This is a genomic window from Hymenobacter busanensis (assembly GCF_008727865.1).
Lineage (GTDB): Bacteria > Bacteroidota > Bacteroidia > Cytophagales > Hymenobacteraceae > Solirubrum > Solirubrum busanense.
Genome location: NZ_VTWU01000009.1, coordinates 57,672 through 115,342 on the forward strand (window position 1 = coordinate 57,672; position 57,671 = coordinate 115,342).

Consider the following 57,671-nt stretch of genomic DNA (forward strand, 5'->3'; position numbering starts at 1 on the left):
GCGGTTTTCGACACCGTGTCTTCGCCGGCTTCCTTTAGGTATTCGAGGTAGCGCTGGTTGGTGAAAACGGTGGCGTCTTTGTTGCCGCAGTCGAGCCACTCGGTAACCGGGCCGGGAATAAACACGGCACCCTGGTTTTTCATGTTCTCCAGGGCGTTGGTGAGTTGGTACTCGCCTTTGTCCTTGATGTCGTTGTCGAGCAGGTATTGCAGCTCGCGCTTCAGGTACTCGCCGTCTTTGAAGTAGTAGATGCCAATGATGGCCAGGTCCGACACGAACTCCTGCGGCTTCTCAATCAGCTCGGTAATGCGACCCTGCTCGTCGAGCTTCACCACGCCGAAGGGGCGCGGGTCTTCCACGCGCTGCACCCAAATGGTGCCGTCGGCGGAGGTGTCGAGGGTGAAATCGGCTTTGAACAAGGTATCGGCAAAAGCCACCACCAGCGGGCCGCTCAAGGAGTCTTTGGCGCACAAAATGGCGTGGGCCGTGCCCAGCGGCTCGTCTTGGTACACGATGGTGCCTTTCGCGCCCACCGATTCGGCAATCTTGATCAGGCTTTGCTCTACCTCGGCCCCGAAACGGCCCACAATAAACGCTACCTCTTCTACCTGCTGCCCAACCACTTTGGCAATGTCCTCCACGAGGCGCTGTACGATGGGTTTGCCGGCAATCGGAATCAAGGGTTTCGGTACGGTGAGGGTGTGGGGGCGCATGCGCTTGCCCATGCCGGCCATCGGGACGATGATTTTCATAGGGGGTCGTGAGAGAAGAAGAAAGTTTGGGGCGTGTACGTAGCGGGCCGCAAAACGCCCCGCAAAAGTCGACCGCAGATTTGACGGATTTTACTGATTTCGCAGATTTTTTTGCACCTGAGGGCGAAGTAAGTGCTTAAATAACCGAATGAAAGCCCCGGCCAGTGTTACGTACTCACCTGCCGCAGAAGTTATTTGGTGCCGGTGCTGCCGTAGCCACCCGCGCCGCGCTGGGTTTCGCTCAGTTCTTCGGCGGCCTGCCACGCCACCCGCTCGTGGCGGGCCACTACCAGCTGCGCAATTCGTTCGCCGTCCTGCACCACAAAATCGGTGTCGGACAGGTTTACAAGCAGCACTTTCAACTCGCCGCGGTAGTCGGCGTCGATGGTGCCGGGGCTGTTGACAATGCCGATGCCGTGGCGGTAAGCCAAGCCGCTGCGGGGGCGCACCTGGGCTTCGTAGCCTTCGGGAATTTCCAGAAACAAGCCGGTGGGAATGAGGGCGCGCTGCAGCGGCCCAAGCGTGACGGGCTCGGCCGGAAGGTGCGCGTACACGTCCATGCCGGCGGCGTGGGCGGTTTGGTAGGCCGGCAGCGGGTGGCCCGAGCGGTTAATGATGTTGATAGACAGCATACGAAAGGCGGCAGCTCGACTGCTACCGGGCCCAAAGCTACGGTTTGGCTGCCACTCGCGCGGCAGGCAGTGTGCGGCGCTCCACCACAAAAAGCACGGCCACAAAGCCCAGCGTCAGCAGTACGTGCGCGCCTTGGCGCAACCACCAGTCGGCAATGGGCACGTACCAGCCCACGGCCACCACGCCCACGGCCAGCAGCAGCCACGCGGCCAGCCGACCAACCGGGTAGGGCACCGGGAAGTAGCGGTTGCCCAGCCACCAGCAGGTAAAGGCCATCAGAAAGTAACAGGCCAGGGTGGTGAAAGCACAGCCCAGGTAGCCCAGGTGCGGGATGAGCAGCCAGTTGAGCACCACCGTGAGCAGGGCGCCGCCCGCGCTGATGTAGGTGCCGAAGTAGGTGCGGTCGGTGAGCTTGAACCACACCGAGAGGTTGTAGTACACGCCCAGAAACAGGTTGGCCAGCAGCAGCACCGGCACCACCGCCACGCCGGTGCGGTACTCGGGGCGGCGCAGAAACAGGTGCTCCAAAATGTCGAGGTTCAGGCTGACAGCCACGAAAATAACCGCGCAGCAGAGCGTAAACCACTTCAGCACCACGGCAAAGGTGGCGGGGGAGTTTTTTTCCTGGGCCTGCGAGAAGAAGAACGGTTCGGCGGCGTAGCGGAAGGCCTGAATGACGAGCTGCATGAAGATGCTGAGCTTGTAGCAGGCCCCGTACACGCCCACCGCCGTCAGGTTCGACTGGCCGGGGTAGAAGCCTTCGGGCAGCCAGTACTTGAGCATGGGGCGGTCGAGGGTTTCGTTGATCATGCCGGCCAAACCCATGAGCATGATGGGGTAGCCGTAGCGCCACAGCGCCGGGACCTGAGCCCAATCGAGGCGGAAGCGGAAATCGGTCAGCTCGCGCCAGAGCAGCGGAATGAACAGCGCATTGGCCAGCAGGTTCACCCAGAACACGTAGCCCACGCCCAGGTCGGGGTCGTAGATGTAGCCGATGAGCGGGCGCAACCCCGTGAGGTATTTGCCCTGCCACACATCGGCGCAGAACACCACGAAAAACAGCGTCAGGCCGACGTTGGCGGCTACGTTGGCCAAGCGGATGGCGGCAAACTTTTTGGCCTTGCCTTCCAGCCGCAGGCGCGCAAACGGAATGGCCACCACCGCGTCGATGGCCATAACCAAGGCCAGCCAGATAAAGAACCGCTCTTTGCCGGGGTACTTGAGGATTTCGGCAATGGGCCCGGAAAGCAGCATGACCAACCCGCTAAGCACTGCGCTGCTGAGCAAGAGCAAGCTCAGCACTTGGCTGTAGAGCTTGCGGCGGTTGGCGCCGGCGCGGTTGGCAAAACGGAAAAACGCCGTTTCCATCCCGAAGGTGAAGACCACGTTCAGGAAGGCCACGTAGGCGTACAGCTCGGTGACGATGCCGTACTCCGACGCCGCAAAGCGGGCCGTGTAGAGTGGCACCAGCAAGTAGGTGAGCACGCGGCCCACAATGCTGCTCACGCCGTACACGGCCGTTTGGCCGGCTAGCTTTTTGGCCAGTCCGCTCACTTAGGTCGTGGAATTAGCGTCCGCAATCAATACCAACAGGCTTAGGCGCCGGTGAAGTGCGCCGGGCGTTTCTCCAAAAAGGCCTGCGTGCCCTCGTGGAAATCGGCGGAGCGGAAGCAGCGGCCGAAAGCGTTGGCTTCGGCCTGGTAGCCGTTGCGCTCGGGCGAGTAATAGGCGTTTACGCAGTCGATGACCATGCCCACGGCCAGCGGCGCTTTGGAAATGATGCGCGTGAGCAGCTGGCGGCAGAAGTTCAGCAACTCGGCCTGCGGCACCACGTGGTTTACCAAACCCAGGCGCAGGGCCTCATCGGCTTTGATCTGGTCGGCGCTCATCAGCAGCTCCAGCGACTTGCCTTTGCCCACCAGCTGGGTGAGGCGCTGGGTGCCGCCGTAGCCGGGCACCAGGCCCAGGTTCACTTCGGGCTGGCCGAAACGGGCATTGTCGGAGGCTACGCGTATGTGGCAGGCCATGGCCAACTCGCAGCCGCCGCCCAGCGCAAAGCCGTTGACGGCCGCAATAACCGGTTTGGTGCTTTCCTCAATCATGCAGAATACTTCCTGCCCGGCTTCGGCCACGCGGCGGCCCATCACCTCGTCGAGGCCGGCCAGCTCGGCAATGTCGGCACCGGCCACAAAAGCCTTTTCGCCACTGCCCGTAATGATGACACCGCGCACGCGCTCATCGTCGCGGGCCATTTCCATGGCCTGTTTGATGTCGGCAATGGTGGCCGCGTTCAGGGCGTTGAGCTTGGTGGGGCGGTTTACGGTGATGGTCAGAATGCCATCATCGGTGCGGTCGAGGGCGAGGTTGTCGAGGGCAGTGCTCATGCGCAGGGGCGTGCAGGCAAGGGAATGAGGTGATGGGCAAAGATAGACAGCAATTGTGGGCGAGGTATGCCAGGGCCAAACGAGCAGAACGACTCGTCCGGCGAGGCTGGGCAGGCGTCGGGCGAAAGGTCTGTGGTTCGGCCGGCATAAAACGGAAGTTTGCAAGCGGTACCGGCAAAGTAATAATTCACACCGGTGAATATTATTATTACTTTGGTCGGGTCCTGCTTTCCTTCTCTCACCCCAACCAACACATCACCATGGGCTTCGTCTCCGAATTCAAGGAATTCATCTCGAAGGGCAACGTACTTGACCTCGCCGTCGGCGTCATCATTGGCGCTTCGTTCGGCAAAATCGTCGCCTCACTTACCGACGACATCATCATGCCCATCCTGAGTCTGGCGACGCGCGGCATCGATTTCAAGGAGAAGTTCTTTGCCCTCGACGGTCAGCATTACGATTCGCTGAAGGCCGCCCAGGATGCCAAAGCAGCCACGCTTAACTACGGCAACTTCATCAATGCCATCATCTACTTCCTGGTCATTGCTTTCGTCATCTTTTGGGTGGTGAAGTTGGCCAACCGCTTCAAGCGCCCCGCGCCGGTGGCCGTGGTTTCGGAGCCGACGCCTTCCAAAGAGCAAGTGTTGCTGATGGAAATTCGCGACGCCCTGCGCACCCGCAACGCTTAACGCAGCACCTGCACACCTTTACGTTCCGCAAAAAACGTTGCTGGCCGATTTCCACCGCTCACGTTAGAGGGGCCGGAAATCGGCCTTTTTGTTCTCCTTTCCTGCTCCCGACTATGAAGAAGACGCTCTACACCCTACTGCTATTGCCCACGCTCAGCCTTGCCCCGCGGCTTGCGCTGGCTCAGGACCCGGCGCCCAACCGCGCGCCGCTGCCGCCCACTACCTACAAGATTTCGACCGAAGTAGATACCACCCAGGGCTGGCGGCGTGGCGGCGTGGGTACGTTCAATTTCAGCCAGGTTAGCCTGCGCAACTGGGCGCCGGGCGGGCAAAGCTCCCTGTCGTTGCTGGCCATCGGCAACTCGTTTGCGCACTACCGCGGCCCCGAGCACACCTTCGACTTTGCCGCCGATGTGGTGTACGGCCTGCTAAAGCCGGGCAAAGCACGGGTGCGCAAAAACGACGACCGGCTGGAGTTGAATGCCCGCTACGGCCACTTTCTCACCAACAAGCTGTCGTGGGCGGCCCAGCTGAACCTGAAAACGCAGCTTACGCCCACGACCGATCTGGTGCGAACCGACTCGTTGCTCTCGCGCTTCTTTGCCCCGGCCTACATCCTGGCCTCGCTTGGCATCGACTACCGGCCCAACACCGACTTCTCGCTGTTCCTGTCGCCCATTACCGGAAAGTTTACCGTGGTGGGCGACCGTACGCTGGCCGATGCCGGCGCATTTGGCGTGAAAGCGGCCCGGCGCGATGCCCAAGGCCGGCCGGTGGCAGGTACCGGCGAGCGGCTGCGCGAGGAAATAGGGGCCTATCTGAACGGCCGTTACCGCAAGCCAGTACTTACCAACATCACCTACCAAACCAAGCTGGAACTGTTCAGCAACTACTTTCACAACCCGCAGAACATCGACGTGAACTGGGAGAACCTGATTGACTTCAAGGTCAACAAATTCGTCAGTGCCAGCGTAGCCACCGTCTTGGTCTACGACGACGATATTCTGGTGCCCGTCGACCGCAACGAAGACGGCGTGCCCGATTCGCGCGGGCGGCGCGTGCAGTTCAAGGAAACGTTAGGTATCGGGCTGACTTACAAGTTTTAAAAATAGGAACTAACTTGCCCATCCACCCCGTTTTTCCCGCAGCCTGTGGCACATGGTTTGCCGGGACGCTTTGCCCACCCACACCCAACCATCACCCATGAAAGTATTTTTTGCCGCCGCGGCCCTGCTTTGCACCGGCCTGCTGACGACACATGCTGCCCACGCCCAGACCACGGCGGCCGCCTCGCGGGAGGAGCAAGCCCAGAAGGCCAACGAAGCCGGCCTGCGCAAGCGCAAAGCCGGTTCGCCCGACGACCTGGCCCGCATGCAGCGCCGCATGAGCATGAACCCCGACGAGGTGAAGCGCGACCAGCAGATTGAGGTGTTGGAAGCCCGTTCGGGCGTTACCAGCTACTCGGCGGGCAGCTCGGCCGGCTCGCGCCAGTATGAGAAAGGCAGCGGTGGTTTCACCGTGAAACGCTTCCGCGACAAAAACAGCGCCGCCCTGCAAAAGCGTGGCCAGTCGCGCCCCGCGCCCGGTATCGACCCCAAGGGCAAGCCGCTGAAGCACAAAAAGCCCCATAAGTTCCTGGGGCTGATTGGATAACGAGTCACTCCTGTTACGACATGAAAAAGCCCCGGCGCAGAGCTCCGGGGCTTTTTGCTTTTTCGTTGGACCGGGGCCACCGTTCGCCCCCAGCTACTGGAAAAAGTGTCGAGGAGCGCAGCCACTGTAGCAAGGCCGCGCACAACAGCGGTTAGCGCAATACCATGTCGTGGAGCACTACCACATGCTCCTTGGCTTGCTGATCGAAAGCGATGGTGTACTTGGTGGGGTAGTAGCGGCCGGTCAGTTGGAAGGCTTGCGGCTGCTGTACTTCGAAGGTTTGCGTGGTCTTGGCGGCCAGAGTAGTCTTGGCAATCATGGGCTCCATGAAGTTGATTTTGCCGTCGTAGGAGCCGTAGATGAAGGTTTGGGTGAAAGCCTGGCCGTGAAACTCGTGGCCGGTGGGGTCGACCCAGTGGCGGCCCATCATGGGAATGGTGTTGACCGGGCCCGGAGGCGAGATGTAGCCGCTGGGCAGAAACCGGGCCTCGGGCAGAATTTCGCCTTTGGGGTCGTTGAGCTGAATTTGCTGGCGTTGGGCCAGCGTCATCATGTAGAAGTGCACATCGAAGTGCGCCGAGGTGTACACGCCGGCCGGTTCGTGGCCATTAGGGTTCCAGTCAACCGACACATGGTCGTAAGCCGTTTTAGCGGCCTCGGCAGGTAGCGGCAGGCGAAACCACGTGGGCGGCGTAGGCGGCACGGGGTCGGTGGTAGGCAGGCCGGTGAGGGCCGCTTCCGTCATGCGCGCCCCCACTTCAGTTGGAACGCCGTTCTTGTCGAGCGTGACGAAGCTACGAGCCGAACCATTACCCATTGTAACAGTGTCGCCGAAGTAGGTTTTGGTTTGTGGTTCGGCGGGGTTGTCGTCATCGTCGCAACTGGCCAAGGCCAACGCGAGCAGGCCGGCAAGCAGCACACCCGCCGAGCGGCGGATAAATACTGCGGATGCCGAAGAAGATGTCATCATAGCAAGTGGGTGCAGAAGCGGGCAGGGCCTAATGCCCTCAGAGCTTGACGAATTCCACGCGCTGGTTAAGCGGTGCGTATTCGTCGTCCGGGTCGGTGTAGAGGGGTTGCGTTTCACCCAGGCCTTTCACCGTGAGGCGGGTACCCTCAATGCCAGCGGTTATCAGCGCGGCGCGCACGGCATCGGCGCGGCGCTGCGAAAGACGCAGGTTGGCGGTAGCATCACCGGCCACCAGCGTGTGGGTTTCGATGCGCAGCTTCATGGCCGGGTCGCGGCGCAGGGCATCGGCTATGCCCTTCACAAAGGGTTGCGAGTCGGCAAGCAGTGTGGCGGTGCCTTCCTCAAACTGGATAGCGTGCGACATCAGACGACCTTCTTCCAGCAGGGTGCTGTAGTAGTCGGCCGTTTTCTCCGCCACCTTGCGGTCCACGGCTTCCTCAATTTTGCGTTCGGCCACGCGGCTGGCGGCGCGCTCCACGGCGCGGTTGAGCATATACAATTGCCCTTGCGACACAAGCGGCAGGCAACACAAGAGGGCAAGAAGTATCGTTTTCATCGGTGGTGAGGCAGAAAATGAGAATGAGGTATGCAATGAGGGCAGCCGCGGAAGCGGAGCTACAACTTGGCCAGCGCCTGCAGGTCCATGGCGCGGGCTACGTTGCGTACGGCGTCGGTATCCTGCTGCTGGTTTAGCTCAACCGAGACGAAAAACCGGTCGCCGACACCAAGCGCCACGGACGCAAGGCGTTCTTTCTTTTGCAAGGTTTCGTAGCCCTGCACGTTGGGTAAGCCCAGGTTGCAGCCGCGCATGAGCTGCTCGTCGTTTTCCTGAGAAAAGTTGGCCGACATCATGGCCGTTACGCCAGCGTAAAGAGCAGTGGCTCCATTGTAGTCCACCAGCTGCACTTTCAGGCGCTGATTGCCTTTGCGGTAGTGCTGCTCGCAGGTGGAGTAGCTCACGCCGCCCATGTTCACCGATTCGCCTTGCGGGTTGCCGTCGCGCACAAAGCCAGCAACGGTGGCGGGCAGGTATTTCTGCAGCTCCCGGTAGGGCAACGACAGGGTGTCGCCCAGTACGTGCCGCTTGCGCTGCAATCGTTCGGTGCGGGCCAGGGTTTGCTCGATCTGGTGCGCCGCCCGGCTAACTGCAGCTACCTTTTTGTGAGCATTGGGCGCCTCTTGGAGCTGACTACAGCCAACCGGGAGAAGCAGGCACAAAACCCAGCCCGAGAGCAAACGCGTGCGGGAAAACATATCGAGCGGGTTGCAAAGGCGTGGGTGGTGGAGAAAGGGGAGGGCTAGAACTTTGCCGACAAGCCCAGTTTCAGGTAGTTCATGTCGTAGCCCAGCTCCGCAAAGGCACCGATGTTGTCGGTGAAGAAGTAGCGGCCACCGATGAACAGGCCCGAGGTAATGTAAGAGCTGCTGCTCTTGTAGCCGTCGTAGCCGGGGGTGTTGTCGAAGTAGGTGTTCTTGTACGATTCCACCCGTACGCCCACGCTCAGACCGGCGTAGGTGTCCAGCTTGGGGTTTTCCAGAATGTTGTAGTGGTAAGTGCCGCGGGCCGAGACCAGAATATTGCTCCAGCTGGCCTTGTAGCCGCCCGAATAGTCGTAGTGGTAGCCTTTGTATCCCACCAAGCCGCCAATACCGATGGTTCCGGGACCAACACCATCGATAAAACCGCGCTCTACCGAAAGGCTCATGGCTGGCGTAGCTTTAATGGTGCCAAAACCGTAGCCGTACCCTAGACCTACGCCCACACCCAAGTTTACCGCCGTGCTGCCTTTGGTGAAGGTCTCCATGCTGCTGCTCGACGACTTCGGCGCGGCTTTCGCGGCCGGTTGGGCGGCGGGCTTGGTGCTTTCAACAGGGGCGGTAGGTGTTTCTACCACGGCAACCGGTTTGGGCGCAGGCTTAGCAGCAGTGCCGGGCTTGGCGGCCGCTGTCGATTTGGAAGCCGTAGCCGCTGGTTTGGCCGCAGTGGTTTTGGCCACTGGTTTGGCGGTGGTGCGCGTCTGGGCTAAAGCCGGAGTGGTGGCCAAAGCCGGGAGCAGCAACAGAGCAGAAAGGCTAAGCGTTTTCATGGAGGTACGGTGAAATGAAGGGAACAACAAGTGTGAAGTCAAGTCCAATTGACTGTTACAAAGCTACCTTTGACCCGTGCCTGCGTCAATCGCATGATGATGTGAGAATAGTGCCAATAGATCGTAAAGCAGGTTTTTAGCCTCATAACACTGTAAAAAAGAAAGCCCCGCACCCAGCCTGGATAGGCCAAGTGCGGGGTGAACAAACTGTGGCTGGTGCTTTTGCTAAGAGGCCGAGTAGGGCCGCTACTGCTTAAATGTCACGCAGGAGGCGTTGGGCCAGGCGGCCAATTATCGGCAGCGGCTCTTGCGAGGAATTCATGGCGGCCATTACGCCGAACATGCGCATCAGCATGATGACCCCGAAGCAAACGCCCGACATCATCAGACTGCTCCAGCCCCACACCGGTAGCATGGCTACCTGGCTGAACAGGCAGGCCAGCGTGACAATGTGCAGGAGTGTCATTTGGCGAAGGTGAAAGTTCACCAGGGTCGAGCGTTGCTCTTTGGGCATGCGGTACGCCAACAGCCAGCCGAAAATGGATAGGTAGCACATAATGGCCAGCTTCCGGTCGAACTGCTGGGCTTCGGCGGGCCGCTGCGAGTACGACCAGCGGATGCTCATGTCCACTTGGTCAAAGTCGCCCATCCAAGCGCTAATGCGGCTGCTCCAGCGCAGCAATGTGTCATCCGCAACGAGTCTTCCCAAAGCAAGCATAGCAGCAAAACGGTTGATGAGTTTTCGGAAGTAGCCCGGACTCTTGGCTTGACGAACAAGCCGGGAAGAGCCGGTTGCTAACTGAACTCCTGCCAGTGCTAGCAGCCTTCGTTCAGTAGCGAAACAAAGGTGTACTCCTGAACCTATAAACAGCTAATACAAATGTTTCAAAGAATAACACACATGTAACGAGGTGGTTAAATTGCTGATATACTGAGTGTTAATTGTTGGATGCGTGCGGAGTTACAGCCTAAAAAAAGTGGCGTAACGACCAATTTAATTTATCGGGAAGAGGTATCGGCGGCGACCAAAGAGGCAGCCGCATACTCCGAAGGTGTTTGGTTGTATAGCTCCCGGAAGCATTTGGCGAAGTACGACAGGTTGGCGAAGCCGACCTGATCGGCTACTTCGGCCACGTTGCCGGCCTGGCCCTGCAGCAGCACGGCCGCTCGCCGCAGCCGAAGGGTGCGCACAAACTCCGACGTCGACTGGTCGGTCAAAGCTTTGAGCTTGCGGTGCAGCTGTACCCGACTCATGGCCATGTGTTCGGCAAACGCCTCGACGCTGAAGTCGGCGTCGGCCAAGTGCTGCTCCACCACATTCATGGCCCGGCTGAGAAACGCCTCGTCGGTGGACGTGACGCTTACCTCGCTCAGCTCCAACTTCAGCTCCCGCCCAAAGCGCTGCCGCAGCAGCTGCCGTTGTCGGATGAGGTTGTGGATGCGGACGCGCAGTTCATCGGGGCGGAAGGGCTTGGTGAGGTATTCGTCGGCGCCCAGGCCAAAACCTGCTAGCCGGGTTTCCTGCTCCGAGCGGGCCGTGAGCAGAATGACGGGAATGTGGCTCGTGCGCTCGTCGGCACGCAGGCGTCGGCACAGCTCCAGCCCGTCGAGGCGTGGCATCATCAGGTCCGATACCACCAAGTCGGGCACGGCGGCAACGATGCGTTGCAGGCCCTGCTCGCCGTCGTCGGCCGTCAGTACGCGGAAATCGGTAGCGAGACAAGTGCGCAGGTAGTCGCGCATTTCAGGATTGTCTTCGACCACCAGCACCAGCGGCCGCGCATCTTCACCCGTAGGTTCAGAGTCGGCTTCCGTTAGGGCCAGCAGCTTGGAGCCGCGCAGTTCGGGCACCTGGGGCGCTTGGGCTTCGAGAGGCGCGTCGGCTAGCTCGGCCGGCGTGAGGTGCGCCGCACCCAGCGGCAGCTCCACAACAAACGTGGTGCCTTGGCCCACGGTGCTCATGACGCGCACCGCGCCGTGATGCAGCGTAACCAGCTCCTTCACCAGGGCCAGGCCGATGCCCGTGCCGTCGTGCAGGCGCGTCAGGTTGCTGTCGACCTGGTGGAAACGGTCGAAAATCAGCGGGAGGTGTTCAGCCGGAATGCCCACGCCCGTGTCGCGCACGCGCAGTACAGCGTGCTCGTGAGCCAAGCCAACACTCACCGTAACCTGCCCACCGGCGGGTGTGAACTTGAGGGCATTGCCCAGCAGGTTGTAGAGAATTTTGTCGAACTGGTCGGCATCGAGGTACACATCTGGCAGCTCGCTTTCGGCTTCAAACGACAAAGCCACGTCGCGGCTGGCCGCCAACGACTCGAATGCCGCCACGCTGGTACCCACCAAACGGGCCAGATCAACGGGAGCCGCAGCCAGGCGCATCTGCCCGCTTTCGAGGCGGGCAATGTCCAGCAACTGGTTGATGAGCTGCAACAGCCGGCGGGCGTTGCGATGCATCAGCGCATACTCAGGCCGGGGTGCCGCGCCGGGCTCATGGCGACTTTCGCTCAGGAGTTGCTCCAAAGGGCTGATGATGAGCGTGAGCGGAGTGCGAAGCTCGTGCGAAATGTTGGTGAAGAAGCGCGTCTTCAACTCATCAAGCTCCTGCAGCTTGTGCGAGGTGCGGATGCTTTCCTGCAACTCGTGATAGGCCTGCTGCAACTCGTTGGCCCGCTCGGCCAGCGCCCGGTTGGCGTTTTGCTGCACTTCGTCCTTTTCGCGGGCGGTAGCCAAGGCTTGGTTTTGTGCCAGCTGGGTTTCGTGGAGCGCGGCCAGCGTTTGGGTTTGCGCTTTTTCCTTGTCGCGCAGGGCCGCCAACGCTTCTTCCTGCGCCTGCTGCCGCTCCTTCTTCGCCAAGTTGATGCGGTCGGCCAAGCCCAACGACAGCAAAATCATTTCCAGCGCCGAAGCCACGTGCACGCCGTGGAAAGCCCAGAAGTTGTTGCGCGGGGTGATGCCCAGCAAACCCAGGTAGAAGTTGGCAATGGCCAGCAGCAGCAGCGTCCAGCCCAGCATGTAGTAGCGGGCCGGTCCGTAGCCCGTCAGCAGCACCAGAATGCCGGCCACCAGTAGTACCACGCTGGTCCACAGCGCCGCACAAACCGGCCCCAGCAGTGCTACCGTCGAACCCATCGGAACCACGGCTACTAGAGTGGGCACCCAGGCCACGGCCAAGGTCAGGCGCAGCAGCTTATCGAAGCGCGGCAACAGGCGCGGTGTCTCGAGGAAAGCGCGGGCCGTGAGAGTGCCGAAGAAGATGCACAAACTCAGCAGCAGGTTCTGGCGCAGGTCCATTGCGTAGCCGCTCAGCCCTTCGCCCCAAAACTGCCGCATGTAGCCCGTCATGTCGAACTGCAGCAGGATAAAACAGGCCACGTAAAGCGAGTAGAGCAAGTAGCTCCGGTCGCGCACCGAGATGAATAGCAGAAAGTTATAGGCCAGCAGCGCCAACAGGATGCCGAAGTACGGCCCCATCACCTGGTCGCCAAGCCGGGCCTGTTGCAACAGGTAGGCCTGCTCGGCAACGCCCACAAACAACGATTCGTCACCTGGGCCCCGCAGGTACAGCGTCACGGTTTCGCCCAATGGCAGGTTCAGGCGCAGGTTGTAGTGGCGGTGCGGCACAGCGTGCGTTTGCGCCATTGGCAGCACCGAATTCAACCGGTAGTGCTGCACCTGACCGTTCTGGCGCACGGCATACACGTCAAACTCGGCGGCGGCATCGGCCTGTACCAGGAGCATCCAGTGGGTGCTGGCTGCAGTTTCGGAGCGTACGTACCCGCGCAGCCAGCGGTATACGCCTGGCGCCTTGCCCGATTGCCGCACATTGTCGAGCACAAACTGGTCTGCCCATGGCGGCTGTTGCACCTGGGCCAGCGTCAAAGGCTGTGCGTTTTGGGTGCGCGAGTCGTGCAGCTCGGCCAGGTAGGTGTTGAAGCGGTGCGTCTGCGCAGTGTCGCGCAGCACGAGCAGTTCACTCGGGCTGATGGGCGTAGCCCACGCCGGCCAAGCCCCCATCAAGCACAACCATATACACACCAAGTATTTCATCCGAATACGTTTTGCTCCGGGGCTAGCACCTGAATATACCAATTCCATCGGGTATCCAGAGGCATACAAATGCCAAAGGGTTGCTTGCAGGCCCAACAAAAAGCCCCGGCCGTTGCGGGCAGGGGCTCGTTGTGGTTGACGCCGCAAGTGGTTTACAGCGTCCGCTTAACTTCTTTCTCTTCGAAGCCTTCGATGATGTCACCTTCTTGGATGTCGTTGAAGCCTTTAATCGAAATACCGCATTCGTAACCCTGGCGTACCTCCGACACGTCGTCTTTGAAGCGCTTGAGGGCCTGCACGTCGCCGGTGTACTGTACGATACCGTCGCGCACCACCCGCACTTTCGTGTTGCGGTGCAGCGAACCGTCCGTCACCATACAGCCGGCAATGGTGCCCACTTTAGTGATGTTGAACACCTGGCGCACTTCAATGGTGGCCACAGTCACCTCCTGCACCGTCGGGGCCAGCATGCCTTCCATGGCATCCTTCACCTCGTTGATGGCATTGTAGATGATCGAGTACAGGCGCACATCGATTTGCTCCTGCTCGGCCAGCTTCCGGGCGCCTAACGACGGACGAACCTGGAAACCGATGATGATAGCGTCGGAAGCCGAAGCCAACAGCACGTCCGATTCCGAAATGGCGCCCACACCCTTCGAGAGGATGTTTACGGCCACTTCCGGTGTCGAGAGCTTGAGCAGCGAGTCCGACAGGGCTTCCACCGAGCCGTCCACGTCGCCCTTCACAATGATGTTGAGCTCCTTGAACGAACCGATAGCCAAACGGCGGCCAATCTCGTCGAGCGTGATGTGCTTCTTGGTGCGCATCGACTGCTCGCGCTGCAGCTGCAGGCGCTGGGTGGCAATTTCGCGGGCTTCGCGCTCCGTTTCCATCACCACCACTTTGTCGCCGGCTTGCGGTGCACCCTGCAAACCAAGAAGCTGTACCGGGGTCGAAGGACCAGCCGATTTCATCTTCTTGCCGCGGTGGTCCGTCATGGCCTTCACGCGGCCGTAGTGCGGGCCAGCCAGCACAATGTCGCCAACTTCCAGCGTACCCGTTTGCACCAAAATGGTGGTTACGTAGCCTCGGCCCTTGTCGAGCGATGCTTCGATAACCGAGCCCACGGCACGACGGTCGGGGTTGGCTTTCAGCTCCAGCAGTTCGGCTTCCAGCAGGACTTTCTCCAGCAGGTCGTCGATACCAGCGCCGGTTTTGGCCGACACCTCTTGCGACTGGTACTTACCGCCCCATTCTTCCACCAGAATGTTGATGGCCGACAGCTCCTCGCGAACCTTATCGGGGTTGGCACCCGGCTTATCAATTTTGTTCAGGGCAATAACGATGGGCACCCCCGCCGCTTGCGCGTGGTTGATGGCTTCCTTCGTTTGCGGCATCACCGAGTCGTCGGCCGCTACCACAATGATGGCAATGTCCGTCACCTTGGCACCACGAGCACGCATAGCGGTAAACGCTTCGTGACCCGGCGTATCAAGGAAGGTGATGCGCTTGCCCGACTCGGTTTTTACCTCGTAGGCGCCGATGTGCTGGGTAATACCGCCGGCTTCGCCTTTGGCCACCTGGGCATTCCGGATGTAATCAAGCAGCGACGTTTTGCCGTGGTCGACGTGGCCCATGATGGTCACAATCGGGGCGCGGTCCTGGAGCAGATCCGGATTCTCGTCGGCATCGATAACTACTTCCTGCTCGTCTTCTGCCGAGAGGAATTCCACGTCGTAGCCAAATTCGTCGGCAATGACGGTAATGGCTTCGGCATCGAGGCGCTGGTTGATGGACACAAACATGCCCATGTTCAAGCAGACCTTGATAACCTCGTTCACCGACACGTTCATCAGCGAAGCCAAGTCGTTGGCCGAGATGAACTCGGTCAGCTTCAGCGTCTTCGAAGCTAGCTCGTTCTGCTGACGCTGCATTTCTGTAGCTTCAGCAATACCGGCGCGCTTGTCGCGGCGGTATTTGGCGCGGTTCTGCTGGTTACCCCGGCCGCCGCTAAGCTTGGCCAACGTAGCCTTAATCTGGTCCTGAATCTGCTTGTCGTTCTGCTCGGGCGTGCCAGGAGCCGCGTTGGGGCGCGGGCCACGGTTGTCACCGGGCCGGCCTGGGCCGCCGCCGGGGCGGTTCTGGTTGGCTGGCCGCACGGGGCGGTCGTTGCCGGTGCCGGGGGCACTGGGGCGGTTGCCTTGCGGGCCACCCGGGCCGCCTTGCCCTTGCGGGCCGCTGCCGGGAACGGCAATGCGCTGACGCTTTTTCTTGTCGCCAATGCCCGCCTTGCGTACATCCGACGAAGCCACCGGACGGGCACCCCGACCTCCACCGCCACCACGCCGCGAGGCGTCAACGGGAAGTTCGATTTTGCCCAGTACCGTCAGGCCCTTCAGCTGTTCGCCGCGGGCTACGATGGTGCCTTGGTCGCCGCCATCGGTTGCGCCGGCATCAGCGCCACCGTCGGCAGGCTTGGCTTCGGCAACGGGAGCCGCAACGGGCGCTGCCGGAGCAGCTGCTTGTACGGGCTCCGCAGGCTTGGCAGCCGGCGCAGGGGCGGGAGTCGGAGCCGCCGGACGGGTTTCCGCTACGGGAGCGGGAGCCGGCTTGGGTTGTTCGGGAACTGGCACGGGCTTCACCTCGGCAGCAGGAGCTGGCGTGGGTTCGGGCCGCGGTGCCGGAGCCTCAACGGGCGCAGGAGCAGGCTTGGGCGCTTCGGGAGCAGCGGCTGCCGGAGCAGCCGGCGTCGACTTCACCTCGGGGACTGGAGCTGGCTTGGGAGCCTCAGCCGCCGGAGCAGGTGCCGGCTGGGCCGGACGCGGCGGTACCGGGCGGCCTTTAGCATCCAACTCAATCTTGCCCAATACTTTCAGGCCCGGCACGGTACGACCGTTCTCGGGTGCTGCAGCGGGAGCGGGTTGAGGAGCCGGAGCAGCAGGTGCTGGGGCAGGAGCCGCCGCTACCGGCTTAACCGGCTCGGCGGGCTTGGCTACCGCGGCAGCCGCCGCGGCTTTAGCGCGCTCAGCTTCCTTCGCTTGCGAGGCTTGCTCGAGCTCGGTATGGCGTAGCGTTTGGCCACGCTTCGCCGCCTCCGCCTTGTCCTGGGCCGACGATGCAAACTCCTTGTTCAGCAGCGCAACCTGGTCGGGCGAAAGTTTGGTGGTGGGTTTGTTTTCAATAGAAATGCCCTTGCCCGCCAGGAAATCCACGATGGTGTGGGTTCCGACGTTGAGGTCAGTGGCCGCTTGTTTTAGCCGTTTGCTTGCTGCTTCCGCCATTCTTTGGTCGCGCTCGATACTCGTAGTTTGGTGCAAAAGTACGATTTAATTATTGCCAAACGGCGGAAAACTGGCCCGGTGAGGCCCGTTTTCCGCCTGTGTATGGGAGAGTTCCGGCCCACCGACCCGCGGTGGGCTTCGCTCAACTACTCTTTTGGAGCTTCGGAGGCTGCTTCCGAATCGTCTTCGGCGGCGGCTTCTTCGGTCTCGTTTTCGCCGTCAAACTCGGCCTGAATCACGCGGAAGACCTCTTCCACGTTTTCTTCTTCGAGTTCGGTGCGGCGCACCAGGTCTTCTTTATTGACGGCCAATACGGCGCGGCCGGTGTCGAGGCCGATTTTTTTCAACTCGTCAATAATCCACGATTCCAGCTCGTCCGAGAATTCGTCGAGGGCAATGTCCTCTTCGTAGGAGTCGGCTTCGCGGAATACGTCGATTTCCATGCCTACCAACCGCGAGGCCAACTTAATGTTGGCGCCACCGCGGCCAATGGCCAGGGAAACCTGGTCGGGTCGTAAGAACACCGAAACCCGGCCGGTTTGTTCATTAATTTTCATCGACGAAATCTTGGCCGGCGACAAGGCACGCTGAATGTACAGCTCCAAGTTGTCGGTGTAGTTGATGATGTCGATGTTTTCGTTCTCTAGTTCGCGCACCACGGCGTGAATACGCGAGCCTTTCATGCCCACGCAAGCACCCACGGGGTCGATGCGGTCGTCGTAGCTTTCGACGGCCACTTTGGCCCGCTCGCCCGGCTCGCGCACGATGTTCTTGATGGTGATGAGGCCGTCGAAGATTTCGGGCACTTCCTGCTCCATCAAGCGCTCCAGGAAAGCCGGCGCGGCGCGCGAGAGAATGATTTTAGGGGCGCCGTTGATTACGTCGACGCGGTGTACCACGGCGCGGATGTTGTCGCCTTTGCGGTAGCGGTCCTTGGGAATCTGCTCGGGCTTGGGCAAGCTCAGCTCGTTTTCTTCCTGGTCGAGCACGAGGGTTTCGCGGCCCCATACTTGGTAGACTTCGCCGGCAATGATTTCGCCGACCATGTCTTTGTACTTCTGGTAGAGGTTGTCGCGCTCCAAGTCTTTCACGCGCTGAATCAGCGTTTGGCGGGCCATGAGCACGGCGCGGCGGCCGAAGTCCTCCAGCTTTACCTGCTCGGATACTTCTTCGCCGATTTCGAAGTCGGGCTCAATTTTCTGCGCTTCCGACAGCGGAATTTTGTCGTGGTCCCAGATATCCTCCGAGTCATCGTCCACAATCTCGCGGTTGCGGTAGATTTCCAGGTCGCCGTTGTCGGGGTTGATGATGACGTCGAAGTTGGAGTCGTCGTTGTACTTCTTCCGAATCATCGTGCGGAACACCTCTTCGAGGATGCTCATCATGGTGGGCCGGTCGATGTTCTTGAACTTGGCAAATTCCGAGAATGACTCGATTAGAACGTTGCTGTTCATGAGAAAAGCTATTGGCTGGTAGCTTTTAGCTGTTGGCTTTACGGGCCTTGAGCGGAGCGGCAGCGGTTGAGGAAATGGAATTTAAGTTACGACAGCTACCAGCCAATAGCCAATAGCTCAGTGCTTTTACTTGAAGGAAATGACCACCTTGGCTTCCCCGATTTCGGAGAAGGGCACGAAAGCCGGCGGCAGCAGCTTCTTTTTGTTTTTCTCTTTGACTTCTTCGCTCAACATGATGCCGTCGGGCGTGAACTCCTCGAGCGTGCCGGTTTTCTCGGTGCCGTCGGCCATTTTGAGGGCCAGCGTCCGGCCCACGTTGCGGGCATACTGGCGCGGGCTCACAAACGGCACATCGGCGCCGGGCGAGGTAACTTCTAAGTGGTAAGTGGCCTCTTCGCCGTACAGCTCGTCGATTTGGCGGGCGAGGCGGCGGCTGGTGCTGGCCAGCTCGTCGATGCCGATGCCCTCGTCGCCATCAATCACGGCCGTGACTTTGGGGCGCACGGCCGAGTCGCTTACCGTGAGTTCAACCACGAAGTAGGCGGGGCCGGGCAGGCTTTGGTCCAGCATCTGCTGAATACGGGTGCGGTCGAAGTGCATGGGCGGGGTGGGAAAAGAAAGAGGGGACGCTGCCGTCCCCTCTGCCAATACCGATTTGTTGGGCACAAAGATACAACATTGCCCGGCGCGGTGCAACCGCCGGCCTCAGCGCTGGATTTCCAGCCAGCCTTTGGCTTTGCGGCCGTCGGCGCTTTGCAGCAGGTAGTAGTATATACCGCCGGGCAGGGTGCCACCGCCCCAGTCGTTCTGGTAGTTGGTCGCCTCAAAGACCTCGTTTCCCCAGCGCGAAAAAACCTGCAGCCGCGTCTGGCAGCCGAAACTGGGCCTGAACACGTCGTTTTTCTGGTCGCCGTTGGGGGTGATGATGTTTGGCAGAAACACATCCTTTACTTCTATTACCGGCAGCTCCTGCGTAAGCTGGCAACGGCTATTGTTGTAGAGCAGCGTGGCCGAAGGGTGGTAGCTACCCGCCGTGATATATGTGTGCAGCACCTCGGTTCCGGTGGCTTGGCTGCCGTCGCCAAAATCCCACTGGATAGCACTAGTAGCCGAAAAGCGCACTTGCAGCGGTGCATCGTGGGTTTCGGGGCAGGCCGTGGGCGCCCAGGCAGGGGCAAAAGCCGGAACCGGGGCCACACTGATGCGGCGCGTGGCGGAGACGGTGCAGGGCGCTTGGGTAATGGTGTACGTGAGCGTGGCGCTGCCACTAAAGCCGGCAGGCGGGGTAAACACGCCGGCTGCCGTCACGTTCGGGCCACTCCATGCACCGCCGCTGGGCGACGCCTTCAGCCGGATGGCCTGCATGGTGCCAGGGCAGAGCACGGTATCGGGCGCTACAGCGAGGGTAGGAGGAGTGGTTACGGTAATCGTTTGGCTGGAAAGCGCCGGGCAGGGGCCGGCTGTGCCTACCGAATAGGTGAGGCGGTGCGTACCGGCGCCGGCCGTGCCAGGGGAGAAAAAGAAGCCTGAACCAACAGTGCCCGTAATGCCGGGGCCGCTCCAGGTACCGCCCGCCGGCGAGGCAGCCAGCCGAATGGCGCTGGTGGCATTGGTGCAGGCATCGGGCAGTGGCGTGAGGCTGACCACCGGCACGGCCGTGACGCCCACAACCAGCGTACTGGAGGCGCTACACGTGCCGCCGGAGGCCGAAACTGTGTACCGCAACGTTTGCTGCCCGGCTAAAGCGGCCTTGGGAACAAAGAAGAAGCCTACGCCCACCGAGTCGACGACGCCGGGGCCGCTCCAGATGCCGCCTGCCGGCAAACCGCCGAGCCGAATGGGAGGCGCCGGGGCGCAGGTGCTGAAGTTGGGCCCAGCCGCAGCACTGACCACCGTTACCGGCCGCGTGGCCTGCACGGTGCAGCCGCCGAGTGAGTAAGTATAGGTGATGGTGTGCGTACCAGCACCCGCTGCCGAGGGCAGAAACTGGGTGCCACTCACGCCCGGGCCGCTGAATGTGCCGCCAGCCGGTGTGGCCACGAGGGGAACTGGCGGCAAGGGCGCCGCGCCTAAACAGTAAGCCGGCTGCGGCAAGGCATTAAAGCTCACCGAGGACGGGGCCGTTACAGTCAGCCGCAAGGTGGCTACTCCAGAGCAGGAGCCGGTGGTCAGCACGGTGTAGGTGAGGGTTTGCACCCCCAACAACGCAGTACTGGGCGTGAATGTATAGCTGCCGGCTGAGCCCGTCACGCCGGGGCCGCTCCAGATGCCACCGGCCGGCGAACCACCCAAGGGGATGGGCGCGGCGGTGGCACACACGGTTTGGTCGACGCCGGCCGAAGGAATGTTGCTTTCAAAATTAAACTTGAAAGCGACGTTGTTGCAGAAAGCCGAGCTGCCGATGGTAGTAGAGTAGCTACCCGCGCCGGGCGGAATGGGAAAACTACCCGAGCCGCAGGAGCACACCGCTTGGTATACAATGCCGCGCGGGTCAAAGCGCGAGGTGCCACCGTCCACATGGTCACCAATAGAGAGGTCGTTGGCCCCGAAAAAGGTCGCGTAATCAAGGGCCGCCGCGTTGGGAGCCAGCTGCAGGAAATAAAAGTCGCTGCCGTCGGTGGTGCGCTGGATGCCGTTGGGGGTAGTGGGCATGCCGGTGGTGTAGCCGTTGTTGTTGCCGTTGAACGCGGAGTTCAGAATGCCGCCCCAGCCGCTCACGTAAATCCGGTCGCATTGGTCCACCAAAAAAGCCGTGGGCGAAATATCAATATTGAATCGGCCACTGCCGAACACGGTGGAGAATACCGAAGTGGTCAAATCGGAGTTCAGCTTCTGAATAAACTGATGGCTGTTCGCGTTGGCATACCGGCCGGGCGTAACGGGATACGCTCCCAGGCTCTGGCCGAGCACGTAAGGGTTGCCATTGGTGTCGAGCTGCACGAAATAGGCCTGGTCGTAGGAAGCCGTGCCGAGGTAGGTGGCCCGTTGCAGCACATTGCCGGCGTTGTTGAGGCGCGCCACAAAGCCATCGACACCGCCCCGGACGATGGAATAAAGCGCGCCGGCGGTAGTGGGGAAGTTGATGCTGGTAGTGCCGCCGCTCACAAACACATTGCCCGTAGCATCAAGCTGCAGTGAATACGCTGCATCGGCACCGCCACCGCCGAGGAAGTTGCTCCACAGCAAGGTGTTCAGGTCCGGCGTCAGCTTGCAGACCACAGCATCGGAGGCGCCGCCGTTGAAGGTCGTGCGGAAGCCGTTGATGCCCGGGAAGTTGAGGGAAGCCGTCGACGAGGCGATGTACACGTTGTCGGCGGCATCTACCAGTACGTCGCCCCGAAAGGCGTCGCCGTAGTTGTGCACCAGCGTGCCCGTACCCCCCGAGGGGTTCAGGATGCCATCGTTGCTGGTGCCGCCGAGAAAGGTGGAGGCCACTAGGCTGCTGCCCGTGGCATTGAGCCGGGCAATAAACAGGTCGGAGCCGCCGGGCACGTCGTACGGTGGGCCGTCGTTGAACGGGTCGACGTAGGTGCCGCCGTTGAAGCTACGGTCGTAGGCGTTGGTAGTCGTGGGAAAGAGCGTTGACGACGTAGCGCCCAACACCACTAACTCGCCCTGGCTGTTGACCACCATGCTTTCGGGAAAGTCGGCCCCGTTTCCGCCGAGGTAGGTGGCCCACACCCGCGAGGCCGGGCCCGTGGTGGCGGGGTTGTATTTGATGATGGCCACGTCGATGCCGCCGGAAAAGGACTGACTATAGGCACCCGGCGAGGCGGGGTAGCCCAACCCAAACACAATGCCGCCGGAGTACATGTTGCCCTGCGCATCGTAGGTGGCGGTGAAACCCCAGTTGTCGGCTGTCGAGCCGGTGAAGGAGGAAAACACGACGGTCGGGTCGATGGTCAGCGGGCGGCGGCGGTCGTAGTCGCCCAGGGCAAAGCTCACGCCTTGCCCGCGCAGCACGTAGCGGCAGCTCACCGGCTGGCGGCGGCCGTCGGGCGCCACCTGCCAGGCTTTCGGCGCCAGCTCCGTTACCTGCCCCACACTGGTACCAATAGTCAGCGCGCCCTCGGGCGTGAGCCGTAGAGCATCGGCTCCTGTATAAGCTAAGCGAATGGCGGCGGCATTGGCGCCGCTGGCCAGCTCGAAATCGTATTCCAGCTGCGCGGTGGCGTTTTCGTAGAAGCGGGCCTCAATGCCGGGCCACAGGTTGGCGTAGCGCAACTCGGCGTAGCTGGCTACCTGCCGGGCCCAGTGCGCGGGGTCGTTGCCGAGCAGGTAGTTGCGCACTTCGGCAGTGGGCAACTGGGCCTTGGGTTCGGTAGCCGTTGCGCCCACAAACCGTACCTGCACGGCATGCGCTTTCAGAAGCTTATCGGGGTGGGGCAAGGATTCGCGGCCGTGGGCATGCGGGTCGACCGGTTCCGACAGGGCGTAGGTGAAACCGGTGCGCTCCATAAAAAGCCGGCCGTTTGGAATACCAGCCATGTAGCGGACCGGTGCCGCCCATTGCCCGCGGTTCTCAATAAACTCAAGCCCCCGCGCCGGGGCAGGCGCGGGGGCTTGGGCAGAGGCAAAGACCGAAATCAGCAGGCTGTAGAAAGCAACAATCGGGGTAAGGATGCGTGGGCACATACTAGCCAAAGAAGTAAATACGGACGGAAAATAGGCATAATAGCGCGGGGTTTAGGGGGCTTAGTGCCGGATTTCCAGCCAGCCTTTGGCTTTCCGGTTTTCGGTGTCGCGCAAGGAGTAGTAGTAAACGCCGTCGGGCAGGTCGGCGCCACCCCAGGTGTTGCGGTAGTCCTTGGCTTCAAATACCTGCGTGCCCCAGCGGTTAAATATCTTCAGTTCCACCGGCAGGCAGCTCAGGCGCTGCTCGAAGGTGTCGTTGGCGTTGTCGCCGTTGGGGGTAATGATGTTCGGAATGAACGGGTCGCCCACGTACACGGGCACGAACACCGAGTTGGCTTCGCAAGTGCTGTTGTAGAAGGCCGTGAGCTTCACCAGGTAGGTGCCGGGGCGTTCATAGGTGTGGGTGGGAAATTGCTCGGTGCTGCTGGTTTTGTCGCCGAACTCCCACTCGTAGCGGGATGCAAACAGCAGGTCGTGGGTGAACTTGTGGGTGAAAGGCGCCAGCCCGGTGTAGTACGGCAGGCCTTCGGCCGGGCGGGGTTTCACCATGCACTGCGCCAACGCCAGCGGCTGGTTGGTGCGGTTGGCGGGTACCAGCACCACGTGCATACTGTCGCGCTGACTGCAGCCGTTGGGGGCCGTGTAGGTGTAAAACAGCGTAACGCGGCCGTCGGAGCTGGGCGGGGTGAAAAAGCCGGTGGGCGAGCAGCCCGGTCCGCTCCACAGCCCGTTGGCGGGGCTGAACCCTTTCAGCTGATAAGCCGAGCGTTGTAGTGCGCACAAAGCAGTGTCGCGGCCGGCTTCCACGATGGGCAGCGAGTTGACCACAACTTGTTGGGTGGCAACGCCGCACAAATCGGGCGCCAAGGTGTAGGTGAGGGTATGCGTACCGGCACCGGCGGCCGAAGGCGAAAACGTATTGCCCAGCACGCCCGGCCCGCTAAACGTGCCGCCGGCCGGAGTGGCCGTGAGCGTAACGCGCCCGTCGCTGGCGCACTGCGTCGTCACCGGGGCAAAGACAATAGGCGTAACCGGCATCACCGTCATGGTGAGGGGGCTGGTGGTGACGCAGGTACCGGTGCTGGCCGCGGAATAGGTGAGGACGTGGGCACCCACCAGGCCCGGCGTGGGAGTGAAGGTGAAGCCGCTGGCCACGGAACCCGTGACGCCGGTGCCGGCCCAGGTGCCGCCTGCCGGGCTGCCGCCCAACCGCAACGGTGCGGCGTTGGCGCAAATTTTCTGGCTCGGGCCAGCCGAGGCAATCTGCACGCCGAAGTCGAACTTGAAGGCCGCGTTGTTGCAGTTGGTGCTGTTGTTGCGGATGCTGTAGCTGCCCGCGCCGGGCGGAAACGGAAATGCCGACGAGCCGCCGCAGCCGCCGCACACGGCCTGGTACACGTAGCCGCGGCGGTCGAAGCGCGAGGTGCCGCCGTCCACGTGTTCCCCCGAGCCGCTGTTGTTGCCGCCGAAGTAGGTCGCGTAGTCGATGGCCGCGGCGTAGGGTGCAAATTGGATCAGGTAAAAGTCGCCGCCGTCGGTGGTGCGCTGCAGCGCATTGGCGGTGGTAAACAGCCCCGTTATGCTGCCGTTGCTGTAGGGCGAGTTGGTATTGGGCCCGCCACCCCAGCCGCACACGTAAATCCGTTCGCACTGGTCGACCAGAAACGCCGTGGGCGAGAGGCCCGCCCCCAGCGAAGAAGTGGTGCCAAACGTGGTGCTGATCGACAGGGCGTCGAGGTTGGCCGTGAGTTTCTGCATAAACAGGCGGCCGTTGGCTACCCCAGCAGCACCCGGCGTCATGGGCATCGTGCCCAGCGTTTGCCCTAGTACATACACGCCGCCCTGCTCATCGAGCTGCACGAAGTAGGCTTGGTCGTAGGCCCCGCTGCCCAGGTAGCTCATACGGGTAAGGGTAGCGCCGGAGGCACTGATGCGGGCTACAAAGCCATCGGCTATGCCGCCCTGAAAGTCAGGTTTGTAGGCGCCCGCCGAGTTGTAGGGTAGCACGTCGCCGGGAATGCGCACGTTGGTGCCCCCGGCAATGTAGACCTCGCGGGCCGGGCTAACCTGAATGGAATACGCCGCATCGTCGCCGGTGCCCCCGAAGAAGCTGCTCCAGGTCAGGGTACTCAGGTTGGGCGGTAGCTTCATCACCACCGCATCAAACAATCCCCCGCCAAAGCTGCTGTCAAAGCTGTTGTTGACGGGGAAATTGCTAGAGCGCGTGTTCGACACCACATACACGTTGTTGTCGGAATCGACGGCAATATCTCCTCGGAAGGCGTCGCCGTAGTTGTGCACCAACGTGGTATTGGTTTGCATGATGCCATCGTTGCCGCTGCCGCCAATGAAGGTGGAGGCGACCAGCGCGTTGCCCGCCGCGCTGAGCGTTGTAACCACCAAGTCAGAGCCGAAAGGATAATCGATGCCGTTGAGCGGGGTAGTGGCCCCCGAGCCACCGTTAAACGTGGGGTCGAATACCTGGCCGTTGTTGCCAGCGGTGGGGTAGTTGTTCGACGAGGTAGTGCCCAGAATAACCAGCTCCCCGCGCCCATTCACCACCATGCTGTGCGGCACGTCGGTGCTGCGGCCGCCGAGGTAGGTGGCCCACACCCGCGAGGCCGGGCCCGTGGTGGCCGTATTGTACTTGATAATGGCAATGTCGATGTAATCGTTGAACGAGGCATCGTAGGCGCCGGACGTAGCCGGGTAGCCGGGGCCAAACGCAATGCCGCCGGAGTACATGTTGCCGTCGGCATCGTAGGTAGCGGTGAAGCCCCAGTTGTCGGCCGTCGAGCCCGTAAACGAGGAAAACACGACGGTCGGGTCGATGGTCAGCGGGCGGCGGCGGTCGTAGTCGCCCAGGGCAAAGCTCACGCCTTGCCCGCGCAGCACGTAGCGGCAGCTCACCGGCTGGCGGCGGCCGTCGGGCGCCACCTGCCAGGCTTTCGGGGCCAGCTCCGTTACTTGCCCCACGCTGGTGCTGATTTCCAACGTCCCTTCCGAGGTCAGCTGCAAGCCGTTGGTGTGCTCGTAGCGCAGCCGAATGCGCTTGGCATCGACACCGGCTTCGAGGCTGAAGTCGTATTCCAGCCGGCCTTGGTTGTTCTCGTACAGCCGGGCGTCGATGCCGTTCCACAACTCGTCGTACTGCACCTGCCGGTAGCCGGCCACGTTGCTGGCCCAGTGGCGCGAGTCGGTGCCCAGAAAGTAGTTGCGCACCTCGCCCGTGGGTTCCGTCGACAGCAGCTTCGCCCCGGTGCGGGCTCCCACAAAGCGCATGCTGTAAGCGTGGGCCCGCAGCTTGCCCGCCGGCGCCGCGCTTTTTTCACTGTCGGTAGTGCCGTGCTCATGGTGCTGCCGAATGGCCGCCGGGTCGAAGAGCGAGTACGTCAGGCCGTCGGCCTCCACAAACAGGCGGCCGGCGGGCAGCAGCGCGGCGTAGCGCGTGCGGGCATCCCACTGGCCCTTGTTTTCGATGAACTCCAGGCTGCGCGTGGGGGCGCTGGCCAAGGCCCAGGCCGGGGTGAGTAATGTGAGCAGTAAGCTGCCCAAAACACCGCCAAAGCGGGAGAAAGTAAAGCTAGACATTCGAGAATTGGGAAATATGACCTTGAAGGTACGACGAAACCGTTGCCTTATTGCGCGCCTCACATACAGATGTGACCCCCGCCAAAATGCGTAGGTTTGCGCCGGATAAGGCTGTTTTGCTCCGTGGTGCGTCGTTCGCTGGCATTTAAGTTCACCTTCCTGGTCATTGTGTGGCTGTTGCTAGCCATAGGATGCATGCAAGTGCCGCCAAGGTTGTTTTGGCCGGCAGCTTTTGGGGCCATGAGCTTGCCGCTGGCCCTGGGCGCCAACCTGCTGCTGGCCGGCTACTGGCTGCTCCGGCGCTGGCCCGTGGCCCTGATTCCCATAGCTGTAGCGGTGCTCACGTGGCCTCACCTCATGCGCGGTCTGGCCCTGCACCCGCTTTATACTTCTGCCGCTCCGGCCAGTGCCCCCGAGCTGCGCGTGCTCAGTGCCAACGTGCGCATTTTCAATGTGTACCCGCAGCTGCGCAACGAAGGGCTGCAGTCGTCGAAAGGCCTCATCAAATGGGTAGCCGAGCACCCGGCCGACGTGATTTGCCTGCAGGAGTTCTACAACGAGCCGCGCCCCACCAGCGACGGGACCGTGTTCAACGCCGTGCGGCAGATTGGGCGCCTGCAAAAGCGCGAGGCGTTCGTGTCGAACACGCTGGTGAATAGCATGGGCGGCGAGTTTGGCATGGCCATCTTCTCGCGCTACCCCATTCTGCGGCGCGGCACCATCACTTTCAACAAGCTCACCCAGAACCACGCCATGTGGGCCGACGTACGGCTGCCGTCGCACGATACCGTGCGGGTGTTCAACGCCCACCTGCAGAGCATGAGCATGGATGAGCGCGACATCGTGGACAGCTATTCGAGCAAGCACGGGCTCAAAACCAAAGGCTTGGGCTTGCTGCGCCGCTTTAAGCGCGGGGTGGTTTCTCGCAGCATTCAGGTGGATACCCTGGTGCGGCGCATTGAGGCCAGCCCGTACCCGGTGCTGCTGTGCGCCGACCTGAACGACACGCCCTTCAGCTACAGCTACGACCAACTGGCCGACCATTTGCAAAACGCCTGGGCCACGGCCGGCACGGGTTTCGGGGCCAGCTACAACGGCAAACTCCCGCTCCTGCGCATCGACAACCAGTTTATGGATCCGCGCTGGCAGGTGCAGCAGGTGCGCGTGCGCCGCGACGTGCCCTATTCCGACCACTTCCCGTTGGAGGCTACGTATCGGCTACAGAAGAGCCGATGAGCAAGTGACCAGGAGCAAAGCCGGGACGAGGAACAATTGCTCATTCTTCATTGGCTTCGCCTTCCTGCGGTTGCTCAGTGGTTAATTGATAATTTCGCCCCATGCAACATCCCCTCTCGCTCTACAACACCCTCACGCGCCGCAAAGACCCCTTTGTTCCCGTGCACGAGCCCTTCGTGGGCATGTACCTCTGCGGCCCCACGGTGTACAGCGAAGCCCACGTGGGCAATGCCCGCGGGCCGGTGGTGTTTGATGTGCTGGCGCGCTACCTGCGCCACCTTGGCTACACGGTGCGCTACGTGCGCAACATCACCGACGTAGGCCACCTGGAAGGCGACACCGACGAAGGCGAGGACAAAATCAGCAAAATGGCCCGCGCCCGGCAGCTGGAGCCCATGCAGGTAGCAGAGTCGTACGCCAACCGCTACCACCGCCACATGGAGGTGCTGGGCTGCACGCCGCCCGACATCGAGCCCCGCGCCAGCGGCCACATCACCGAGCAAATCGGCATGATCGAGGAAATCATGGCCAACGGTTTTGCCTACGAGGTGAACGGCTCGGTGTACTTCGACGTGCCCGCCTACAACCAGCAGCACAACTACGGCAAGCTCTCGGGCCGCGTGGTGGAAGAGCTGCTGTCGGGCACCCGCGACAACCTGGCCGGTCAGGACGAAAAACGCTCCCCGCTGGATTTTGCCCTCTGGAAGCGCGCCGACGAGCGGCACCTCATGCGCTGGCCTTCGCCCTGGGGCGAGGGGTTTCCGGGCTGGCACCTGGAGTGCTCGGCCATGGGCCGCAAGTACCTCGGCGCCGAGTTTGACATTCACGGCGGCGGGCTCGACCTCATGTTTCCGCACCACGAGTGCGAAATAGCCCAGAGCCAGGCCAGCCACTCGCACACCGACGAGGCGCGGGTGTGGTTTCACAACAACATGATTACGGTGAACGGCCAGAAGATGAGCAAGTCGGTCGGCAACTTCATCACCATCTCGCAGTTGTTTGCCGGCGACCATGCCCTGCTCACCCAGGCCTATTCGCCCATGACGGCCCGTTTCTTCCTGTTGCAGGCCCACTACCGCAGCACCGTCGACATTACCGACGATGCCTTGCAGGCTGCCGCCAAAGGCTACCGCAAGCTCATGAACGGCCTGCGCCAGATTACGCGCCTGAACCTGCCCGAAGGCACCGAGCGCGCCGCCGATACCGCCGCGGCCGACGCCGAGCTGCGCAAGCTGGTGGCCGACTGCTACGTGGGCCTGAACGACGACCTGAACACGGCCCGCGCCATTGCGGGCTTGTTTAACCTGCTGCGCAAGTTCAACGGCTACTATAACCAGCCCGTTACGCTGGCGCAGGTGGGCGAAGCCGCATTGACCGAAGCTACCGAAGCCTACCGCACGCTGGTGCAGGACATCCTGGGCCTGCGCGACGAGCCGCGCGCCAACGCCGAGGAACTGTTGGGCTTGACGTTGCAGTTCTATACCGAAGCCAAATCGGCCAAGGACTACGCCAAGGTCGATGTCATCCGGGCCGCGCTCAAGGAGCAGGGCATTCTGGTGAAGGATACCAAAGCGGGCGTCGACTGGGCCTACGAAGAATAGCCGCCGGCAAGGGTGCGCGCAGCGGAGCATCCCGCGTGGGTGGCTTGACAGTATCTTTATCCTTTGGAGCCAGCGTGCGAGATGCTTCGCTGCGCTTTGCATGACGTTCTAGTAATTCGCATGACCCACCGTTTCCTGCGCCTGCTGTGGCGCCCTGCCGCTTTGCTTGCCACCACGGCGCTGCTCACGGCTTGCCCCGATAAGAAGCCCGCCGCTACCGAAAGCGGTTCGCCCACCGAAGAGCCGCTGCGCAAAGCCCCGGTTTTCAACGCCGACTCGGCCTACGCCTACACGGCCCGGCAGGTGAGCTTCGGTCCGCGCGTGCCCAACACTCCAGCGCACGTGCGCTGTGGTGACTGGCTGGTGGCTGAGTTCAAAAAAGCGGGCCTCACGGTGCAGGAACAGCCTTTCACGGCTATGGCATTCGATGGCAACATGTTGCGCGGCCGCAACATTGTGGCCCGCTTCGCGCCGCAAGCCGCCCGCCGCGTGGCCCTGTTTGCACACTGGGACACCCGCCCCTTCGCCGACAAAGACCAGAAGAAGCCCAACGCCCCGCTCGACGGTGCGGTAGACGGGGCCAGTGGCGTGGCGGTGCTGCTGGAACTAGCCCGGCAACTGGCCGCGCAGCCCGATTCGCTCACGCCCGCCGTTGGCGTCGACTTCATTTTGTTTGATGCCGAGGACTACGGCTACGACACCTCCACCCAGGCCAACCTGCAAAACAAGCTGGCCGGTTCGGGCGTCGAAAGCTGGTGCCTGGGTTCCCAGTACTGGGCCAAGAACCTGCTACCCGCCGGCTACAAGCCCGAGTATGGCATTCTGCTCGACATGGTAGGGGCGAAAGGAGCCCGTTTCTCGCGGGAGCAAACCTCGGTGCAGGCCGCGCCCGAAGCCGTGGCTAAAGTGTGGAACACCGCCAACCGCCTCGGCTACTCCGACTACTTTCTGTACCAAGACGCCCCCGGCATCACCGACGACCACGTGTTTGTGAACCAAGCCGGCATCAAGTGCATCGACATCATCGACCACGTGCCCTACGGCGACGAGTATTTTCCGCCCTACCACCACACCACCCAGGACAACATGAGCGCCGTGGACCGCGCCACGCTGAAAGCCGTGGGTCAAACCGTGCTGCAGACGCTTTACCAGGAGTAGCGTTGTGCTGCCAGATGGCCGAATAACCGCCGCCTCGTTTGCAGCGCAAGCGGGGCGGCGGTGTGTTTACGGCGCACGTTTCGGAGCCATTGGCTAGGCCTTGTCGAGCGGCAGGAGCTTGTAGTACAGCACCGTAGCGTGCAGCTCGCCGGAGCTGCTACGGGCGAAGTCGGGAATTTCGCCGGCGCGGGTGTAGCCTACCGACTGGTAGAGGTGTTCGGCGGCGTCACCCTGGCGGGTGTCGAGCACCAAGGTAGTGCGCTGGTGGTGCCGGGCGTGGTCTTCGAGGGCTTGCAGCAACTGGCGGGCAATGCCGCGGCGGCGCCAGCTGGAATGCACCAGCATTTTGCAGACCTCGGCTCGGTGCTGGCCGTTGTTTTGCTCGGCCAGGGCCAGCTGCACACTGCCCGCCACCTGCCCGTCGGCTTCGGCTACCAGCAGCACGCGTCGCCCGGCCGCCACGGCTGCGAAGACGTCCTGCCAATACGCCCGCGCGTCCGAGGCCGGGAGAGGCAGCATGAAACCAACGGCCGCGCCGTGCTCCAGGGAGTCGAGCAGCAAGGCGGAGAGGGCCGGCAGGTAGGCAGGGGCATCTTCGCCGGCTAGGGCCTTGAGTGTAAGCATGCGGAAAGGCAATGATGGGTGAAAACACAAAAGTGGCGCGGGAAAATATTCTCCGCGTAAACTTGGCTTGCCAACTGCTCAGGCGGCATTTGCCTACTGACTGCCGGGCGCAAGCTGTAGGGTGCCTAAACCTCGGCTTTCGGAAGCGCGTCTACGCAAAGTGTCGTCACTCACCAGGTTCTATCGGATGAAAAGTACTCTACAACGTGCGCTGTTCTTCGGCTTCGCCTGGCTGATAATGGCCGGCTCGGTGCAGGCCCAGATCGACACCACCGGCGGACAGTTCTATCAGCCGCTGTATGCCAGCGTGACTATTACCCGCGACGTGCCATTCGGCGCCGCCGTCAACGCGGCCGGCAACCCGCAAACGCTGCTGCTCGATGTGTACGAGCCGGTGGGCGGTCCGGCCGGGCTGCGTCCGCTCATCATTCTGGCGCACGGCGGCGCGTTCCTGTTCGGCTCCCGCGGCGACTACGATGTGGCGGAGCTGTGCACGCGGTTTGCCCGCCTGGGCTACGTCACGGCCAGCATCGACTACCGCCTGGAGCCTTCGCCGTTCTCGTATTCGGGCCCGCGGGCCGTGGTGCAGGCCATGTACGACATGCGGGCCGCCGTGCGCTTTTTCCGGCGCGACGCGGCCGGCAGCAACCCGTTCCGCATCAACCCGGCTTATGTGTTTGTGGGCGGCTCGTCGGCCGGCGCCATCACGGCCCTGCACACGGCATTCCTCGACAAGCCTGCGGAGCTGGCCTCCATCTATCCGGTGGCGCCCGAAGGACTGGAAGGCAACAGCGGCAACGCCGGGTTCAGCAGCTCGGTGCTGGCGGCCATCAACCTCTGCGGCGCGCTCGGCAACCCGGCCTGGATTGAGGCCGGCGACGAACCATTCGTGAGCCTGCACGGCACCGCCGACCCAGTAGTGCCCTACACTTCGGGCGTGGTATTCGGCAATTTGCTCTACGGCAGCGGCGCGCTCAAGCCCCGCGCCGACGCGGTAAGCGTACCCAACACGCTCTACCCGTTCAAAAACGCCGGCCACGTGCCCTACAACGGCACCAACGCCACGCAACTGGCTTACATGGACACCACGTTTCGGGTGGTGCGCAATTTTCTGCGGCCCTTCCTAGGGCAAGCCGTGGTGCCGCCGCTGCCCGTTACGCTCACGCGGTTTGAGGCGGTGCGGCAGGGCCACAACGCCGTGCTGCGCTGGGAAACCGTACAGGAAGCCGACAACCGGGGCTACGAAGTGCAGGTGTCGGCCGACGGGCAGCAGTTTCGGGCCTTGGGCTTTGTGGCCAGCGCCGACGGTAACTCCCGCACCCGGCAGCGCTACCAGTTTGAGGATGCCGAAGCCGGCAAAAGCGGCCGGCGCTACTACCGGCTTCGGCAGGAAGACGTAGGAGGCAAAAGCAGCTTCTATGGCCCGCGGGTGGTGGTTTTTGATGAATCGTTGCTGGAGGTGGCTGTGTACCCGAACCCCGTTTTGCGCCACACCACGCCCACCGTGCAGCTGACAACCGCTGGCGCTGGGCCGGCCCAGCTGCGCCTGCACAACGCCCACGGAAAGTTGTTGTTCGATAAGAGCTTGCAACTAACTGCCGGCCAATACCGCATAGCCTTGCCCACAACGCTACCGGCCGGCGTGTACGTGCTCGAAGTCGAACAGGGACTGGCGCGGCAACAACGCAAGCTCGTGGTACAGTAGTCGGTCTGAGCCGCGGTATCTTGGGTGCCCGATTCATTGTTCCTGAGTCGGCACCCTATGCGCGTTCGACTTCTACTCCCGATACTGTTCCTGCTTGGCTGGCTGCGCCCGGCGCCGGTGCTGGCCCAAACCGGCACTGCCACCTGGCAATGGGCCAGCCGCGCCGCAATGGCTGGTTCTTCTTCCGATTTCAGTTACGGCAACTGCATAAAGGCCGATGCAGCCGGTAATTCCGTTAGCGCCGGGTTGTTTTTCGGCACCATCACGCTTGGCTCAGCCATGTTTTCTTCGGCGGACGGCTTCGATGGTTTTGTGGTGCGGCACACCAGCACCGGGGCCGTGGCCTGGGCCCGGCACCTCAACGGCAGCGTCGACGAAACCGTCGTCAACGGCCTCGGGCTCGACGGCAGCAGCAACACCTACGTGGCCGGGTACTACCGCGGCTCCATGACGGTGGGCACAACTGTGCTCAACGGTGGCGGCGGCTTCCTTATCAAATACGACCCGTTGGGCAACATGCTGTGGGCCCGTAGCATCGGGCCCGATGCGGCCCTGTCTGGAGCGGCCGTCGATGCCGCCGGCAACGTAACCGTGGTGGGTACTTTCAGCAGCGCCCTCACGCTGGGCAGCACGGTTCTGACCGCCGCCAACGGGGATTTTTTTGTGGCCCGGTTCGATGCGCAGGGCACTGCCAGCTGGGCGCGACAAATAGCCGGCCAAACCAACGACGAAGCTGCCGTAGGCCTCGATGCGGCCGGCAATGCCTACGTAGCCAGCCAGTTTCGGGGCACTGCCACCTTGGGCAGCACCGTTCTGGCGGGCAACACCACCGATGACGAGGCTTTTGTGGCCAGCTACTCGCCCGCTGGTCTGCTGCGGTGGGCTACGCGGGTGGCGTTTCCGGCCACTACTACCACCAACGAAACCATCTTCAGCCTTGCCACCAGCGCCGACGGCAGTTGCTACCTGGCGGGCCCGCGCGAAGACATCGGCCCAGCGCCCCGGCAATGGTTTGTGGCCCAGTGCAGCGCCTCCGGCACATCGGGGTGGAGCTACACCGCCCCTGTTACCAACGGCACCGGCTTCCGCACGGCCGTCGATGCGACGGGCAACGTGTACCTCATCGGTACCGTGCGCGGCGCCTTGGATTTGGGCGGACTGACCGTGGCCTCGGCAAGCCCTACCGATTCCGACTTCTGCCTGCTGTCTTTCACGCCGCAGGGAAATCCGCGCTGGGCCCTGAGCACTGGCGGGCCAACCTCGGAAGAAGGAGCTACCAGCGGCGCCTTCGATGGTAATGGCGCGCTGTATGTGACCGGGGTGCTGCAGGGCAACGCCACGCTCGGCAACCTGACCGTGCCGCAGCAAAGTACCTTGGAAGAATTTTTTGCGGCCCGATTAACCCCCGGCGGCGTAACGGCGGTACGCAACGAGGCCATGCAGGCACCACTTCATGCTTGGCCCAACCCCGTACGCGACGGGCAGGTGCACATCGGCCGCACGGCGGGGCTGGCCGAAAAAGCCCGAGCTACTTTAACCGATGCGACGGGCCGCCAAGTACGACAATGGCTCCTGGCCCCCGCAGCAGCCGAAACGAACCTGGACCTGCACGGCCTTGCACCGGGAGTGTACACCCTGCACGTGGTTAGCGCATCGGCCAGCACTGCCACCCGGCTGGTGGTGGAGTAGCAGCGCTAGCCAGCGGCGTAGCTCAACCGGCTGCCGGCTGCGTCAACCTCCAACCGCGCCCGGCGGCCGCAAATCAGGGCCATGTTCGTGGGTTCGTGGCCCACGGGAAAGCCGTAGCACACCGGAAACCGGTACTTGCGGGCGTAGGTATCAATGATTTCGTAGCTCGTTTGCCCAAACGGCACGGCGTTGTCCTGCGGATTGGTGAAGTGCCCGACGATGAGGCCTGCCAGGTCGCGCAGCTTGCCGCTGCGGTCGAGGTGCACCATCATGCGGTCCACGTTGTAAAGGTACTCGTCGATGTCTTCCAGAAACAGAATGCGGCCGGCTGTGGGGCAATCCGACGCAGTGCCGCTGAGTGTTTGCAGCAGGCTAAGGTTACCGCCGATGAGCTCCCCTTCGGCCGTGCCTGGCCGGTTCAGGGCGTGGGCGGGCACGGTGTAGCTGGCCGGCTCGCCAAACAAGGCCCGACGCAGGCTTTCCAAGGCATCGGTGCCGCCTTCCTGCGCGAAGATGAACGGCATGACGCCGTGGATGCTTTCGTGGCCCAGGCGCAGCAAGTGACAGTTGAGCGTGGTAATGTCGGAGAAGCCCGCAACCCACTTGGGGTCGGCGGCGAAGCCCGAAAAGTCCAGCGCGTCGATGATGCGGGTGGTGCCGTAGCCGCCGCGGGCGCACAGAATGGCCCGAATATGCGGGTTGTCGAGCTGCTGCTGAAAGTCACGCGCCCGCTCCTCATCCGAGCCGCCAAACTGGTGGTGCTCGGCCGACACGGTTTCGCCCAGCACTACCTGTAGCTGCCAGCCTTCCAGCACCTCAATAGCCGCGGCGAGGTCTTCGCGCGACACTTTGCGGGCGGTGCAAACAATGGCAACCTGGTCGCCGGGGCGAAGGGATGGAGGCGTGGTGGGCATGGGTGAGGCAGGAGAAAAGGTGCGCAAACCTACGGCGAATGCCTCACTCACGCCACGTGCTTACGTAAATGTTGTTCTGCGTGTCAGAACCCGTAAGTTGTGCCCTATGAGAAGCTTCCTGTTTGCGGTGCTGGTGCTGTTGGGCATGGCCCGCACCGCTTCAGCCCAAATTGACACCACCGGCGGCCGCTACCACCGGCCGTTGTTTAAGCAAGTCACCATCACGCGCGGCGTGGCGTTTGGCTCGGCCGTCAACGCGCAAGGCGCCACCCAAACCTTGCTGCTCGACCTCTACGAGCCCGTCGGCGACACCGTGCGGCGCCGGCCGGTGGTCATCATGGCCCACGAAGGCGCTTTTTTGACCGGCAACCGCGACGACCAGTTTATGACAGCCATCTGCACGCGCTTGGCGCAGCTCGGCTACGTGGCGGCCAGCATCGACTACCGCCTCGGCTTCTTCCCGCTCGACAGCACCAACGTAGGCCGCGCCGCCATTCGGGCCGGGCAGGACATGCGGGCCGCCGTGCGCTTTTTCCGCCGCGACGCCGCCACCGTGCGCCAATACCGCGTGCATGCCGGCTACATCTACGCCGGCGGCTCGTCGGCCGGCGCCATTACGGCGCTGCAAGTCGGCTACCTCGACAAGCCCGCCGAAGTGCCGGCCTACATCAACCTCGCGGCAGTGGGCACCCTGGAAGGCAGCAGCGGCAATCCCGGCTACAGCAGTCAGGTAGCCGCCGTGCTGAATTTGTGCGGTGCCGTGGGTAGTCCCAGCTGGCTGGAGCCCGGCAACGCGCCGCTGTGCAGCGTGCACGGCACCGCCGACGCCGTAGTGCCCTACAGCGTGGGCAAAGCCTTTGGTCTGGCTACTTCGCCGCGGCTCTACGGTAGCGGCGTGCTCAAGCCTCGCGCCGATGCCGTGGGTATTCCCAACGTGCTGCGGGCCTTGCGCGGGGCCCCGCACGTGCCCTACAACGGCAGCAGCGGCCTCAGCGTGGCCTACTTCGACACGACTTTCCAAACCGTGCGCGACTTTCTGCGGCCGTTGCTGCGCCAGCCTGCCACGGTGTTGGCTGTCAAAACCGCCAGCAACCTTGCCCAAGCCCAGATTTTTCCGGTGCCCGCCGAGCAAACCATTCACCTTGAAGCGCCCAGCGGCACGCCGTTCCGCCCGGTGCGGGTGGAGCTGATAGACGCCAAAGGCCGCATCGTGCGGCGCTTTCTGTGGGACCAGCCCCGCGTGATTATTCCGCGCAACAACCTGCCCGCCGGCACCTACTACCTCAGTGGCGAAGGCCTCGCCGGCCGCACATTGGTACTGCAGTAACGAAACAGTCGCATAAGCAAAAGCCCCGTGGCCGTTTGGCAGCGGGGCTTTTGCTTTCTTTTCAAGGCAAATTATTCAACGACTAACTCGGCAGCTGCCTGCTGTTGCACTACGCCGACCGGCGTGCGAACCGGACCGGTACGGGCCACAAACGTGCCGGCCCGGCGCAGGTCGTCGCGGTGGCGGAGCAGGGTGCTGAGGCGGGCGTAGCCCACCACGTAGTGGTAGCTGAAACCGGGCGCGTTCAGCTCGTCGACCACGTCGGTCAGGTGCAGCTTCTCGCGCAGGTCTTTGGGCGCGTGGCGCAGGTAAATTTCCACCTCCAAGTCGGCTGCAGGCTCTGGCACGGTAGCCGTGTTCAGCTTGGGGTAGGCGTAGCGGAAGCCGTTGCGCAGCGCCACCAAATCGGCCAGCACGGCCGAGCCGGTAGGGTGGCCGCCGGCGCCGCGCCCGCGCCAGAAGTGCTGCCCGGCAAACTCGGCTTCCACCACCACGCCGTTGAATTCGCGCTCCACGTGGTAGAGCGGCGAGTCGTCGCCCACGAATTGAGGCGCGACGAACACCGCGGCGCTGCCATCGGACAAACGCTGCAGGGTGGCCACCACCTTGATTTTCTGCCCGCGCTCGGCCGCAAACCGAATGTCGGTGGAGCTGATGCTTTCGATGCCGAGGTTCAGCACCTGATCGGGGTTCAGCAGCAGGCCGTAGGCATGGGCGGCCAGGATTACCGCTTTGGAGCGCGGGTCGAAGGCCGCCATGTCCAGCGCCGGGTCGGTTTCGGCGAAGCCCTGGGCCTGCGCTTCGGCCAGCACGGTGGCATAATCGGCGCCGGCGGTAGTCATGCCTGTCAGCACGTAGTTCGACGAGCCGTTGAAAATGCCACTCACGCTTGGCAGCGGCTCCTGGCCGAAGTAACTGTCGAGGGTGCGAATAACCGGAATGCTGCCGCACACGGCCGCTTCGTAGAGCAAGGTGCCGCCAAACTCGCGCTGCAGCCGAATGAGCTCGGGCAGGTGGCGGGCCACCATGGCTTTGTTGGCCGTTACCACGTTGCGGCCTTGCCGCAGGGCCCGGCTCACCAGGCGAAAGGCTTCGTTGGGGTCGTCGATGACTTCCACCAGCACGTCCAGTTCAGGGTCATCGAGCAGGTCGTCGGCGTGAAACTCGAAGCGGTCGGCGGGCAGAGGACGCAGCTTGGTGGGGTTTTTCACGGCAATGCGCCGCACCTCAAAGCCCACGTCGGGCAGCTTTTGCAGAATATCGTAGAGGCCCTGCCCCACGCAGCCAAAGCCAATGAGGCCGAGGCGCAGCGGGGCACCGTTGCCGGTGCTAGTGGGCGAAGGTTTGGACATAAAATCGGTCGAGGAAATGCGCTATTTGCGCGGTTTCAATCAGGAAGCCGTCGTGGCCGTAAGGCGAGTCCATTTCGGCGTACATAGCCCCCGGAATATGGCGGGCCAACTCCTGCTGCTCGCTCACGGGAAACAGCACGTCGGAGGTGATGCCCAGCACCAGGGTGCGAGCCCGCACCCGCGCCAGGGCCGCCTCTACGCCGCCGCGCCCACGGCCTACGTGGTGCGAGTCCATGATTTGCGAGAGCGTGACGTAGCTGTAGGCGTTGAACCGGGCCACCAGCTTGTCGCCTTGATACTGCTGGTAGGAGCTGGCGCGGTAAAAGGCCGGCAGCGCGTCGTCGTCGGGGTCGGTTTGGGTGCGGCCGTAGGCATCGTGGCTCCGGTAGCTGAGCAGCGCAATGGCCCGCGCCGCCCGCAGGCCCGCCGAGCCGCCCTCGGGCCCGCCGCCCTGGTAAGTGCAATCGGCCTGAATGGCCAGCCGCTGCGCCTCGTTGAAGGCAATGCCCCAGGCCGAATGGCGGGCGTTGGTGGCCAGCAGCACTACGTGCTCAAACAGCCCGGGCTGCTGCACGGCCCATTCGATGGCCTGCTGCCCGCCCAACGAGCCGCCGATGACGGTGTGAATTTTCGCAAGGCCCAAATGCTGCCGCAGCTGCTCGTGCGCCGCCACCAGGTCGCGCACCGTGAGGCGCGGGAAGGCCTGGTAGAGCGGGCGGTTGCGCGGCCCCGTGGGTGTGGCCGGCCCGGTGGTGCCGTAGCACGAGCCGAGGATGTTGGCGCACACGATATACCAATCAGCCGGGTCGAAATAGTGCCCTGGGCCCACGAGGCCCGGCCACCACTCGGCGGCGTCGGAATTGGCGGTGAGGGCGTGGCATACCCACACCACGTTGTCGCGCTCTGCGTTGAGCGTGCCGTAGGTGTGGTAAGTTATCTGCACGTCGGGCAGGGTGCCGCCGCATTCGAGCGGCAGCGGCTGCGAAAGGTGCAATACAGCAGGTTCGTTCATGGCGTTCAGCCCCGCAAAATCAACTGAAAAAAGGCCGTAGCACCTCCACGAGGCGGTTCCGGTACTGTAAATTCCTCGCCCGCCGACTCCCGCTGGATAGAACGGGAGAGCCTGCGTCAGGCTCCTTTTCTGAATGGGTGGAAAAGGTCGGTGGACAAGGCCCCGCGGGCTGGAAGCTAGCCGCGCCGTGGCTTGGCGGCGCGGCACGGTTTTCCCCTCCCTTGTTAGACTTCCAGCGTCGCGGGGTGTTCTACTTGCTGCTCGGTGAGCAGTGCGTTTTCGTCGTCATCGGTGCGCGTTTCGGCGTTTTTCACTGCGTCGAAGGCGCGCTGCAGGTCGGCTTTAATATCGTCGATGTGCTCCAGGCCCAGCGAGAGGCGCAGCTGCGTGGGCACTACGCCGGAGGCGCGCTGCTCTTCGTCGGACAGCTGCTGGTGCGTGGTGGCCGAGGGCTGAATGATGAGCGTTTTGGCGTCGCCCACGTTGGCCAGGTGGCTCACCAGCTGCAGGTTGTTGATAAACTGCGTGGCCGTGTCCTTCGAGCCTTTGATGGTGAAGGTGAGCACGCCACCGAAGCCGCGCTTGAGGTATTTGGTGGCCAGCGCGTGGTACGGGCTGCTCTTCAGGCCGGGGTAGTTCACGGCTTCCACCTGCGGGTGCTGCTCCAGCCACTCGGCAATCTGCTGGGCATTTTGCACGGTACGGTCCACGCGCAAGCTCAGCGTTTCCACGCCTTGCAGCAGCAGGAACGAGTTGAACGGGCTCTGCGAGGGACCGAAGTCGCGCAGGCCTTCCACGCGGGCCCGAATGATAAAGGCAATGTTGCCGAACGGCCCGTTTTTGCCGAATACATCGTTGAACACGAGACCGTGGTAACCTTCGCTCGGCTCGGTGAACTGCGGGAATTTGCCGTTGCCGAAATCGTACTTGCCGCCGTCGACAATCACGCCGCCAATGCTGGTGCCGTGGCCGCCAATCCACTTCGTAGACGAAGCCACCACAATGTGCGCGCCGTGTTCCAAGGGCCGGAACAGGTAGCCGCCCGCACCGAAGGTATTATCCACAATCAGCGGCAGGTCGTGCTTCTCGGCAATGGCCGCAATGGCTTCAAAATCAGGAATGTTGAAGCCGGGGTTGCCGATGGTTTCCAAGTACAGCGCCTTGGTTTTCTCGTCAATCAGCCGCTCAAAGCTCGCGGGGTTGTCGCCGTCGGCGAAGCGCACTTCTACGCCCAGACGCTTGAAAGCCACTTTGAATTGGTTGTAGGTGCCGCCGTACAGAAACGAGGTCGACACGAAGTTGTCGCCGGCCTGCAAAATGTTGTTGAGCGCAATGAACTGCGCGGCCTGCCCCGAGGCCGTGGCCAGTGCCGCCACGCCGCCTTCGAGCGCCGCAATGCGCTGCTCAAACACGTCGGTGGTAGGGTTCATCAGACGGGTGTAGATGTTGCCGAACTCCTTCAGCGCAAACAGGTTGGCCCCGTGTTCGGCGCTTTTAAAAACGTAGGAGGTTGTTTGGTAGAGCGGCACGGCGCGGGCCCCGGTGGTGGGGTCGGGTTGCTGGCCGGCGTGGAGTTGCAGGGTCTCGAACTGAAGGGTTTGGGCAGACATGATGAGGCTGAGAAAGAGGTTGGGAGAATGTGGTTTCGGAGAGGAACGGCCACGTCGTGCCGGGCTGAGGCTGAGCCAGAATAGCCGCGAAACGCGTGCGCCAAAACCGTAGCCCAAGCGTCGAAAATGACGTTTCGGATGCGCTGGAGCCACGCGCCGCCCGCAGAGCCGGACGGCCAAATCAGAAAATCAGGCAGGAAAGGGTAGGGGCGGTCCTATGAGCGGCCCGCGGGCAGCACTACTACCAACAACAGCAACAACAGCCCACAGCCGGGGCAGCGGCGCTCAACGGCGGCCGCATGACGAGGCGCTCAATGGCAGCGGCGGAAACGGACATGGCCGTGACGGGCGCCGCCGAAAAGCGGAACGAGGAGGAACTGAACGATGGAAGCGGGGTAGTTGCCATAGCACGCCATTTATTTGCCCCCCGCCGATTTCGGTCGGGGGCAGGAATTGGCACCTGCCGGCTGGTGCATTGCCGGTGGTTGCCAGAGGGTCGCGGAGCCTGTTCTCTCGCCTCTTCGGAATAAATCGTGTCAAGAAATCCGTTGGCCGTAAGCCGTGGATGGCACAAATGTAGCGTTGGATTTGAAAAGCGCAAGGGCAGGCCATGTTTTTTTGCGCACTCAAAGATGTATACCCAGTGTTTTTAACAAGCCGTTTTGAAGTTGTTGAATCGTTTTGCTACCAATTGATAATCAGACACTAGAGTCAATGTGCGGTTGGTTGTCGGGCACCACCGAGCGGACACTAAAACAAAAACAGCCGCCCGAGTTGCTTCGGGTGGCTGTTAGGTTGGGAAGTGGTAGGGCTTACAATTTCGGCAGGCGAAGCTGTTGGCCAACCTCGATATGGTCGGGGTTGCTGCCGATGGTGGCCTTGTTGGCGTCGTAAATCTGATGCCACTTGCTGGCGTCGCCGTAGTGGTGCTTGGCAATTTTCGACAGCGAGTCGCCGCTCACCACGGTGTAGGTGTCGCCTTGGGCAGCGGCGGGTTGCCCGGCCGGCTGCGCTTGATTGCCGAAAAAGCCGGTCGTGTCGCCAGCGGCGGGCTTGGTGGTGGGTTTCACGGGCTCTTTCTCGCCCTTATCGCTCAGAAAATCAAACAGTCCCATGGTCGTGTCGTGGTTGGTGTGGAAAATCGAGGCGACCCGTAACCCAACGGTTAGGTGGTCGAAGAAGCTGTACGCCTGCTTGCATAAATAAGTTGTAGCGTCAACTCTTTGATGGCTTGCGCGTAAGAAACTCGGCAGCTGAATGGCTGCTTGCCCTTTTTTGACTCCCTTCCTTCATTTCAAACGACCTCTCCTCATGAAACGCGTTACCCCGCTTCATTACTTAGCCAGCCTCCTGATGCTGGTCGGCTTGTTCACCTTCGCCTGCGGCAGCAAGGAAGGCAAAGTCGAAGGCGTAAACATGCTCTACGGCACCGAAAGCAAAGTGTGGAAAACCCACAAAGAGAAAGATGCCACCGGCGACAAGGTCAAGCAGACCGACGCGCAGGAAGAGGAGCAGATTCGTTTCTACGCCAACGGGCAGTACAACATGACGTCGCCGGCCCAGACTGTGAACGGCAAGTACACGTTCGACCAGGCCAACAAGAAAATCACCATGACGCCTGAAAACGGCAACATGGCCAACACCTTCGACGTGGCCACGCTCACCGACGACCGCCTGACGCTGCGCAGCCCCGAAGGCGCGGAGTTGCAGCTCGAAGCCGAGTAACCTCAGCCAATGTTGAAAAAAGCCCTTCTGCTTCGGCAGAGGGGCTTTTTTGTTTGGGTTATCTGCCAGTCGGAACCCGTAGTAGCTTGCGGCACTTTTCTACCCTCTTTCGCCGTGACAGTATGCGTTGTTTCGTAGGCGTTGCCTGCTTCCTAGGTCTGTTTTGGAGTACCGTCGTCGCCAGCCGTGCGCAACCAGCACCCTTGGCCTCGGCACAGCTGCCCGTGCACGCGGTGCGGTCCATCAGCCCCGCCGATGATGATTTCACCGACCTGGCGTTTCTGACGCAGGAAATAGGCGATGCGCGGGTGGTAATGCTGGGTGAACCGACCCACGGGGAAGGCAACGTTTTCGAGGCCAAGGCGCGCCTGCTCCGGTTTTTGCACTCCCGCCTGGGCTTTAATACCGTGGGGTTCGAAAGCGGCTTCTACGAACTCGACAAAGCCCAGCGGGAGCTGCACGCCGGTGTGCCAGCTGCTGAAGCCATAAGCCGTAGCGTGTTCGGCATTTGGACCGGTACGCGGGAATTTCAAGCGGTGCTGCCGTTGCTGGGCCCTGGCCGGCTGGGCGTCATGGGCTTCGATCCGCAACTCAGCGGCGACTACCAGGAAAGCTTGCTGGAGGAACTGGAAGAGTTTCTGAAACCCGAAAAAGGCGCCGACGCGGTAGCGTATGACTACCTCGACGCGTGCCTGGCCACGATGGGTGAGCATTTTATTTTTCCGCCTACCCACAACCTTGCCTTGTTTGAGCTGCAACTCGGCAAAGCCCGCAAACTGCTCGACCGAGTGGCGACTGGACCTAGCGCCCCGCGCCGGGTGCGGGCGGTGTTCTGGCTGCAGAACCTGCGCAGTCTGCAGGCTTTGGCCCGCGACTACGCTCACAACGACCCAAGCGCCAAGAGCGGTGCCGAGTTTACGGCCACCGATAGCAACCCGCGCGATGCCCAAATGGCCGACAACCTGCTGTGGTACCTGCGCCAGCACCCGCAGGCCAAAGTGGTGTGCTGGGGCGCGCTGCCGCATCTGGCCAACAAGTTCGAGGGTTTTGCCGATGCCGAGCTACGCAGCTACCGCCCCATGGGCCAAGCGGTGAAGGCTGCCCTCGGCCCCGATGCCGTGTACGTGCTGGGTACGCTGGCCGGCAGTGGCAGCTACCAGAACTTTGGCGAGCAGCAAGTGCCCACACCGGCTGCCGGCAGCCTCGAAGCCGACCTGTTGGCCCAAGGCCACAACTATGCTTTTGTGAGTCTGAAGCACGATTTGCCCGGCCGGCAACTCACCACCTACGCCTTCGAGTACAAACCCGTAACCGGCCCGTGGAGCGAAACCGTTGATGGGTTCTTGTTTCTGAAAACGGTGAACCCACCCCACCCCGCTGGGGGCGAGACGCCGAGTACGCCGCCTGCGGCCGAGGCAGCACCGGCGCGGCTACCCGGCCGGCTCACCCCGGCCACCCGTCCGATGGCAACTGCTGATGGGGCGACGCGGCTCGTGAGTGGCACTGTGCTTGACCGCACAACCGGCCAGCCCGTGCCCTTTGCTACCGTGGCCGTGCCGGTCCGCAGCACCGGCACCGTAGCCGATGCCAGCGGCCGTTTCCGGCTCGAAACCCAGGCTGGCGAAAACGTGCAAATCAGCAGCATTGGCTACGAACCGGTAACGATCGCCGCGGCGGGTACTTCCGGCCTCGTGGTGCGCCTTGTGCCGGCCGCTTTTGCCCTGGCCGCCGTGCACGTAAGCGCGCAGTCGCAAGACCCGCGCCGCATCATGAAGAAGGTCATAAGGGCGGGTGAAACCAACTACGGGTGGCAGGACGAGGTATGCCAAGTGTATACGCACCGCCGGTTTATCGACTTCGATACCCTGCGCCACGACATTGAGTACGTGAGCCAGGTATTTAACCCGGCTGGCTGGCGCGAATGGGGCGGCGGGTTTTTATTGCTGGGCCCCAAACAGGTGCACAAAGTGCTGGAGAAGCACGTGGTATCGGGAAGTGCGGCGGGACTCAACGAATACGGCGAGGGTGGGCACGGTTTCCTATCGGCCGGTGCCGACCCGGTGCGTATTTCGCCGCTTTTCAAGCTCGGTAAGCTGGGCAAATACGCCCTGCAACTCGACACCATTGAGCAGCGCCACGGCGAGGGATACTACGTTGTGCGTTTTGCGGTCAAGCGCGCCAACCACCGCAGCACCGGCATGTACCACGCGGCGGGCTACAGCGGCAAAGTGTACATCCGGCAGCGCGACTACGCGGTGGTGCGCTACGAGGCGCTCTGGCAAAACGATACGGTGCTGTGGAACGCCACGGCCCGCAAGTGCCACGGCCGCAGCGGCTTGGTGGCCAAGCTGTATCCCCAGGTATATTCCGACCACCGCAAAGCCCACGTGGTTACTTACGAGCAGGGCGCCAACGGCCGCTACCACATAGCGAGTAGTGTGGCCCAAGCCCTGAACGCGGGGCACGTGCTGGGAGGCAAAGCCTTCTATACCCAGAAATCCTGCGAAGCGTATTTCGAGCCCTTGCCAGCGGAGGCTCTGGCTACGCGCCCCGATGCAGAGAAAGAGCCGGCCTTACGCGGCGGTGAAATATGGCAGCTGACGAAGACGGAGTACCGGCCCGCGTTTTGGGCCACGTTTCGGCGTCCAGTGCCCGCCGAAGCGGCCCCGGCCCTCGATGCTAAGAAGCCATAACCTCCTTGGCTTCTTTCCGGCCAAACACCCGGACTATCCAGCGGGGTAGGAAAATAGTGCCCAGCACCAAGTAGAGGTAATAGGTAACGATGCGGTAGAGCAGCAGGATGAAGTTCGTCATGGTATCGGAGCCGGCGAACTTGCGGAAGAACGTGGGGAAGGCGCCTTCGGCAAAACCCGCGCCGCCCGGCGTAATGGCCACCAGCAACACCACTTTGTAGATGAGGTTGCGGGCGAAGATGATACCAAACATAGCGGCCGACATGGGCACAAACGCCGCAATGAGGCAGCCGATGACGAGGTAGCGCGCCGTCCACACAAACGCCGTGCTGACGGCCGCCTGCAGCCAGTAGCCCACGCCGTTGCCACGCAGCTGGGCCGACGCGTGCACCATTTCCTGCCCGTGCAAGTAAGCCTTGCGGCGCCAGCGGTGCAGGCCTTTCAGCGAAAACAGCCGCACCAGAAACCGCTTCACCGAGTGCGGATTCACGAACAGCGCGTACACCATCAGGGCCGAGTAGGCCAGGGTGAAGAGGTAACTCAGTCCGAAAAAGATCTTCAGCGTCAGAATAAAACCGCCCTGAATGGCCTCATGGGGGTAAATATGGTCGCCGGCCAAGAGAATGACCAGCGGCACGGCCACCACAAAGTAGAGGTTGTCGAGCATGGCCGTGACCATCACGTAGGCCAGCGACTTGCCCAGCGGAATGCCTTCTTTGTTGAGCAGAAACGACGCAATGGCCGTGCCGCCCACTGCCGAGGGCAGCACGCAGGAAGCAAACTCCCAAATCATAATCACGTCGAGGCTTTGCTTCCACGACAGCGTTTCTTCGGAAATGTGCTTGATGCGGTAGACGTAGCCCAGGTCGCGGGCCAGTAGCACCAATACCGTCACCAGCAGCCACCACGGCCGGGCATCGGCCAGCGGGGCCAAGTCGCCGGGCTTGTAGCTGCGCCAGAACATAAACCCCACCACGCCCAGCCCAATAACCACCGGCAGCAGCATGCGCGAAGGCGACAGTTTGTCGAGCAGCTGACGGTCTTGCTGGGGGTTGCTCATGTGGAGAAAGGCGGGTGAACGTCAAAAGTACGCATTAGCGGTGCGCACGGTAACGAAAAATGCCCCCGGCCGCATCGCGGAAGTTTTACCGCCGCCTGAACAGGCCCAGCACCACTAGATGTACCAACGCCATTACCAGCGGGCCGTGTACACGACACGAGCCCAACGGTAAAGTCGGGCTCGTGTCGTGAAATAAAGCGTTTGATTGCCGTAGAAGTGCCTACTCGGCGGCCAGGTTTTGCTTGTAGTGCACGGTGGGCAGGCCGCGCAGACGCTCGGCGGCGGCTTCGGGCGTGATGTCGCGCTGGGGGTCGGCCAGTAGCTCGTAGCCCACCATAAACTTGCGTACCGTGGCCGAGCGCAACAGCGGCGGATAAAAGTGCAGGTGCAAGTGCCAGGATGGGTGCTCCTGGCCGTTGGTGGGACGCTGGTGCAGGCCGGCCGAGTAAGGGAACGAGGTCTGGAAGAGGTTGTCGTAGCGAATGGTGAGCTGCCGCACGGCGTCGGCCAAACCGTCTTTCGCAGCATCGGTGAGCTGCGCCACGTCCTGCACGTGGCGGCGCGGCAACAGCAGGGTTTCAAACGGCCACACCGCCCAATACGGCACCAGCACCACCCAATGCTCGTTTTCCAGCACCACCCGCGTGCCTTGTTCCAGTTCCAGCGCGAGGTAATCGGCCAGCAGGCTGCGGCCGTGCTCCTGAAAGTAGGCGAGTTGCTGCACCGTTTCGGCCGCTGGTTCGCCGGGCACGGTACGCTGGGCCCAAATCTGCCCGTGCGGGTGCGGATTCGAGCAGCCCATTACCTGCCCTTTGTTCTCAAAAATCTGCACGTAGTTGATGTCGGGCCGGGCCCCCAGCTCCAGATACTGCTCTACCCACACGTCTACCACGCCGCGCACGGCCGCCTGGTCCATTTCGGGCAGCGTCAGGTCGTGGCGCGGCGAGAAGCAGATAACCCGGCCGATGCCCGACTCTGCTTCGGCCCGCAGCAAGCCGCCCGTGTTGCGGCTGCCGGCGGGCGCATCGGCCTGCAAGGCGGCAAAGTCGTTGTCGAATACGAAAGTGCTGGTGTAGGGCGGGTTCACGGCGCCGTTGGCGCGCACGTTGCCGGGGCAGAGGTAGCAGCCGGGGTCGTAGGCTGGGCGCTGCTCCCGGTCGGGCTGCTCTTGCTGGCCCTGCCAGGGGCGCTTGGAACGGTGCGGCGACACCAGCACCCACTCGCCGGTCAGGGCATTGTAGCGCCGGTGCGCGTGCTCATTCGGATCAAATTCGCTCACGGAAGAAGAGAATAATGGGTGAAATGCAGAAGGCCCGCGGGCTGAAGCGGCGCATCGGGTTACTCCCAACGGTTCTACTTAATCGAGCGGCGGCAGGTTGATGCCGCCCCTGAATCTGCTTTGCTGGACAAGCCCAATAGAACGCACATCTTTTGCGCCAGCCGGCAGTTAAAACCGGCAAAATCAGCTCGAATAAACGATTTCCTTCGGCAACAGAAATGACCTGCCGCCCGAGCCGGCTTTCGATGTACAGCCAGAAGATAACACTGCGGGTACGGCATCGACATATTGGCTCGGCTCGGGGCCGAACCGCTGCTTTAGATTTGTCGTACCTTTGCCTGCTGGCATTGGCTCTACTTTAGCGCTACTGCAACATTCTGGCCTTGCGCCGGTTGAGCCCCTACCAACATCCTCTCTGTCTGCCCATTCCCCAATGATTGTCGAACCCGGACCCTTGCTGGCGGCCATTAATTCGCCTGCCGATCTGAAAGAGCTGCGCGAGGACCAACTGGTCCAGTTGAGCCAGGAGTTGCGGCAATTCATTGTCGATTCGGTGTCGATTTACGGCGGGCACTTCGGGGCCTCGCTCGGCGTGGTGGAGTTGACGGTGGCCCTGCACTACGTCTTCAATACGCCCTACGACCAGCTGGTGTGGGACGTGGGGCACCAGGCCTACGGCCACAAAATCCTGACCGGGCGCCGCAACCAGTTCCCTACCAACCGCAAGTACGGCGGCATGTCGGGCTTCCCGAAGCGCAAGGAAAGCGAGTACGATGCCTTCGGGGTGGGCCACAGCAGCACCAGCATCGGCGCCGCGCTGGGCATGGCCGTGGCCTCCGACTACAAAAAGGAGTTCCACCGGCAGCACATTGCCGTGATTGGCGACGGAGCCATGACGGCCGGCATGGCTTTCGAGGCGCTCAACCACGCCGGCGTGGCCAACACCAACCTGCTGGTTATCCTCAACGACAACTGCATGAGCATCGACCCCAACGTGGGCGCGCTCAAAGAATACCTCACCGACATTACCACCTCGCGCACCTACAACCGCGTGCGCGACGAGCTGTGGAACGTGCTCGGCAAGCTCTCCAAGTTCGGCCCCAATCCGCAGGCCATTGCCAGCAAAGTCGAGTCGGCCATGAAGGCCACGCTGATGAAGCAGAGCAACCTGTTTGAGGCGCTCAAGTTCCGCTACTTCGGCCCCGTCGACGGGCACGATGTGCAGCACTTGGTGAGCATCATGAACGACCTGAAGTCGATTCCCGGTCCCAAACTGTTGCACTGCGTGACGGTGAAGGGCAAGGGCTACGCGCTGGCCGAGAAAGATCAGACGCTGTGGCACGCGCCGGGTTTGTTCGACAAAATCACAGGCGAGATTTACAAGAAAGTGCCCGCCACGCCGCAGCCGCCCAAGTACCAGGACGTGTTCGGCCACACGATGGTGGAGCTGGCCGAGCAGAACCCCAAAATCATGGGCGTGACGCCGGCCATGCCCTCGGGCTGCTCGCTCAACATCATGATGGCTGCCATGCCCGACCGCGCCTTCGACGTGGGCATTGCCGAGCAGCACGCCGTTACGTTCTCGGCCGGCTTAGCCACGCAGGGGCTGATTCCGTTTTGCAACATCTACTCGTCGTTTATGCAGCGCGCCTACGACCAGGTGGTGCACGACGTGGCCCTGCAGAACCTGCACGTGGTGTTTTGCCTCGACCGCGCCGGTTTTGCCGGCGCCGACGGCCCCACCCACCACGGCGCCTACGACCTGGCCTACATGCGCAGCATTCCCAACATGGTCGTTTCGGCGCCCATGAACGAGGAGGAGCTGCGCAACCTGATGTACACCGCCACGTTGCCCGAAAACGCCGGCCCGTTCAGCATTCGGTACCCGCGCGGCGAAGGCGTGATGCCCGAGTGGCGCAAGCCGCTCCAGCGCATTGCTGTGGGTACCGGCCGCACCATCCGCGAGGGCGCCGGCGACGTGGCCATCCTGAGCATCGGCCACATCGGCAACTACGCCGTGAAGGCCACCCAGCTGCTCGAAGCCGAAGGCCTCGACACTGGCCACTACGACCTGCGCTTCTGCAAACCCCTCGACGAGGAACTGCTGCACCAAGTCCTCAGCCGCTACAAGGCCCTGGTGACGGTGGAAGACGGCTGCCTGCAAGGTGGCTGCGGTGCCGCCGTGCTGGAGTTCATGGCCGACCACGGCTACAGCCTGCCCGTGAAGCGCCTCGGCATTCCCGACCGCGTGGTGGAGCACGGCTCCCAGGACGAGCTCTACAAAGAATGCGGTTTCGATGCCGCTGGCATTGCCCAAGCCGTGCGCGAGCAAGCCGCCAAAGTAGCCACCGCCAAAACCCCGAAACTGACGCTGCGCTAGAAGAGGCCGTTATTCAGAAAAGCAAGAAAGCCCCGCTGGAGTTGTCCGGTGGGGCTTTTTTATGAAACAGAAGAAATATCGCAACTGCTTTTGTCGGGAAAAGCCCATAGGACTCTATTGTTGGACTACTGCCTGAACCTCGCAACGTCGCTTCACCACCTGCAGAATGCGCCGCTGAATCTCACTCATCACGTAATCGGTCCAGAGCCCAGCGTAAGGGTTGAGGTTGGTGCTCAGGCGCTGCTCGCTGTATAGTACCAGACGGGTACGGCCGCCGGGTAGAGGGCGCAACTCGTAGGTGCCGCGCAACACGTCGAAAAAACGGCCGCCCACCGTCACGTGTTCGTCGAAGGTGGTAGGCGGAATGGTGGCGGTATTGGGCGTAATGCGAAACGAGAGCTTGCGGCGCGGCTTCCATACGTCCACGGTTTCAATAAATTCCACTCCCCGCTCGAATGTGGCGTGGCGCACGCCGCCCACACCCTCATGGCTGAGAGTAGCTTCCACGGGGCGCGGGAATCCGATGTCGTCAACTAAGCTCGGGCCCAGGTCGGCGGCCTCAATGGGCGGTACCCGAATGATGTGCTGCCATACCACGTCGGGCGTTGCGGCCACATCCACCGTGTTTTCGACGCGCCGCAGGCTGGTGGGCATGACAAAGCGGCTTTCAATGGGCACCACTAGCAGCGGCAGCACACCCAGTGCCGCCACCACGGCCGCGTTGCGCGGCGGTTTTTCCTTCGATTCGCCGAGCGTGTAGATCCAGGCCCCAAGATTAGCTAACCCCAGAAACAGCGGGAAGATGATGAGCAGGCAAATGGCCCCTTCAAAACCAAGAATGGCTGCTGTCACTAAAAATATACCTACGGTCGTCCATGGTAGCACCCAGATGCACTGGGCTTTGCCGGCTTCCCGAGGCGTGAGTAAAGCCGTAAGGGCGCCCAACCCAATTGGTACTACAACCAGAAACGCCAGTAACAGCACCCCACCCGCCTGATTCAGCCATTTGCTACCAAAAATGATGCGGTACAACAGGCCGTACATCACGCCCGCGGCAATGGCAGCAGGGTAGGCACCGTAGCCGGTTAGCAGCCGGTGAAAAAAAGGGTGAATCGGCATAGCTCAAAGGTATAGCGGCGCATCAAATACAATCAAAACAGACTTGTAAGCAGGCGGTGGCGATTTTCCGTATTGCGGCTAGTTGCAAACCCAGACTACTTGGGTGGGAAAGCAACCTCGAAAATATTTTGGTAGAACTCTGATAAAATAAAATATGTAGGTACAATAGATGTAGGTACATAGATTTCGTACCTTTGTCCCACTCCCGGCGCTGGTGCCTGCCAGTTCAGCCGAACGCCGGGGCATTTTTGCAGTAGACTTTCTCCGTTCACCTTTTTCTTCCTCCTACCATGGCCACTACCAAATGGGTTATCGACCCGATGCACACCGAGGTTCAGTTTAAAGTAAAGCACTTGGTGATTTCCACCGTCACGGGCTCCTTCAAGAAGTTCGACGGCACGGTGGAAACCGAGGGCGACAACTTCGAAACCGCCAAGGCCCGCTTCACGGCCGACATAAGCAGCATCGATACTAATCAGGAGCAGCGTGACACCCACCTGAAGTCTGCCGATTTCTTCGACGCCGACAACCACCCCCAACTGGTGTTCGAGTCGACCTCGCTGCGCAAAGTGGGCGACGACCAGTACAAGCTGCTGGGCAACCTCACCCTGCGCGAAACCACCAAGCCCGTGGAACTGGACGTGGAATTTGGCGGCACGGCCACCGATTTCTACGGCAACGAGAAGGTGGGCTTTGAGGTAACCGGCAAGATTTCCCGCAAGGAGTTCGGCCTCACCTGGAACGGCATCACCGAAGCCGGCGCCATTGTGGTGAGCGACGACGTGAAGCTCTACGCCAACGTGCAGTTCAACAAAGTGAAAGAAGAAGTAGCCGCCTAACTCCGGCTATTTCCAGGAAACGACGCACTGCCACGGCTCGAAGCCGTGGCAGTGCTGTTTTTAGGGCAAGGTGCACGCTACCTTTGCCGCTGTGCCGCTCCGCTACCTCCGCCACGCCCAACTCAACCTCGCCGCCTACGCCGCCTGCGTGGCCGCCGCCGAGCAGGTGGTGCCCTACGCGCAGGGCGTGTGGTTGCAAGCCGTAAATGGCCCTTGGGATGCCGTAGTGGAGCCCGACGAAGCCACCGGTGGCTACCGCAGCGTGCTGCCGGTGCCGGTGCAGCGCCGCCTCTGGGGCCGCGAAGCCCTGCAGCCACCTTTCACCCAGCAACTCGGCCTGCTGACCACTGCCGCCAGCCAGCACCGCGACGCGGGAGAGTACCTGGCAATGCTGTCGGGGCAGTTTGCGCGCCTGCACGTGCAGCTAAACACCGATAACCATGCCCCCGCCGTGCCTGCCGGTTTCCGCCTGGCCGAGCGCGTAACCTATCATTTGCCGCTATCGGCCGACCATACCGCGCTGCATGCCGGCTACTGCGCCGACTACCGCCGCCGCCTGCGCCTGAACGCCCAGGCGGCCGCGCCGTTGCGCGTAACCGAAGAAACCGACGCCGCCGAGCTGATTCAGCTGTTTCAGACCCAGAAGGGTGATGAAGTGGGCGGCATGAAGCCGGCATACTACCGCCGCCTGCAGCAGCTCTACCACGCACTGCGGGCCGACCACCAAACCGTGCTGCTGACCGTCCGCGCCGCCACGGACCACGAATTGCTGGCCGGCGCGCTGTTTATCCGCTACCGCAGCCGCTTGGTGTACCTCTTTGCCGCAGCCACGCCCGCGGGCAAAAAGGCCGCCGCCCCGCTGCTGCTGCTCGACGAAGCCATCCGCCGCTACGCCGCCACGCCCGGCCTCGTGCTCGACTTCGAAGGCGGCACGATACCCGGCATTGCGCGGTTTTTTGCCAACTTCGGGGCGCGGCCCGTGCCGTATTATACCCTCACCCAAACCGCCCGCCCGTGGTACCTGAACTGGAAGCGCTGACTGAATCCGACCGCGTGCACATCGTGTGCGCCGAGCCCAGCATTGCCAACCACTTCCTCGCCGAGCTGCGCGACGTGAACGTGCAGCGCGACTCGCTGCGCTTCCGCCGCAACCTGCAGCGCCTGGGCGAAATCATGGCCTACCGCATCAGCTCGCAGTTGGAGTACACCGAGAAAACCGTGCAGACGCCCTTGGCCGAATCGACGGGCCAGCTACTAGGCGACTTCCCGGTGCTAGCTACCGTGCTGCGCGCCGGCCTGCCCTTTCACCAAGGTTTCCTCAACTACTTCGACCAGTCGCCCTCGGCGTTTGTAGCAGCCTACCGCATCGAAGCCACCTCGCGGGTAGAAGTGCAGGTCGATTACCTCTCGGCCCCAAACCTAAACGGCCGCGTGCTCATCCTGGCCGACCCCATGCTGGCCACTGGCAAGTCGCTGGCCCTCACCTACCGCGCCATGCTGCGCTTCGGCCAGCCCCGGCAGGTACACATTGCCGCCGTCATTGCCTCGCCCGAGGGCGTGCGCCACGTAATGCAGGAGGTGCCCGAGGCCCAGCTCTGGCTGGCCGCTCTCGACGACCACCTCAACGAGCACGCCTACATCGTACCCGGCCTCGGCGACGCCGGCGACTTGTCGTATGGCAGCAAGCTGTAGCTGGGTAATGCAGCGCCAGTACATGATTTGGTGATGTTGCCGCCAGCAGGTGGCGGTTATCTTTGCGGGGGCGTATAGCCAGGGGCAGGAGCGAGGCCGGCGGAACGAAGCAAGCCCTGCTGCTGTACTGGTTGTCGCCGCTGCTGATACCGTAATCAGCTACTCCACCTACCCAGCCGTGTTGCCCTACGCCCTTAAATACGCCACTGTTTTTCTGCTGAGCATGGTGAAGTTCATCGGCGGACCCGTAACGGGGGCCGCCGCCGGACTTTCGTTTGCCCAGACGCTGGCCCTTACCGTGGCCGGCATGATGACGAGCGTAGCCGTGGTATCGGGGGTCGGGCGTTCGTGGGCGGCACACATGCAGCGGCGGCGCCGGTTGCGGCACAAGCCGGTGTTTTCGCGCCGCTCGCGCACCATTGTGCGCATCTTCAGCCGCTTCGGCATCAGCGGTATTGCGTTTCTCACGCCCATTTTGTTCACGCCCATCGGTGGCACCGTCATTGCCACCATGCTGGGCGTGCGGCGGCAGCAAATTCTGCTGCACATGTTCTGGAGCGCCCTGCTCTGGGGCGCCGCCTTCACGTTTCTGACGCTAAAATTCAGCCATCTAGGCATTTTCAAGCACTAGCCAAGTGCCGAATACCACGCGCAACGCCGCCGTAGTGGAGCTACGGCGGCGTTGCGCGTGGTATTGAACAAATAAGCAAGGACAAACGCCTACTTGCGGCGGCTGTTCTTGGCTCGCGCGGCTTTGGCGGCTTTCACCGAGGGCTTAGACGACGTGCGTTTGGAAGGATTGGCCTTGCCGCCTTTTGAGCTTTTCTGCGGGCCCTGGTAGGTTTTGCCGGTGCGCTTGTCGATGGTTTCGCCCGCCTTCAGCCACTCCTGCTTGTCGTGGAAAGCGCCCTTGAAATCGGGGTCGAGGCGGCGGCGCTGATCGTCCAGCTCCTTGGCAATGGCCTGTTGCTCGTCGAACATCGTCTCGGCAATCTTCACGTCGGGCGGAATGGGCAGCTCGGGAATCTCCTGCTTGATCAGCTCCTCGATGCGCTTGACGTGGTGCACTTCGGCCTCGTTGACGAACGTAATGGCGGCACCCGTGTGCTGGGCCCGGCCCGTGCGCCCAATGCGGTGCACGTAGTCGTCGTACACCAGCGGCACGTCGAAGTTGATGACGTGGCTGACCTGCGGCACGTCGATGCCGCGGGCCGCTACGTCGGTAGCCACCAGAAAGCGCAGCTCACCGGCCTTGAAGGCGTCCATGCTGTTGATGCGCACGTTCTGGCCCTTGTTGCCGTGAATGGCCCGTACCTCGCCGGTCACCTTGCGGCCGAGAAAGTGCGCTACGTTCTCGGCGTTGGCCTTGGTGCGGCAGAAAATCATGACGCGATGAAACGTCTCTTGGTCGCGGAAGAGGTAGCCGAGCAGGTTAATTTTTGTGACGAGGTTGGGCACGCGGTACATCACCTGCGTCACCGTTTGGGCCGGCTGGGCGGGCGGCGTCACTTCCACGCGCACCGGAAATTCCAGGAATTCCTCGCTCAGGCGCGTCACCTTGTCGGGCATGGTGGCCGAGAAGAGCACGTTCTGCCGCTTGCGCGGAATGACTTCGAGCACGCGCCGGATCTGGGGCATGAAGCCCATGTCCATCATCTTGTCGGCCTCGTCGAGCACCAGCGTCTTCAGTTCCTTCAGCACCAAGTCGCCTTTCAGGTACAGTTCCAGCAGGCGGCCCGGCGTGGCAATCAGAATATCGACGCCCTGGGCAATGCGCTCAATCTGTGACTTTGGACCCAGACCACCATAGATGGCAAAAATGCGCAGGTCGGTGTGCACAGCCAGCTTCTGCAGGTGGCTTTCGAGTTGCATGGCCAACTCCCGCGTGGGAGCCATGATGAGGGCCCGCGGGTGCTTGCCCTGGGCAAATTTCACCTTCATGAGCAGCGGCAGGCCGAAAGCGGCGGTTTTGCCGGTGCCGGTTTGGGCAATGCCCAGCACGTCGTGGCCCGCGAGGAGCAGCGGAATGGTTTGCTGCTGCACCGGCGTGGGCGTGGTAAAGCCAGCATCGGCCACGGCCGTCAGGAGCTGCTTGTTCAGCTTGAAATCGTCGAAAGACGCAGCAGCGGTGGATTCGTTCATGGCGCAAAGGTACCGCTTCGGGGCGCTTGTGGTTTGACACAGACCTGAATGGCAAATACCGTCAACTTTCGATTTGGAAGATGTAATGATAATTGGTCAAATATTTATGATATTAATACAAAAAATCAGTGGCCTCCGTTATGCGTCTCCTTTTCTACTCCGTCCTAACGTCGGCGGCCTACTTGGTCGGCTGCGAAAGTCCCAAAACCGCTGCCGAGTCGACGGAAAACGGGGAAGGCAAAACAGTAAACTTGTCCCAAGCGGCCCATCAAGCCATGACTACACCCAAGGAACAGGCTGCCTACAACCCACGCACCCCGGCAGCGCAGACCAGCCCCAAACAGGAGCAACCTTACCGCCTACTGGGCGTCATCGACCCCGACATGAACAACACGGTGGCTTTTGCGCTGAAGGTGCCGCGCGATTGGGAAGTCAAGCAGTCCTTCAAGCGCAAATGGAACGGCGCCATTCCGAGTCCGCAGATCTATCTATCGTTTCGTTCGCCCGACGGCACCCAGCAGATAGAGTACCTGCCAGCTAACGAATACACGTACAGCGAGGGGCCGATGGCCGATAACATGCGGGCCCAGATGCAAAGCATGGGCATCCCCAACACCAACCCCGGCGAACTGCAGCCCCGGTCTGCGCTGGCCTACATCAAGCAAGTGCTGCTGCCTGAACTGGCCCAACGAGGAATGCGCCTGCGTGACGTGGGCAACGAAACCGAGCTACCCGACCAGCCGGCCGCCAACCAAGTCGTCAAGTCCAGCGCCTACGTGGATGGAGTGCTGGCGAACGGGCGCAAAGCCCGCGTGGAATGCCGCATGCAGCTGCAAACCGTGCGCAGCAACGGCGAAACCTATTACGCGTGGCAAGTGGTGCCCTCCATCACCCAAACCAGCGGCGAGCTGGCGGCCAGCTACGCCCACACCAAAGCCGCGCAGGAGTCCATTACGATGAATCCCACGTGGCAGCAGCTGAACAACGACGTGGTGCAGCGCGGTATGAAGGCCAACAGCGACGCCAACGACCAAAACCTGGCCGACCAGCGCCGCTGGGCCGAGATTCAGCAGCGCGGGCACGACCAGCGCATGGCCGATATCCAGCGAAGTGGGGCCGCCAACACCGCCGCCTTCAACGACCGCATGAACCAGATGGACCAGCAACACAACGCCTACATGGACCGCTCGCGCAGCCAGGATCGGCAGCATGAATACGCGGTGGATGCCATTCGGGAAAAAGAAAAATACGCCGACCCTACCACCGGCGAGCGGGTGAAAGTAGACGCCGGCTACAACCACGTATACACTGACCGTCAGGGTAATTACTACGGTAGCAACACCCCCGTGAAAGCCACCGACGTGAACTGGCAGGAGCTGCAGCGCGTGGCCCTGAAAGACTATTGAGAGCGGCTTAACAGAGAGCCACGCGCAGATTTTTTTTGGAAGAACCCGCCGGCATCCTATCTTTGCGCCACTAAGCCCAACACGGTAGGTATAGCTCAGCTGGTTAGAGCGTCGGATTGTGATTCCGAAGGTCGTGGGTTCGAGCCCCATTACTTACCCTTTCGAAAGTCCCCGCAGCCCAGCTTCGGGGATTTTTTTATGTTGGGCCGGGTTTACCCATCACACTTTACCTTTTCACCGACTTCTTTTCCCGCGTCTATGAGCTTGCTCGTCATTGGTTCCGTGGCCTTCGATGCCATCGAAACGCCGTTCGGCAAAACCGATAAAATCATCGGCGGTGCCGCCACCTTCGTTTCCCTGGCCGCGTCCTACTCCACCAAGCAGGTGAAGCTGGTAGCCGTAGTGGGCGACGATTTTCCGCAGAGCGACATCCTCACCCTGCAGGAGCATGGCATCGACACCGAAGGCCTGCAGATCAAGCAGGGCGAGAAGTCGTTTTTCTGGTCGGGCAAGTACAACACCGACCTGAACTCGCGCGAAACCTTGGTGACGGAGCTGAACGTGCTGGCCGATTTCGACCCCATCATCCCCGATGCCTACCAGGACTGCAAATACCTGATGCTGGGCAACCTCACCCCCCAGATTCAGCGCCTCGTCATTCAGCGCCTCGTCAACCGTCCCAAGCTCATCGTGATGGATACGATGAACTTCTGGATGGACATTGCCCTCGACGAGCTGCTGCAAACCATTCAGATGGTGGACGTGCTGAGCATCAACGACGAGGAAGCCCGCCAGCTCAGCGGTGAATACTCGCTCGTGAAGGCCGCCCGCAAGATTCTGGCCCTCGGGCCGAAGTTCCTCATCATCAAGAAAGGGGAGCACGGCGCCCTGCTGTTCCACAAGAAGCAGATTTTCTTCTGCCCGGCCCTGCC

Annotated in this window: 43 protein-coding genes, 1 tRNA gene and 1 riboswitch (2 of these 45 cut by a window edge); of the genes, 19 read left to right on the forward strand and 25 right to left on the reverse strand. The window is 62.0% G+C overall.

The window, feature by feature from the left end; translation table 11 throughout:
• From F0P96_RS19600 to F0P96_RS19615, 4 genes are all read right to left on the reverse strand, one after another.
• Nucleotides 1-752, reverse strand: partial view of a sugar phosphate nucleotidyltransferase gene (locus F0P96_RS19600; RefSeq protein WP_151080694.1) — the 5' portion only. 259 nt of this gene lie to the left of the window's left edge; only the first 752 of its 1,011 coding nucleotides appear in the window; it begins with the start codon at nucleotides 750-752; its stop codon lies off the left edge, out of view.
• 191 nt (nucleotides 753-943) lie between these two features.
• Nucleotides 944-1,381: a dUTP diphosphatase gene (dut, locus tag F0P96_RS19605; protein ID WP_151080749.1), complete on the reverse strand. Its 438-nt coding sequence runs from the start codon at nucleotides 1,379-1,381 to the stop codon at nucleotides 944-946.
• Nucleotides 1,382-1,421: 40 nt separating this feature from the next.
• Nucleotides 1,422-2,939: an oligosaccharide flippase family protein gene (locus tag F0P96_RS19610; protein ID WP_151080695.1), complete on the reverse strand. Its 1,518-nt coding sequence runs from the start codon at nucleotides 2,937-2,939 to the stop codon at nucleotides 1,422-1,424.
• 41 nt (nucleotides 2,940-2,980) lie between these two features.
• Nucleotides 2,981-3,769 (reverse strand): enoyl-CoA hydratase/isomerase family protein, encoded by a 789-nt coding sequence (locus tag F0P96_RS19615; RefSeq protein WP_151080696.1) that lies wholly within the window; start codon nucleotides 3,767-3,769, stop codon nucleotides 2,981-2,983.
• Nucleotides 3,770-4,029: 260 nt separating this feature from the next.
• Here F0P96_RS19615 and mscL point away from each other — a divergent pair, with 260 nt between their 5' ends.
• The 3 genes from mscL (at nucleotide 4,030) to F0P96_RS19630 (ending at nucleotide 6,111) form a co-directional block, all read left to right on the forward strand.
• Nucleotides 4,030-4,458 (forward strand): large conductance mechanosensitive channel protein MscL, encoded by a 429-nt coding sequence (mscL, locus tag F0P96_RS19620; RefSeq protein ID WP_151080697.1) that lies wholly within the window; start codon nucleotides 4,030-4,032, stop codon nucleotides 4,456-4,458.
• Between the two features lie 113 nt (nucleotides 4,459-4,571).
• Nucleotides 4,572-5,564, forward strand: a complete 993-nt coding sequence (locus tag F0P96_RS19625) for a DUF3078 domain-containing protein (RefSeq protein WP_151080698.1) — start codon at nucleotides 4,572-4,574, stop codon at nucleotides 5,562-5,564.
• A 97-nt stretch (nucleotides 5,565-5,661) separates the two neighbouring features.
• A complete protein-coding gene (locus F0P96_RS19630) occupies nucleotides 5,662-6,111 on the forward strand; it encodes a hypothetical protein (RefSeq protein WP_151080699.1) in 450 nt (149 codons plus the stop codon).
• A 151-nt stretch (nucleotides 6,112-6,262) separates the two neighbouring features.
• Here the strand turns inward: F0P96_RS19630 and F0P96_RS19635 are convergent, their stop codons facing one another.
• From F0P96_RS19635 to F0P96_RS19685, 11 genes are all read right to left on the reverse strand, one after another.
• A complete protein-coding gene (locus tag F0P96_RS19635) occupies nucleotides 6,263-7,081 on the reverse strand; it encodes a DUF5602 domain-containing protein (RefSeq protein WP_151080700.1) in 819 nt (272 codons plus the stop codon).
• A 37-nt stretch (nucleotides 7,082-7,118) separates the two neighbouring features.
• Nucleotides 7,119-7,637 carry an OmpA family protein gene (locus F0P96_RS19640; RefSeq protein ID WP_151080701.1) on the reverse strand — a complete coding sequence of 173 codons (519 nt, stop codon included), beginning with the start codon at nucleotides 7,635-7,637 and terminating at the stop codon, nucleotides 7,119-7,121.
• A 59-nt stretch (nucleotides 7,638-7,696) separates the two neighbouring features.
• Nucleotides 7,697-8,335, reverse strand: a complete 639-nt coding sequence (locus F0P96_RS19645) for a hypothetical protein (protein ID WP_151080702.1) — start codon at nucleotides 8,333-8,335, stop codon at nucleotides 7,697-7,699.
• Between the two features lie 44 nt (nucleotides 8,336-8,379).
• A complete protein-coding gene (locus F0P96_RS19650; protein ID WP_151080703.1) occupies nucleotides 8,380-9,168 on the reverse strand; it encodes a hypothetical protein in 789 nt (262 codons plus the stop codon).
• 253 nt (nucleotides 9,169-9,421) lie between these two features.
• Nucleotides 9,422-9,886, reverse strand: coding sequence for a hypothetical protein (locus F0P96_RS19655; RefSeq protein ID WP_151080704.1), 465 nt, complete (start codon nucleotides 9,884-9,886; stop codon nucleotides 9,422-9,424).
• A 281-nt stretch (nucleotides 9,887-10,167) separates the two neighbouring features.
• A complete protein-coding gene (locus F0P96_RS19660; protein WP_160620165.1) occupies nucleotides 10,168-13,182 on the reverse strand; it encodes a 7TM diverse intracellular signaling domain-containing protein in 3,015 nt (1,004 codons plus the stop codon).
• Nucleotides 13,183-13,367: 185 nt separating this feature from the next.
• On the reverse strand, nucleotides 13,368-16,496 hold the full coding sequence (infB, locus tag F0P96_RS19665; protein ID WP_151080706.1) for a translation initiation factor IF-2: 3,129 nt from the start codon (nucleotides 16,494-16,496) through the stop codon (nucleotides 13,368-13,370).
• Nucleotides 16,497-16,642: 146 nt separating this feature from the next.
• On the reverse strand, nucleotides 16,643-17,950 hold the full coding sequence (nusA, locus tag F0P96_RS19670; RefSeq protein ID WP_151080707.1) for a transcription termination factor NusA: 1,308 nt from the start codon (nucleotides 17,948-17,950) through the stop codon (nucleotides 16,643-16,645).
• Between the two features lie 126 nt (nucleotides 17,951-18,076).
• The gene (locus F0P96_RS19675) at nucleotides 18,077-18,550 is read right to left on the reverse strand and encodes a ribosome maturation factor RimP (protein WP_235917539.1); all 474 of its coding nucleotides are present in this window, start codon (nucleotides 18,548-18,550) and stop codon (nucleotides 18,077-18,079) included.
• Nucleotides 18,551-18,655: 105 nt separating this feature from the next.
• Nucleotides 18,656-22,585 carry a DUF7948 domain-containing protein gene (locus F0P96_RS19680; RefSeq protein WP_151080708.1) on the reverse strand — a complete coding sequence of 1,310 codons (3,930 nt, stop codon included), beginning with the start codon at nucleotides 22,583-22,585 and terminating at the stop codon, nucleotides 18,656-18,658.
• Nucleotides 22,586-22,645: 60 nt separating this feature from the next.
• Nucleotides 22,646-26,176 carry a DUF7948 domain-containing protein gene (locus tag F0P96_RS19685; protein ID WP_151080709.1) on the reverse strand — a complete coding sequence of 1,177 codons (3,531 nt, stop codon included), beginning with the start codon at nucleotides 26,174-26,176 and terminating at the stop codon, nucleotides 22,646-22,648.
• Nucleotides 26,177-26,416: 240 nt separating this feature from the next.
• On the opposite strand from F0P96_RS19685, the gene F0P96_RS19690 reads away from it, so the two are divergent.
• The 3 genes from F0P96_RS19690 (at nucleotide 26,417) to F0P96_RS19700 (ending at nucleotide 30,171) form a co-directional block, all read left to right on the forward strand.
• Nucleotides 26,417-27,412 (forward strand): endonuclease/exonuclease/phosphatase family protein, encoded by a 996-nt coding sequence (locus tag F0P96_RS19690; RefSeq protein WP_160620161.1) that lies wholly within the window; start codon nucleotides 26,417-26,419, stop codon nucleotides 27,410-27,412.
• A 101-nt stretch (nucleotides 27,413-27,513) separates the two neighbouring features.
• Nucleotides 27,514-29,013 carry a cysteine--tRNA ligase gene (gene cysS / locus F0P96_RS19695; protein ID WP_151080711.1) on the forward strand — a complete coding sequence of 500 codons (1,500 nt, stop codon included), beginning with the start codon at nucleotides 27,514-27,516 and terminating at the stop codon, nucleotides 29,011-29,013.
• 120 nt (nucleotides 29,014-29,133) lie between these two features.
• On the forward strand, nucleotides 29,134-30,171 hold the full coding sequence (locus tag F0P96_RS19700; protein WP_167291256.1) for a M28 family peptidase: 1,038 nt from the start codon (nucleotides 29,134-29,136) through the stop codon (nucleotides 30,169-30,171).
• Nucleotides 30,172-30,264: 93 nt separating this feature from the next.
• On the opposite strand, the gene F0P96_RS19705 is transcribed toward F0P96_RS19700, so the two are convergent.
• Nucleotides 30,265-30,795: a GNAT family N-acetyltransferase gene (locus F0P96_RS19705; protein WP_151080712.1), complete on the reverse strand. Its 531-nt coding sequence runs from the start codon at nucleotides 30,793-30,795 to the stop codon at nucleotides 30,265-30,267.
• A 187-nt stretch (nucleotides 30,796-30,982) separates the two neighbouring features.
• On the opposite strand from F0P96_RS19705, the gene F0P96_RS19710 reads away from it, so the two are divergent.
• Together F0P96_RS19710 and F0P96_RS19715 are read left to right on the forward strand one after the other, a co-directional pair.
• A complete protein-coding gene (locus F0P96_RS19710) occupies nucleotides 30,983-32,500 on the forward strand; it encodes an alpha/beta hydrolase fold domain-containing protein (protein WP_151080713.1) in 1,518 nt (505 codons plus the stop codon).
• A 57-nt stretch (nucleotides 32,501-32,557) separates the two neighbouring features.
• Complete coding sequence (locus F0P96_RS19715) at nucleotides 32,558-34,189, forward strand: T9SS type A sorting domain-containing protein (RefSeq protein ID WP_151080714.1); 1,632 nt, start codon at nucleotides 32,558-32,560, stop codon at nucleotides 34,187-34,189.
• Nucleotides 34,190-34,194: 5 nt separating this feature from the next.
• Here the strand turns inward: F0P96_RS19715 and F0P96_RS19720 are convergent, their stop codons facing one another.
• Nucleotides 34,195-35,103 carry a S66 peptidase family protein gene (locus tag F0P96_RS19720; RefSeq protein ID WP_151080715.1) on the reverse strand — a complete coding sequence of 303 codons (909 nt, stop codon included), beginning with the start codon at nucleotides 35,101-35,103 and terminating at the stop codon, nucleotides 34,195-34,197.
• Between the two features lie 106 nt (nucleotides 35,104-35,209).
• Here F0P96_RS19720 and F0P96_RS19725 point away from each other — a divergent pair, with 106 nt between their 5' ends.
• Nucleotides 35,210-36,430, forward strand: coding sequence for an alpha/beta hydrolase family protein (locus tag F0P96_RS19725; protein ID WP_160620159.1), 1,221 nt, complete (start codon nucleotides 35,210-35,212; stop codon nucleotides 36,428-36,430).
• Between the two features lie 71 nt (nucleotides 36,431-36,501).
• On the opposite strand, the gene F0P96_RS19730 is transcribed toward F0P96_RS19725, so the two are convergent.
• The 4 genes from F0P96_RS19730 to F0P96_RS19745 all read right to left on the reverse strand — a co-directional run bounded on the left by F0P96_RS19730 (nucleotide 36,502) and on the right by F0P96_RS19745 (nucleotide 41,519).
• Entirely contained in the window at nucleotides 36,502-37,782 is a 1,281-nt protein-coding gene (locus F0P96_RS19730) for a homoserine dehydrogenase (RefSeq protein ID WP_151080717.1), read from the reverse strand.
• Nucleotides 37,760-38,794 (reverse strand): homoserine O-acetyltransferase MetX, encoded by a 1,035-nt coding sequence (gene metX, locus F0P96_RS19735; RefSeq protein ID WP_151080718.1) that lies wholly within the window; start codon nucleotides 38,792-38,794, stop codon nucleotides 37,760-37,762. The genes F0P96_RS19730 and metX overlap by 23 nt, the downstream gene beginning before the upstream one ends.
• A gap of 224 nt (nucleotides 38,795-39,018) precedes the next feature.
• The gene (locus F0P96_RS19740) at nucleotides 39,019-40,404 is read right to left on the reverse strand and encodes an O-acetylhomoserine aminocarboxypropyltransferase/cysteine synthase family protein (protein WP_151080719.1); all 1,386 of its coding nucleotides are present in this window, start codon (nucleotides 40,402-40,404) and stop codon (nucleotides 39,019-39,021) included.
• A 413-nt stretch (nucleotides 40,405-40,817) separates the two neighbouring features.
• Nucleotides 40,818-40,937, reverse strand: a riboswitch (SAM riboswitch).
• A gap of 279 nt (nucleotides 40,938-41,216) precedes the next feature.
• Nucleotides 41,217-41,519, reverse strand: coding sequence for a LysM peptidoglycan-binding domain-containing protein (locus F0P96_RS19745; RefSeq protein ID WP_151080720.1), 303 nt, complete (start codon nucleotides 41,517-41,519; stop codon nucleotides 41,217-41,219).
• A 196-nt stretch (nucleotides 41,520-41,715) separates the two neighbouring features.
• Here F0P96_RS19745 and F0P96_RS19750 point away from each other — a divergent pair, with 196 nt between their 5' ends.
• Nucleotides 41,716-42,129 (forward strand): hypothetical protein, encoded by a 414-nt coding sequence (locus tag F0P96_RS19750; protein WP_151080721.1) that lies wholly within the window; start codon nucleotides 41,716-41,718, stop codon nucleotides 42,127-42,129.
• A 122-nt stretch (nucleotides 42,130-42,251) separates the two neighbouring features.
• On the forward strand, nucleotides 42,252-44,822 hold the full coding sequence (locus tag F0P96_RS19755; protein WP_151080722.1) for an erythromycin esterase family protein: 2,571 nt from the start codon (nucleotides 42,252-42,254) through the stop codon (nucleotides 44,820-44,822).
• Here F0P96_RS19755 and F0P96_RS19760 read toward each other — a convergent pair.
• Both F0P96_RS19760 and F0P96_RS19765 read right to left on the reverse strand, forming a co-directional pair.
• Nucleotides 44,809-45,882 (reverse strand): lysylphosphatidylglycerol synthase transmembrane domain-containing protein, encoded by a 1,074-nt coding sequence (locus tag F0P96_RS19760; RefSeq protein ID WP_151080723.1) that lies wholly within the window; start codon nucleotides 45,880-45,882, stop codon nucleotides 44,809-44,811. The two genes, F0P96_RS19755 and F0P96_RS19760, sit on opposite strands and share 14 nt — an antisense overlap.
• A 220-nt stretch (nucleotides 45,883-46,102) precedes the next feature.
• Nucleotides 46,103-47,161, reverse strand: coding sequence for a UDP-glucose--hexose-1-phosphate uridylyltransferase (locus tag F0P96_RS19765; protein ID WP_151080724.1), 1,059 nt, complete (start codon nucleotides 47,159-47,161; stop codon nucleotides 46,103-46,105).
• A gap of 433 nt (nucleotides 47,162-47,594) precedes the next feature.
• Between F0P96_RS19765 and dxs the strand changes: the two genes are divergently transcribed.
• Nucleotides 47,595-49,541, forward strand: coding sequence for a 1-deoxy-D-xylulose-5-phosphate synthase (dxs, locus tag F0P96_RS19770; RefSeq protein WP_151080725.1), 1,947 nt, complete (start codon nucleotides 47,595-47,597; stop codon nucleotides 49,539-49,541).
• Between the two features lie 114 nt (nucleotides 49,542-49,655).
• On the opposite strand, the gene F0P96_RS19775 is transcribed toward dxs, so the two are convergent.
• The gene (locus F0P96_RS19775) at nucleotides 49,656-50,660 is read right to left on the reverse strand and encodes an SRPBCC family protein (RefSeq protein WP_201743839.1); all 1,005 of its coding nucleotides are present in this window, start codon (nucleotides 50,658-50,660) and stop codon (nucleotides 49,656-49,658) included.
• Nucleotides 50,661-50,950: 290 nt separating this feature from the next.
• Between F0P96_RS19775 and F0P96_RS19780 the strand changes: the two genes are divergently transcribed.
• The 4 genes from F0P96_RS19780 (at nucleotide 50,951) to F0P96_RS19795 (ending at nucleotide 53,822) form a co-directional block, all read left to right on the forward strand.
• Entirely contained in the window at nucleotides 50,951-51,499 is a 549-nt protein-coding gene (locus F0P96_RS19780) for a YceI family protein (RefSeq protein WP_151080726.1), read from the forward strand.
• 91 nt (nucleotides 51,500-51,590) lie between these two features.
• Nucleotides 51,591-52,538: a GNAT family N-acetyltransferase gene (locus F0P96_RS19785; RefSeq protein ID WP_151080727.1), complete on the forward strand. Its 948-nt coding sequence runs from the start codon at nucleotides 51,591-51,593 to the stop codon at nucleotides 52,536-52,538.
• Nucleotides 52,514-53,191, forward strand: coding sequence for a uracil phosphoribosyltransferase (gene upp / locus F0P96_RS19790; RefSeq protein ID WP_151080728.1), 678 nt, complete (start codon nucleotides 52,514-52,516; stop codon nucleotides 53,189-53,191). Before F0P96_RS19785 ends, upp begins: the two co-directional genes overlap by 25 nt.
• 181 nt (nucleotides 53,192-53,372) lie before the next feature.
• The gene (locus F0P96_RS19795; protein ID WP_151080729.1) at nucleotides 53,373-53,822 is read left to right on the forward strand and encodes a hypothetical protein; all 450 of its coding nucleotides are present in this window, start codon (nucleotides 53,373-53,375) and stop codon (nucleotides 53,820-53,822) included.
• An 89-nt stretch (nucleotides 53,823-53,911) separates the two neighbouring features.
• On the opposite strand, the gene F0P96_RS19800 is transcribed toward F0P96_RS19795, so the two are convergent.
• Nucleotides 53,912-55,333, reverse strand: a complete 1,422-nt coding sequence (locus tag F0P96_RS19800; RefSeq protein WP_151080730.1) for a DEAD/DEAH box helicase — start codon at nucleotides 55,331-55,333, stop codon at nucleotides 53,912-53,914.
• Nucleotides 55,334-55,608: 275 nt separating this feature from the next.
• On the opposite strand from F0P96_RS19800, the gene F0P96_RS19805 reads away from it, so the two are divergent.
• From F0P96_RS19805 to F0P96_RS19815, 3 genes are all read left to right on the forward strand, one after another.
• On the forward strand, nucleotides 55,609-56,739 hold the full coding sequence (locus F0P96_RS19805; protein ID WP_151080731.1) for a hypothetical protein: 1,131 nt from the start codon (nucleotides 55,609-55,611) through the stop codon (nucleotides 56,737-56,739).
• Between the two features lie 84 nt (nucleotides 56,740-56,823).
• A tRNA-His gene (locus tag F0P96_RS19810) sits at nucleotides 56,824-56,897 on the forward strand.
• A 100-nt stretch (nucleotides 56,898-56,997) separates the two neighbouring features.
• Nucleotides 56,998-57,671 carry the 5' portion of a PfkB family carbohydrate kinase gene (locus tag F0P96_RS19815; RefSeq protein ID WP_160620157.1) on the forward strand. 253 nt of this gene lie beyond the right edge of the window, so the window shows 674 of its 927 coding nt (coding positions 1-674); it begins with the start codon at nucleotides 56,998-57,000; its stop codon lies off the right edge, out of view.

What these genes read in the sequence shown, in the direction of transcription:
- F0P96_RS19615 (WP_151080696.1), bottom strand. Translation starts at nt 3,769, where the DNA reads ATGAGCACTGCCCTCGACAACCTCGCCCTCGACCGCACCGATGATGGC.
- mscL (WP_151080697.1), top strand. Translation starts at nt 4,030, where the DNA reads ATGGGCTTCGTCTCCGAATTCAAGGAATTCATCTCGAAGGGCAACGTA.
- F0P96_RS19625 (WP_151080698.1), top strand. Translation starts at nt 4,572, where the DNA reads ATGAAGAAGACGCTCTACACCCTACTGCTATTGCCCACGCTCAGCCTT.
- F0P96_RS19630 (WP_151080699.1), top strand. Translation starts at nt 5,662, where the DNA reads ATGAAAGTATTTTTTGCCGCCGCGGCCCTGCTTTGCACCGGCCTGCTG.
- F0P96_RS19635 (WP_151080700.1), bottom strand. Translation starts at nt 7,081, where the DNA reads ATGATGACATCTTCTTCGGCATCCGCAGTATTTATCCGCCGCTCGGCG.
- F0P96_RS19640 (WP_151080701.1), bottom strand. Translation starts at nt 7,637, where the DNA reads ATGAAAACGATACTTCTTGCCCTCTTGTGTTGCCTGCCGCTTGTGTCG.
- F0P96_RS19645 (WP_151080702.1), bottom strand. Translation starts at nt 8,335, where the DNA reads ATGTTTTCCCGCACGCGTTTGCTCTCGGGCTGGGTTTTGTGCCTGCTT.
- F0P96_RS19650 (WP_151080703.1), bottom strand. Translation starts at nt 9,168, where the DNA reads ATGAAAACGCTTAGCCTTTCTGCTCTGTTGCTGCTCCCGGCTTTGGCC.
- F0P96_RS19655 (WP_151080704.1), bottom strand. Translation starts at nt 9,886, where the DNA reads ATGCTTGCTTTGGGAAGACTCGTTGCGGATGACACATTGCTGCGCTGG.
- F0P96_RS19660 (WP_160620165.1), bottom strand. Translation starts at nt 13,182, where the DNA reads ATGGGGGCTTGGCCGGCGTGGGCTACGCCCATCAGCCCGAGTGAACTG.
- infB (WP_151080706.1), bottom strand. Translation starts at nt 16,496, where the DNA reads ATGGCGGAAGCAGCAAGCAAACGGCTAAAACAAGCGGCCACTGACCTC.
- nusA (WP_151080707.1), bottom strand. Translation starts at nt 17,950, where the DNA reads ATGAACAGCAACGTTCTAATCGAGTCATTCTCGGAATTTGCCAAGTTC.
- F0P96_RS19675 (WP_235917539.1), bottom strand. Translation starts at nt 18,550, where the DNA reads ATGCACTTCGACCGCACCCGTATTCAGCAGATGCTGGACCAAAGCCTG.
- F0P96_RS19680 (WP_151080708.1), bottom strand. Translation starts at nt 22,585, where the DNA reads ATGTGCCCACGCATCCTTACCCCGATTGTTGCTTTCTACAGCCTGCTG.
- F0P96_RS19685 (WP_151080709.1), bottom strand. Translation starts at nt 26,176, where the DNA reads ATGTCTAGCTTTACTTTCTCCCGCTTTGGCGGTGTTTTGGGCAGCTTA.
- F0P96_RS19690 (WP_160620161.1), top strand. Translation starts at nt 26,417, where the DNA reads ATGAGCTTGCCGCTGGCCCTGGGCGCCAACCTGCTGCTGGCCGGCTAC.
- cysS (WP_151080711.1), top strand. Translation starts at nt 27,514, where the DNA reads ATGCAACATCCCCTCTCGCTCTACAACACCCTCACGCGCCGCAAAGAC.
- F0P96_RS19700 (WP_167291256.1), top strand. Translation starts at nt 29,134, where the DNA reads ATGACCCACCGTTTCCTGCGCCTGCTGTGGCGCCCTGCCGCTTTGCTT.
- F0P96_RS19705 (WP_151080712.1), bottom strand. Translation starts at nt 30,795, where the DNA reads ATGCTTACACTCAAGGCCCTAGCCGGCGAAGATGCCCCTGCCTACCTG.
- F0P96_RS19710 (WP_151080713.1), top strand. Translation starts at nt 30,983, where the DNA reads ATGAAAAGTACTCTACAACGTGCGCTGTTCTTCGGCTTCGCCTGGCTG.
- F0P96_RS19715 (WP_151080714.1), top strand. Translation starts at nt 32,558, where the DNA reads ATGCGCGTTCGACTTCTACTCCCGATACTGTTCCTGCTTGGCTGGCTG.
- F0P96_RS19720 (WP_151080715.1), bottom strand. Translation starts at nt 35,103, where the DNA reads ATGCCCACCACGCCTCCATCCCTTCGCCCCGGCGACCAGGTTGCCATT.
- F0P96_RS19725 (WP_160620159.1), top strand. Translation starts at nt 35,210, where the DNA reads ATGAGAAGCTTCCTGTTTGCGGTGCTGGTGCTGTTGGGCATGGCCCGC.
- F0P96_RS19730 (WP_151080717.1), bottom strand. Translation starts at nt 37,782, where the DNA reads ATGTCCAAACCTTCGCCCACTAGCACCGGCAACGGTGCCCCGCTGCGC.
- metX (WP_151080718.1), bottom strand. Translation starts at nt 38,794, where the DNA reads ATGAACGAACCTGCTGTATTGCACCTTTCGCAGCCGCTGCCGCTCGAA.
- F0P96_RS19740 (WP_151080719.1), bottom strand. Translation starts at nt 40,404, where the DNA reads ATGTCTGCCCAAACCCTTCAGTTCGAGACCCTGCAACTCCACGCCGGC.
- F0P96_RS19745 (WP_151080720.1), bottom strand. Translation starts at nt 41,519, where the DNA reads ATGGGACTGTTTGATTTTCTGAGCGATAAGGGCGAGAAAGAGCCCGTG.
- F0P96_RS19750 (WP_151080721.1), top strand. Translation starts at nt 41,716, where the DNA reads ATGAAACGCGTTACCCCGCTTCATTACTTAGCCAGCCTCCTGATGCTG.
- F0P96_RS19755 (WP_151080722.1), top strand. Translation starts at nt 42,252, where the DNA reads ATGCGTTGTTTCGTAGGCGTTGCCTGCTTCCTAGGTCTGTTTTGGAGT.
- F0P96_RS19760 (WP_151080723.1), bottom strand. Translation starts at nt 45,882, where the DNA reads ATGAGCAACCCCCAGCAAGACCGTCAGCTGCTCGACAAACTGTCGCCT.
- dxs (WP_151080725.1), top strand. Translation starts at nt 47,595, where the DNA reads ATGATTGTCGAACCCGGACCCTTGCTGGCGGCCATTAATTCGCCTGCC.
- F0P96_RS19775 (WP_201743839.1), bottom strand. Translation starts at nt 50,660, where the DNA reads ATGCCGATTCACCCTTTTTTTCACCGGCTGCTAACCGGCTACGGTGCC.
- F0P96_RS19780 (WP_151080726.1), top strand. Translation starts at nt 50,951, where the DNA reads ATGGCCACTACCAAATGGGTTATCGACCCGATGCACACCGAGGTTCAG.
- F0P96_RS19800 (WP_151080730.1), bottom strand. Translation starts at nt 55,333, where the DNA reads ATGAACGAATCCACCGCTGCTGCGTCTTTCGACGATTTCAAGCTGAAC.
- F0P96_RS19805 (WP_151080731.1), top strand. Translation starts at nt 55,609, where the DNA reads ATGACTACACCCAAGGAACAGGCTGCCTACAACCCACGCACCCCGGCA.